The organism is Limimaricola variabilis (genome assembly GCF_014195545.1).
Classification (GTDB): domain Bacteria; phylum Pseudomonadota; class Alphaproteobacteria; order Rhodobacterales; family Rhodobacteraceae; genus Limimaricola; species Limimaricola variabilis.
On record NZ_JACIBX010000018.1, the window covers coordinates 1 to 53,050 of the forward strand.

General features: G+C 67.0%; 52 protein-coding genes, 2 tRNA genes and 1 other RNA gene. 28 read left to right on the plus strand and 27 right to left on the minus strand.

All coding sequences use genetic code 11. The annotated features are described in order from the left end of the window. Positions 1 to 150: 150 nt before the first annotated feature. Both FHS00_RS16105 and FHS00_RS16110 read right to left on the minus strand, forming a co-directional pair. Positions 151 to 1,494 carry a sensor histidine kinase gene (locus tag FHS00_RS16105; protein WP_183475122.1) on the minus strand — a complete coding sequence of 448 codons (1,344 nt, stop codon included), beginning with the start codon at positions 1,492 to 1,494 and terminating at the stop codon, positions 151 to 153. Beyond that, positions 1,494 to 2,297 (minus strand): alpha/beta fold hydrolase, encoded by an 804-nt coding sequence (locus FHS00_RS16110; RefSeq protein WP_183475123.1) that lies wholly within the window; start codon positions 2,295 to 2,297, stop codon positions 1,494 to 1,496. The genes FHS00_RS16105 and FHS00_RS16110 overlap by 1 nt, the downstream gene beginning before the upstream one ends. A 222-nt stretch (positions 2,298 to 2,519) precedes the next feature. Between FHS00_RS16110 and FHS00_RS16115 the strand changes: the two genes are divergently transcribed. From FHS00_RS16115 to gcvA, 4 genes are all read left to right on the plus strand, one after another. Continuing rightward, a complete protein-coding gene (locus FHS00_RS16115; protein WP_183475124.1) occupies positions 2,520 to 3,005 on the plus strand; it encodes a DUF421 domain-containing protein in 486 nt (161 codons plus the stop codon). A gap of 530 nt (positions 3,006 to 3,535) precedes the next feature. Then, positions 3,536 to 5,206, plus strand: a complete 1,671-nt coding sequence (locus tag FHS00_RS16120; RefSeq protein WP_183475125.1) for a BCCT family transporter — start codon at positions 3,536 to 3,538, stop codon at positions 5,204 to 5,206. A 297-nt stretch (positions 5,207 to 5,503) separates the two neighbouring features. Further along, entirely contained in the window at positions 5,504 to 8,017 is a 2,514-nt protein-coding gene (locus FHS00_RS16125) for a CoA transferase (protein ID WP_183475126.1), read from the plus strand. Between the two features lie 151 nt (positions 8,018 to 8,168). Beyond that, entirely contained in the window at positions 8,169 to 9,065 is an 897-nt protein-coding gene (gene gcvA / locus FHS00_RS16130) for a transcriptional regulator GcvA (protein ID WP_183475127.1), read from the plus strand. Between the two features lie 27 nt (positions 9,066 to 9,092). Here gcvA and FHS00_RS16135 read toward each other — a convergent pair whose 3' ends face one another. Further along, positions 9,093 to 10,754 carry a GMC family oxidoreductase gene (locus tag FHS00_RS16135; RefSeq protein ID WP_183475128.1) on the minus strand — a complete coding sequence of 554 codons (1,662 nt, stop codon included), beginning with the start codon at positions 10,752 to 10,754 and terminating at the stop codon, positions 9,093 to 9,095. 140 nt (positions 10,755 to 10,894) lie between these two features. On the opposite strand from FHS00_RS16135, the gene FHS00_RS16140 reads away from it, so the two are divergent. Beyond that, on the plus strand, positions 10,895 to 11,827 hold the full coding sequence (locus FHS00_RS16140) for a LysR family transcriptional regulator (RefSeq protein ID WP_183475129.1): 933 nt from the start codon (positions 10,895 to 10,897) through the stop codon (positions 11,825 to 11,827). A gap of 148 nt (positions 11,828 to 11,975) precedes the next feature. Then, positions 11,976 to 13,280: an NAD(P)H-dependent oxidoreductase gene (locus FHS00_RS16145; protein WP_183475130.1), complete on the plus strand. Its 1,305-nt coding sequence runs from the start codon at positions 11,976 to 11,978 to the stop codon at positions 13,278 to 13,280. 63 nt (positions 13,281 to 13,343) lie between these two features. Here FHS00_RS16145 and FHS00_RS16150 read toward each other — a convergent pair whose 3' ends face one another. From FHS00_RS16150 to FHS00_RS16195, 10 genes are all read right to left on the minus strand, one after another. Further along, entirely contained in the window at positions 13,344 to 14,648 is a 1,305-nt protein-coding gene (locus FHS00_RS16150; RefSeq protein WP_183475131.1) for an NAD(P)/FAD-dependent oxidoreductase, read from the minus strand. Next, positions 14,645 to 15,997 (minus strand): glutamine synthetase family protein, encoded by a 1,353-nt coding sequence (locus tag FHS00_RS16155; RefSeq protein WP_183475132.1) that lies wholly within the window; start codon positions 15,995 to 15,997, stop codon positions 14,645 to 14,647. Before FHS00_RS16155 ends, FHS00_RS16150 begins: the two co-directional genes overlap by 4 nt. Next, entirely contained in the window at positions 15,994 to 16,671 is a 678-nt protein-coding gene (locus tag FHS00_RS16160) for a type 1 glutamine amidotransferase (RefSeq protein WP_183475133.1), read from the minus strand. The genes FHS00_RS16155 and FHS00_RS16160 overlap by 4 nt, the downstream gene beginning before the upstream one ends. A gap of 60 nt (positions 16,672 to 16,731) precedes the next feature. Further along, positions 16,732 to 18,063 carry a glutamine synthetase family protein gene (locus FHS00_RS16165; RefSeq protein WP_183475134.1) on the minus strand — a complete coding sequence of 444 codons (1,332 nt, stop codon included), beginning with the start codon at positions 18,061 to 18,063 and terminating at the stop codon, positions 16,732 to 16,734. Beyond that, the gene (locus FHS00_RS16170) at positions 18,060 to 18,869 is read right to left on the minus strand and encodes an ABC transporter permease (RefSeq protein ID WP_183475135.1); all 810 of its coding nucleotides are present in this window, start codon (positions 18,867 to 18,869) and stop codon (positions 18,060 to 18,062) included. Before FHS00_RS16170 ends, FHS00_RS16165 begins: the two co-directional genes overlap by 4 nt. Next, positions 18,866 to 19,771 carry an ABC transporter permease gene (locus tag FHS00_RS16175; RefSeq protein ID WP_183475136.1) on the minus strand — a complete coding sequence of 302 codons (906 nt, stop codon included), beginning with the start codon at positions 19,769 to 19,771 and terminating at the stop codon, positions 18,866 to 18,868. The genes FHS00_RS16170 and FHS00_RS16175 overlap by 4 nt, the downstream gene beginning before the upstream one ends. A gap of 43 nt (positions 19,772 to 19,814) precedes the next feature. Further along, positions 19,815 to 20,552: a transporter substrate-binding domain-containing protein gene (locus tag FHS00_RS16180; protein ID WP_183475137.1), complete on the minus strand. Its 738-nt coding sequence runs from the start codon at positions 20,550 to 20,552 to the stop codon at positions 19,815 to 19,817. A gap of 41 nt (positions 20,553 to 20,593) precedes the next feature. Beyond that, positions 20,594 to 21,382: an ABC transporter ATP-binding protein gene (locus FHS00_RS16185; RefSeq protein WP_183475138.1), complete on the minus strand. Its 789-nt coding sequence runs from the start codon at positions 21,380 to 21,382 to the stop codon at positions 20,594 to 20,596. Positions 21,383 to 21,496: 114 nt separating this feature from the next. Beyond that, positions 21,497 to 21,943, minus strand: coding sequence for a tellurite resistance TerB family protein (locus tag FHS00_RS16190; RefSeq protein WP_183475139.1), 447 nt, complete (start codon positions 21,941 to 21,943; stop codon positions 21,497 to 21,499). A gap of 38 nt (positions 21,944 to 21,981) precedes the next feature. After that, positions 21,982 to 22,767: a 23S rRNA (adenine(2030)-N(6))-methyltransferase RlmJ gene (locus FHS00_RS16195; protein ID WP_183475140.1), complete on the minus strand. Its 786-nt coding sequence runs from the start codon at positions 22,765 to 22,767 to the stop codon at positions 21,982 to 21,984. 167 nt (positions 22,768 to 22,934) lie between these two features. On the opposite strand from FHS00_RS16195, the gene FHS00_RS16200 reads away from it, so the two are divergent. Then, a complete protein-coding gene (locus FHS00_RS16200; protein ID WP_183475141.1) occupies positions 22,935 to 23,735 on the plus strand; it encodes a MipA/OmpV family protein in 801 nt (266 codons plus the stop codon). Positions 23,736 to 23,855: 120 nt separating this feature from the next. After that, positions 23,856 to 24,323 carry a lysozyme inhibitor LprI family protein gene (locus tag FHS00_RS16205; protein ID WP_183475142.1) on the plus strand — a complete coding sequence of 156 codons (468 nt, stop codon included), beginning with the start codon at positions 23,856 to 23,858 and terminating at the stop codon, positions 24,321 to 24,323. Between the two features lie 38 nt (positions 24,324 to 24,361). On the opposite strand, the gene pyrG is transcribed toward FHS00_RS16205, so the two are convergent. Next, positions 24,362 to 26,005 (minus strand): CTP synthase, encoded by a 1,644-nt coding sequence (gene pyrG / locus FHS00_RS16210; protein ID WP_183475143.1) that lies wholly within the window; start codon positions 26,003 to 26,005, stop codon positions 24,362 to 24,364. 173 nt (positions 26,006 to 26,178) lie between these two features. Next, positions 26,179 to 26,544 (minus strand): preprotein translocase subunit SecG, encoded by a 366-nt coding sequence (gene secG, locus FHS00_RS16215; RefSeq protein WP_183475144.1) that lies wholly within the window; start codon positions 26,542 to 26,544, stop codon positions 26,179 to 26,181. A gap of 174 nt (positions 26,545 to 26,718) precedes the next feature. Between secG and FHS00_RS16220 the strand changes: the two genes are divergently transcribed. Beyond that, entirely contained in the window at positions 26,719 to 28,011 is a 1,293-nt protein-coding gene (locus FHS00_RS16220) for an adenylosuccinate synthase (protein ID WP_183475145.1), read from the plus strand. Continuing rightward, on the plus strand, positions 28,011 to 28,247 hold the full coding sequence (locus FHS00_RS16225) for a DUF2842 domain-containing protein (protein WP_183475146.1): 237 nt from the start codon (positions 28,011 to 28,013) through the stop codon (positions 28,245 to 28,247). The genes FHS00_RS16220 and FHS00_RS16225 overlap by 1 nt, the downstream gene beginning before the upstream one ends. Positions 28,248 to 28,316: 69 nt before the next feature. Here the strand turns inward: FHS00_RS16225 and FHS00_RS16230 are convergent, their stop codons facing one another. Next, on the minus strand, positions 28,317 to 30,599 hold the full coding sequence (locus tag FHS00_RS16230; protein ID WP_425486052.1) for a hypothetical protein: 2,283 nt from the start codon (positions 30,597 to 30,599) through the stop codon (positions 28,317 to 28,319). Between the two features lie 143 nt (positions 30,600 to 30,742). On the opposite strand from FHS00_RS16230, the gene FHS00_RS16235 reads away from it, so the two are divergent. The 4 genes from FHS00_RS16235 to nusB all read left to right on the plus strand — a co-directional run bounded on the left by FHS00_RS16235 (position 30,743) and on the right by nusB (position 33,648). Then, on the plus strand, positions 30,743 to 31,411 hold the full coding sequence (locus FHS00_RS16235) for a thiamine diphosphokinase (RefSeq protein WP_183475148.1): 669 nt from the start codon (positions 30,743 to 30,745) through the stop codon (positions 31,409 to 31,411). A 124-nt stretch (positions 31,412 to 31,535) separates the two neighbouring features. Further along, the gene (gene ribB, locus FHS00_RS16240) at positions 31,536 to 32,666 is read left to right on the plus strand and encodes a 3,4-dihydroxy-2-butanone-4-phosphate synthase (RefSeq protein WP_183475149.1); all 1,131 of its coding nucleotides are present in this window, start codon (positions 31,536 to 31,538) and stop codon (positions 32,664 to 32,666) included. Further along, positions 32,666 to 33,181, plus strand: coding sequence for a 6,7-dimethyl-8-ribityllumazine synthase (locus FHS00_RS16245; RefSeq protein ID WP_183475150.1), 516 nt, complete (start codon positions 32,666 to 32,668; stop codon positions 33,179 to 33,181). Before ribB ends, FHS00_RS16245 begins: the two co-directional genes overlap by 1 nt. Further along, positions 33,181 to 33,648, plus strand: coding sequence for a transcription antitermination factor NusB (nusB, locus tag FHS00_RS16250; RefSeq protein WP_183475151.1), 468 nt, complete (start codon positions 33,181 to 33,183; stop codon positions 33,646 to 33,648). The genes FHS00_RS16245 and nusB overlap by 1 nt, the downstream gene beginning before the upstream one ends. 78 nt (positions 33,649 to 33,726) lie before the next feature. Here nusB and FHS00_RS16255 read toward each other — a convergent pair whose 3' ends face one another. Then, complete coding sequence (locus FHS00_RS16255) at positions 33,727 to 34,068, minus strand: SH3 domain-containing protein (RefSeq protein ID WP_183475152.1); 342 nt, start codon at positions 34,066 to 34,068, stop codon at positions 33,727 to 33,729. Positions 34,069 to 34,147: 79 nt separating this feature from the next. After that, positions 34,148 to 34,305, minus strand: a non-coding RNA gene (gene ssrS, locus FHS00_RS18000) — 6S RNA. A gap of 99 nt (positions 34,306 to 34,404) precedes the next feature. Between ssrS and FHS00_RS16260 the strand changes: the two genes are divergently transcribed. Beyond that, on the plus strand, positions 34,405 to 34,938 hold the full coding sequence (locus FHS00_RS16260; protein ID WP_183475153.1) for an MmcB family DNA repair protein: 534 nt from the start codon (positions 34,405 to 34,407) through the stop codon (positions 34,936 to 34,938). Here FHS00_RS16260 and FHS00_RS16265 read toward each other — a convergent pair. Next, positions 34,922 to 35,116, minus strand: a complete 195-nt coding sequence (locus FHS00_RS16265) for a DUF6324 family protein (RefSeq protein ID WP_183475154.1) — start codon at positions 35,114 to 35,116, stop codon at positions 34,922 to 34,924. The genes FHS00_RS16260 and FHS00_RS16265 overlap by 17 nt on opposite strands. 124 nt (positions 35,117 to 35,240) lie before the next feature. Between FHS00_RS16265 and FHS00_RS16270 the strand changes: the two genes are divergently transcribed. Continuing rightward, positions 35,241 to 35,317 (plus strand) — tRNA-His (locus tag FHS00_RS16270). Between the two features lie 158 nt (positions 35,318 to 35,475). Then, entirely contained in the window at positions 35,476 to 35,823 is a 348-nt protein-coding gene (locus FHS00_RS16275; protein ID WP_183475155.1) for an SPW repeat domain-containing protein, read from the plus strand. 21 nt (positions 35,824 to 35,844) lie between these two features. On the opposite strand, the gene FHS00_RS16280 is transcribed toward FHS00_RS16275, so the two are convergent. After that, positions 35,845 to 36,153, minus strand: a complete 309-nt coding sequence (locus FHS00_RS16280; protein WP_183475156.1) for a DUF6476 family protein — start codon at positions 36,151 to 36,153, stop codon at positions 35,845 to 35,847. On the opposite strand from FHS00_RS16280, the gene FHS00_RS16285 reads away from it, so the two are divergent. From FHS00_RS16285 to FHS00_RS16305, 5 genes are all read left to right on the plus strand, one after another. Next, on the plus strand, positions 36,152 to 37,171 hold the full coding sequence (locus FHS00_RS16285) for an RluA family pseudouridine synthase (protein ID WP_183475157.1): 1,020 nt from the start codon (positions 36,152 to 36,154) through the stop codon (positions 37,169 to 37,171). The genes FHS00_RS16280 and FHS00_RS16285 overlap by 2 nt on opposite strands. A gap of 164 nt (positions 37,172 to 37,335) precedes the next feature. Next, on the plus strand, positions 37,336 to 38,235 hold the full coding sequence (gene rpoH / locus FHS00_RS16290) for an RNA polymerase sigma factor RpoH (protein WP_183475158.1): 900 nt from the start codon (positions 37,336 to 37,338) through the stop codon (positions 38,233 to 38,235). Positions 38,236 to 38,318: 83 nt separating this feature from the next. Continuing rightward, positions 38,319 to 39,293: a Gfo/Idh/MocA family protein gene (locus tag FHS00_RS16295; RefSeq protein ID WP_183475159.1), complete on the plus strand. Its 975-nt coding sequence runs from the start codon at positions 38,319 to 38,321 to the stop codon at positions 39,291 to 39,293. 45 nt (positions 39,294 to 39,338) lie between these two features. Then, on the plus strand, positions 39,339 to 40,040 hold the full coding sequence (locus FHS00_RS16300) for an NAD(P)-dependent oxidoreductase (protein WP_246391414.1): 702 nt from the start codon (positions 39,339 to 39,341) through the stop codon (positions 40,038 to 40,040). Positions 40,041 to 40,148: 108 nt separating this feature from the next. Next, the gene (locus FHS00_RS16305; RefSeq protein ID WP_183475160.1) at positions 40,149 to 40,772 is read left to right on the plus strand and encodes a hypothetical protein; all 624 of its coding nucleotides are present in this window, start codon (positions 40,149 to 40,151) and stop codon (positions 40,770 to 40,772) included. 85 nt (positions 40,773 to 40,857) lie between these two features. On the opposite strand, the gene FHS00_RS16310 is transcribed toward FHS00_RS16305, so the two are convergent. The 5 genes from FHS00_RS16310 to metF all read right to left on the minus strand — a co-directional run bounded on the left by FHS00_RS16310 (position 40,858) and on the right by metF (position 47,450). Further along, the gene (locus FHS00_RS16310; protein ID WP_183475161.1) at positions 40,858 to 42,675 is read right to left on the minus strand and encodes a M3 family oligoendopeptidase; all 1,818 of its coding nucleotides are present in this window, start codon (positions 42,673 to 42,675) and stop codon (positions 40,858 to 40,860) included. 78 nt (positions 42,676 to 42,753) lie between these two features. Continuing rightward, positions 42,754 to 43,833, minus strand: a complete 1,080-nt coding sequence (locus FHS00_RS16315) for an endonuclease/exonuclease/phosphatase family protein (protein WP_183475162.1) — start codon at positions 43,831 to 43,833, stop codon at positions 42,754 to 42,756. Beyond that, a complete protein-coding gene (locus FHS00_RS16320) occupies positions 43,830 to 45,434 on the minus strand; it encodes an ATP-dependent DNA ligase (protein WP_183475163.1) in 1,605 nt (534 codons plus the stop codon). Before FHS00_RS16320 ends, FHS00_RS16315 begins: the two co-directional genes overlap by 4 nt. Beyond that, on the minus strand, positions 45,431 to 46,459 hold the full coding sequence (locus FHS00_RS16325; RefSeq protein ID WP_183475164.1) for a ligase-associated DNA damage response exonuclease: 1,029 nt from the start codon (positions 46,457 to 46,459) through the stop codon (positions 45,431 to 45,433). Before FHS00_RS16325 ends, FHS00_RS16320 begins: the two co-directional genes overlap by 4 nt. 124 nt (positions 46,460 to 46,583) lie before the next feature. After that, positions 46,584 to 47,450, minus strand: coding sequence for a methylenetetrahydrofolate reductase [NAD(P)H] (gene metF / locus FHS00_RS16330; protein ID WP_183475165.1), 867 nt, complete (start codon positions 47,448 to 47,450; stop codon positions 46,584 to 46,586). A gap of 86 nt (positions 47,451 to 47,536) precedes the next feature. Here metF and FHS00_RS16335 point away from each other — a divergent pair, with 86 nt between their 5' ends. Both FHS00_RS16335 and FHS00_RS16340 read left to right on the plus strand, forming a co-directional pair. Then, on the plus strand, positions 47,537 to 48,442 hold the full coding sequence (locus FHS00_RS16335; RefSeq protein ID WP_183475166.1) for a LysR family transcriptional regulator: 906 nt from the start codon (positions 47,537 to 47,539) through the stop codon (positions 48,440 to 48,442). 100 nt (positions 48,443 to 48,542) lie between these two features. Beyond that, on the plus strand, positions 48,543 to 49,337 hold the full coding sequence (locus tag FHS00_RS16340; RefSeq protein ID WP_183475167.1) for an inositol monophosphatase family protein: 795 nt from the start codon (positions 48,543 to 48,545) through the stop codon (positions 49,335 to 49,337). A 5-nt stretch (positions 49,338 to 49,342) separates the two neighbouring features. On the opposite strand, the gene FHS00_RS16345 is transcribed toward FHS00_RS16340, so the two are convergent. Both FHS00_RS16345 and FHS00_RS16350 read right to left on the minus strand, forming a co-directional pair. After that, a complete protein-coding gene (locus FHS00_RS16345) occupies positions 49,343 to 49,720 on the minus strand; it encodes a GFA family protein (RefSeq protein ID WP_183475168.1) in 378 nt (125 codons plus the stop codon). Further along, positions 49,717 to 50,448, minus strand: coding sequence for a rhomboid family intramembrane serine protease (locus tag FHS00_RS16350; RefSeq protein ID WP_183475169.1), 732 nt, complete (start codon positions 50,446 to 50,448; stop codon positions 49,717 to 49,719). The genes FHS00_RS16345 and FHS00_RS16350 overlap by 4 nt, the downstream gene beginning before the upstream one ends. A 56-nt stretch (positions 50,449 to 50,504) precedes the next feature. On the opposite strand from FHS00_RS16350, the gene FHS00_RS16355 reads away from it, so the two are divergent. The 4 genes from FHS00_RS16355 (at position 50,505) to FHS00_RS16370 (ending at position 52,755) form a co-directional block, all read left to right on the plus strand. Continuing rightward, positions 50,505 to 51,047 carry a tetratricopeptide repeat protein gene (locus tag FHS00_RS16355; RefSeq protein WP_183475170.1) on the plus strand — a complete coding sequence of 181 codons (543 nt, stop codon included), beginning with the start codon at positions 50,505 to 50,507 and terminating at the stop codon, positions 51,045 to 51,047. A gap of 50 nt (positions 51,048 to 51,097) precedes the next feature. Further along, a tRNA-Leu gene (locus FHS00_RS16360) sits at positions 51,098 to 51,182 on the plus strand. A 62-nt stretch (positions 51,183 to 51,244) separates the two neighbouring features. Beyond that, positions 51,245 to 52,429, plus strand: coding sequence for a DUF6538 domain-containing protein (locus FHS00_RS16365; RefSeq protein ID WP_183475171.1), 1,185 nt, complete (start codon positions 51,245 to 51,247; stop codon positions 52,427 to 52,429). Between the two features lie 107 nt (positions 52,430 to 52,536). Then, positions 52,537 to 52,755, plus strand: a complete 219-nt coding sequence (locus FHS00_RS16370; RefSeq protein ID WP_183475172.1) for a hypothetical protein — start codon at positions 52,537 to 52,539, stop codon at positions 52,753 to 52,755. The last annotated feature ends 295 nt before the right edge of the window (positions 52,756 to 53,050 follow it).

Genomic DNA, 53,050 nt, shown 5'->3' on the forward strand with positions numbered 1-53,050 from the left:
TCGGTCGTCAGCCAGAAAAGGTTGCTCATTGATCATGCTCCTCGGGGAGCCTGAATCACGCAGCCTCATCAAGATCAATGGGTCCTGAGCCTAGCAAGCCCTGCGGCGTCAGCGTCGGAGGGACAACCGGTCGAACCTACGCGCCGCTAATTACTCCGCCTCGCCTGGAGTGAACAGGATTTCGCAGCGAACGCCGTCGGGCCGGTAGTCGAAATCCACCTGGGCCGAGAGGTCGGATTTGACCACGGAATTGATCATCTTGCTGCCGAAGCCCCGGCGGGTCGGCGGGGTGACAGGGGGGCCGTCCTTCTCCTGCCAGACAAAGCGGACCTGGCCCGCTTCGTCCTGCTCATACCCGACCGAGACATGCCCTCCGGGCTGAGAGAGCGCGCCGTATTTCAGAGCGTTCGTCGCGAGTTCATGAAGCGCCATCGACAGGCTCGTCGCCTGATGCGGCGGCAGGACGACGCTCGGTCCCGTGATGCGGAAACGCTCGCGGCCGCCCGCCTCCTCTGCGGTGAAGGCGAGCAGGTCGCGCAGATCCGCGCCCTTCTGATCTTCTGACGCCAGCGCGTCATGCGCGCGCGAAAGCGCATGCAGGCGGGCGATGAAGCCGTGGCACACCTCGGCGGGCAGGGTCTGCCGGGCGATGCCCGAAACCACCGCGAGCGTGTTCTTCACCCGATGCTTCATTTCGCCCAGCGCCATCTGAAGGCGGCGCTCCGCCCGCTTGCGCTTGGAGATGTCGCGCAGCACGACGGAATAGTGCCGCGTCGCTGGGAGGGGTTCCTGTTCGTCTATCGGGGCCACCGTGATCTCGAAGTGATGGCCCTGCGAAGAGGTGGTCTCGAAGGTGACTTCCTCGGCCGCCCTGCAGGCCTCCACGGCGTCATCGAACCAGTGCGGCTGCTCGTCGAAACGAACGGCCTCCTGGACCGGGTGCCCCAGAACGGTTTCGAGAGATTGGCCGAGGAGCCGTTCCGCGCCCGCGTTCCAACTGCTGATGCAGCCGGACTGATCGACGCTCAGTATGGCGTTCGGGGAGGTGCGCACGATCGCGGCGAGTTCCTCGGCCTTGCGCCGGGCGCTGCGAAGCTCGTCCTCGTAGATCCGGCGCTCGCGGGCATCGAAGATGGTGTAGTCGAAGCGGACGGGGTCGCCCGCCGTATCGTAGCGGGTGACCCCGCTGAGCAGCACCGGCAGCGGCGCGCCGTCCCTGACCTTGAGGGAGCAGGAAATCTCGCGCGCGAAACCCTGAAGGCGCATCATCGGGGCCAGGTGCGTCTCGTAATAGAGCTGCCCCGGCAGGGTCATCAGCTCCGGCAGCCGGGAGGGGCGGTCGGCCGGCGCCGCCGGCAGTCCGAGCCACCGGCTCAGGGTCTCGTTGACATAGCGCAGCCGCCCGTCCGGATCGGTGACGACCATCCCGCAAGGCGCGTCCTCGACCATTTCGGCGAGGGTCTGGAGTCGCTCGTCACCGGCGTCCTTCGCCATCAAATATCCTCGAGAAACTCACGTATCGCGGCGGTCACCTCCGAAGGGACGGTCATGTGCGGGGTATGTCCGGTCGCATCCAACACCTTCAGGGTCGCGCCGGGCACGTTCTCGCGCATCCAGTCGGCGACCTGCATCGGCACCAGCGCGTCGTTGCTGCAGTGGATGATCAGCGCCGGCCGGGCGGCCTGCTCGAATTCCGACCGGCGATCGGCAAAGAAGGTGACCCGCCCGAAATGCTGGGCGATGGCGGGATCGGTGCGGCAAAAGCTCTGCGTCAGCTCTTCCGTAGCCGGCTCGCCGGCCGGCTGGCCCGCGATGGTCGGCGCCAGCTGGGCCGACCAGCCGAGATGGTTCTCGTCGAGAAAGCTTATCAGCTCGCCCAGATCCGCGGCGGAGAACCCGCCGTGGTAGCCATGCGCCTGATCCTCCAGGAAGGAGGGGGTGGGGGAGACGAACACGAGCCGCGACACCCGCTCGGGCGCTTGGTTGGCGGCAAGGAGCGCGATCGTCGCGCCGATCGAATGGCCGACGATCACAGCATCCCGGAGATCGAGCTCCTTCAGGATCGAAAGCAGGTCCTCGGCATGTGCCTCGAGATCGGCATAGCGCCTCATGTCATAGGCCGAGAGGTCCGAGCGGCCCATTCCGGTCAGGTCGTAGGTCACGACCCGCATCTCCGCCTCGAACGACGGAGCGACCTGGCGCCACATCGACTGATCGCAGCCGAACCCATGAACGAAGACGATGGGCCGTCCCTGGGGCTGGCCGGAAACGACGACTTGGTTGCGCTCGACGATCATGCCGGTCCCTTTCCGCGGTATCGGTTCTTCGGCTCTCCTTCGTGCGTACCGCATGAGGTGGGATTGCGCCACTGGACGAATGAGAAGCGGCCTATCCCGAATGTCGCAACGACCTGTTTTCAACCGGAGATGCCAAGGGTGGCCGGTTCGATGGGCTTGGGTTGTCGGGAGCGTTCGACCGGCGCCGGTGGGCCGACAGGCGCGTCGCTCTAGGTGAATGACATGGACCTGACGAATCTTCTGGGGGATGCCTCCTCCGACCTCACGGCCCTGCAGGTCGGCCTGCGGGCGATACTGGTGTTCCTTTTCGCGGTCGCGCTTTTCCGGCTGCTGCCGCGCAAGTCGCTGGCCGATACCACGGTCATTGATCTGGTGCTGACCCTGCTCATCGGTTCGAGCCTGAGCCGGGCCCTGACCGGCAACGCGGCGATCGGTCCGACCTTCGTGGCCTGCATCGTGCTGGCCGCGCTCTGGATCGGCATGGGCATGCTGGCGATGAGGAGCGATTGGGCGTCGCGGCTGCTCAAGGGTCGGCCGCTCGAGATCATCCGTGACGGCAAGGTGGACGAAGCAGCCCTGCGCCGCGCGCATATGGGCAGGCGCGATCTCGAACAGAAGATCCGCGGGCAAGGATATCGACGGGTGGAGGACGTGCCGCTGGCCTATATCGAGCGCAACGGCTCGGTCTCCGTGGTGTCGAGGGAGTAACGCGGTACTGAGGGCCAGCCGATAGTCAGACTTCCGAATTTCGAGACCGCAGTTCGGCCTGCACTCAGAAACATGACCGAAGGATCGGTCGGACTCAGCAGCATCTGTCGTCGGGCCATCCCAATTCATCCGTTGATTGTAGGGCGGAAGACAATCCTACCTGCGGGACGAATAAGTGCAGCGCAGGCTCAGGCTTGTTTTTTCTGTTTTGACCAAAATTAAGTTCGGGCGCAGGAATTGTGCAGTTTCATTCTCGGAGCGAGGGCAGCCGGCACGTTTCTAAATCGAATGCCCCAGCGCGCAAATGGGCGCGTTTCTACCGAAAATGAGTCTGCTGACAAAACAGGTGACCTGACCTGTTCGACCCCACGAACCGGCCAGAGCAGACGGCCGCGTCCGCTCCGCGAGCGTGCGCCGATAGGGAAAGGATTGCGCGCTGCGGTTGGCTGCGCCGGCAGGCAGGGAGGAGCCTGCCGCGCGGGTCCGGCAGAGGCGAGACGACATTCACGAGATCTACGGGAGGAGATCTGATGCCCATGAAACCACCACTGACCGAGCTGCCGATCCGGGTCGCGGACTCCGGCTTCTACCGCGGCTTTGCCAAGGACGTGGCGGTCACCGCAAAGGTGATCGTCGGTGCCCTCATTTTGTGGGCCATCGCCTTTCCCGAGCATGCCGCCGCCATTCTCGGGGCGTTCAACGCCTTCATCCTCGCCAGCTTCAACTACTGGTACGTCTACGTGACGGCCTTCTTCTTCCTGCTTTGCGTCGGACTGGCACTGCTGCCGGCATCCGGACGCCTGAAGCTCGGGCGCGAGGGCGATCGGCCGGAATTCTCCAACTTCTCGTGGTTCTCGATGATGTTCGGGGCTGGCATCGGGGTCGGCATGCTGACCTTTGCCACCGCCGAGCCGATGTATCACTTCGCCAAGAACCCCAGCACGATCATGGGGCTCACCGAGGGCAGCACCGCCGGCAACGTGCGCGAGGCCTATGTCTGGTCCTTTACCCATTGGGGCATTGCCGCCTGGTCGGCCTATGCCATCGTCGGACTGGCGCTGGCCTATTTCTGCTATCGTCGCGGCCTGCCGCTGACGATCCGCTCGGCGCTGACGCCGCTCTTCGGCCGGGCCATGTCCGGACCGCTCGGCCACGCCGTCGACATCTTCGCGGTGGTCGCCACGGTGCTGGGCGTGTCGCAGACGCTGGGCTTCGGCTCCGAACAGTTCGTCTCCGGACTGTGGCGGATCGGGGTTGGCGACTGGCTCTACACGGTGGCCGCGGACGGCACCAAATCGACCTCAGCCATGGGTATCGTCGTCTCGCTCGCGGTGATCATGGGGCTGTCGACGCTGTCGGCGCTCTCGGGCGTCGGCAAGGGCATCAAGTGGCTCTCCAACTTGAACATGGTACTGAGCCTGTTCCTGCTGCTGTTCTTCGTGGCCTTGGGCTCGACCTGGTTCGGCCTGACGACGCTCTTCGTCGGCGTCTTCGACTATCTCGCATCGATGCCCGGCAACCTCTTCGCGGTCTGGGTCGAGGACGGCACCGAGACCGGCGATGCGCTGGCGGCCTGGCAACGCGGTTGGACCATCTTCTACTGGGCCTGGTGGATCGCGTTCGCGCCTTTCGTCGGGCTGTTCCTGGCCCGTATCTCCAAGGGGCGCACGGTGCGTGAATTCGTCCTCGGCGCGATCATCATCCCGGCCTTCATGTGCTTCGTCTGGTTCGCCATCGTCGGCGGCACGGCGATCGACCTCGAGCTGTCGGGGGTGGCCCAGGGAGCGATCGCCGAAGCAGGGCAGGCGGATCAGCTCTTCGCCATGCTGGGCGTGATCCTGAACGGCCCGCTGGCCTATCTGCTGTCGATCGTGGTGGTGGTGTTGCTGCTGACCTTCCTCGTGACCACGGCCGACAGCGCGGTGCTGATCATCAACACCATCGCCGCGGCGGGTGACGAGGGCCCGAAATCGCGCCCCCATATCGTCTTCTGGGGCACGGCGCTGGCGCTGGTGGTGGGCGGCCTGATCATGGCCGGGGGCCTCGGCGCGATCCAGATGGCGATGGTGATCGGCGCACTGCCCTTCAGCCTCGTGATGGTGCTGATGGGGCTGGCGCTGATCAAGGCGATCTGGCGGGATTCGCTGCGGATGCGTCAGGGTCTCGTCGCTTCGGAGGTCGTGCTGACCGCCGCCGAATAGCGCGGATTGAGAAGCTGGAACGGGGCCTCCCGCGCAAGCGGGGGGCCCTTCCGTTTGCGTGAGATGGCGCCTGCCGCGGCATGCGGAAAGTGAGCGCCGGTGCACCCTTGGCATGTCGATAAATTTTCTGAGGCCTCAGAGCGAATTTATTTCCTTTGTTCGAATTCGGCTCATGGCGGATACCGATGCCAGAGAGGTTTTCCGAATTCGACGACACCCGACGCGGCCGCAACGCGGCCCGCGAAGGAGGAATTGCGGATTGTCTCATGGATCAGAATTCCTCGGCGGGAGGTCGAAATGGAAGCCACCAACAAGTTGCCCCTGAACGGTGTCAGGGTCGTCGATTTCGGGCAGCAGATCGCCGGACCGGCGGTCGCGATGATCCTCGCCGATCTCGGCGCCACGGTCGTGCATGTCGATCCGATCGACGGGCCGCTGTGGGATCACCCGGCCAATGCCGTGCTCAACCGCAACAAGCTCTGCCTGCGGCTCGACCTTCGGCAGGCGGAAGGCCTCGCACAGGCGCATGCGCTGATCGCCCGCGCCGACATCGTGATCGAAAGCGACCGCCCCGGCGCAATGAAGGCGGCCGGCATCGATTTCGCCGCGCTGCGCGCCGCGCGCCCCGAGCTGATCACCTTGTCGGTGCCGGGCTTTGCCAGCAACGACACGCTGCGGCGCGAATGGAAGGCCACCGAGGCGGTGATCGCCGCCACGGCCGGTGCCTTCACCGACATGGGCTTCAACCGCGTGCTGATGGGTCTCAACCCGAGCTTCTCGCCGCTGCCGCTGGGCTCGGCCTATGCCTCGACCTTGGCCGCCGGTTCGGTGGCGCTGGCGCTGCAGGCGCGCGAGCGCACCGGGCGCGGTGACAGCATCGAGGTACCGGTCGTCGCGGCGCTGATGGAGGGGCTGTCCTACAACTCCTACGTCATCGACGGGCTGCCCGAGCGCTACAAGACCATGCGCGAGACCGAGATCGAGCGCCGCCGCGCCGCGGGCATCCCGATGGATCTGAGCTACGAGGATCTGCAGGAGTATCTCGACCCGTTCTACCGCACCTATCTGTGCGCCGATGGTCGCTACTTCTACTGCGTCTGCCCCTCGCACCGCAACCATGCCAAGCGCGCGCTGGAAGCGATGGGTCTCTACGAGGAGCTGCTGGCGGAGGGCCTGCCCGAGGTCGAGGATCTGCACGCGCCGGTCAGCGAGTGGAAGGGCGAGACCTCGATCGGGGTCTATCCGCTGCCGAAGAAGTGGGCCGACATCATCTCGGCCAAGATGAAGCGCGTCTTCCTCACCAAGACCTCGGAGGAATGGGGCCGGATCTTTGGCGAGGGCAAGATCCCCGGCGCGCCGCACCGCACCACCCAGGAATGGGTGAACATGGAGCATACCAACACCGCCAAGCTAATCGTCGAGGTCGAGGATCCGCAGTACGGGCTGATGAAGCAGCCCGGCCCGGTGGTCTGGATGGAGGATTGCGCGCATCTGATGGTGACTCCGCGCCCGCGCCGCGAGGTCGGCTTCGACGAGGCGCTGGCCGAGCTGGCCGCGGTGGAGGCAGCGGAGACGATCACCCGTCCGACCGGTGATGCGATCGCCCCCGAGGGCTCGGGCGGCTGGCTCGACGGGGTGCGGGTGCTCGACCTCACCAACGTCATCGCCGGCCCGCATTCGACCGCCTTCCTCGCCCGTTTCGGCGCCGAGGTAATCAAGCTCGACCCGGTGAAGCCGCTCTATGATCCTCTGATCGGCACGCTGTTCACCTTCCAGACCGGCATGGGCAAACGCAGCGCGCTGGCCGACATGACCACGCCGGAAGGGCGCGAAATCTTCAACCGCTTGGTGCGCTCGGTCGATGTCGTGGTGATCAACGCCGCCGAGCGACAGCTCGCCGGGCTGGGCCTCGATCACGCGGCGCTGCAGGCGCTGCACCCCGGCGTGCTGTTCTGCCGGCTCGATTGCCTCGGCGGCCCCCTGCCGGGACCCAAGAGCAACTACATCGGCTATGACGACATCATCCAGGCCCATAGCGGTATCATGAGCCGCTTCGGCGGGGTCGACACGCCCGAGGAGCACGCCCATCTCGGCACGCTCGATGTGAACTGCGGCTTTGCCGCCGGGCTCAGCGTGGCGGTGGCGCTCTACCGCAAGCAGCGGACCGGCGCCGTGTCGCGGTCGCGGACCTCGCTCTCGGCGGTCACTAACCTCGCGCAGATCCCCTTCGCCTTCGACTACGAGGGGCGCGCGCCCTTCGACGAGCCCTCGGGCCGCGGCGTGCTCGGCAATGGCGTGATGTCGCGCTTCTACGAGACTGCGGAGGGCTGGCTTTTCCTCGACTCCCATTTCGACGAGGTGCCGCTGCTCGACCAGGTGCCCGGTCTCGAAGGCATCGCCGGCACAAACGATATCGGCGCCTTCCTGTCCGAGGCTTTCCGCACGGCGCCTGCCGCCGACTGGGCCGAACGCCTGCGCGCGGCCGACATCGCGGCCGCCGAGCCGATGTCGATCGAGAAGCTGCGTGAGATGCATGCCCGCGATGCCGACGATCGGGTCGGGACGGATCTCGGCAGCTTTGCCTTCACGATCCACCGCGATCACCCGAGCGGGCATACCGTCACCCAGATCGACCACTACGCGATCCGGCCTGAGAATTCGCGGATCCGCGCGATCTCGCTCCCCGAGCGCTGGGGACATTCGACCCGCGAAGTACTCGGCAGCATCGGCTACGAGGAGCCCGAGATCGCCCGGTTGATCGAGACCAACGTGGCGGGCCTCGGCTGGAGCCGGGAGTTCCTGCCGAGCTGAGCCTGCCCGAGGGTTTCATCCGCGACTGCGGCGGCCCGGACCGGTCAAAGGTCCGGGCCTTGCCATCTGCCGGGGGCGGCGGTTGCGGGTTGCGCTCGCAGCGCGCTTGGCCGAGCGTCTGGGTGGGGACGAGGGGAGGGGTGTCGAATTCATGGCACGCAAGAAGAACACGCCGCCACTGAACTGGCTGCGCTCCTTCGAGGCGGCCGCGCGTCTCATGAGCTTCACGCGGGCGGCGGCGGAGCTCAACATGACGCAGGCCGCGATCAGCCAGCAGATCAAGGGACTCGAAGCGCATCTCGGCGCCAGCCTGTTCAACCGGCTGCCGCGCAGTCTTGAGCTGACCGAGACCGGCAAGGCGTATCTCCCCGCCGTGCACGAGGCGATGGAGCGGCTCGCCGCCGCCACCAACGAGATCTTCGGGGAGGGACGCGGACGGTTGCTCACGGTCCGGGTCAACCTGGTGTTCTTCACCCGATGGCTCGCGCCGCGGCTGGCGCGGTTCCGCGCCCGGCACCCAGATATTGGCCTGCGCTTCAACAGCAACATCTGGCTGACCGAGCACGAGAAGGTCGCGGCCCAGCTCGACATCCGTTACGGCAAGGGCAACTGGCCGGGTCTCGACGCCGATCGGCTGACCTGGGACTCGTTGATGCCGGTCTGCAGCCCGGAACTGGCCCGGGGCGTCGCGGCGCAGAGCATGGACGAGGCGCTGACCGCCAACACTCTTTTGCATGTCATCGGATACGAGGAAGGCTGGGGCTACTGGCTCCGGCGTGCCGGGCTCACCCATCTCGACGCCTCGCACGGGATGCAGTTCGACACGCTGATCACCGCGCTCGAAATGGCCGAACGCGGTCACGGGATCGCGCTGGGCCGGACCTCGCTGGTCGCAGGCGCCCTGGCCGAAGGCGGGCTCGTGGCACCCTTCGATGTCGAGGCGCCGACCTCCGAGGCGTTCTACGTGGTCAGCGCCCGCGGCCAGTATCAGCCGCCGCAGGCGCGGGCCTTCCGTGACTGGCTGGTCGAGGAGGCCGCCGCCGGCTGAAGAACATGCCCTGCGGCGGCCGGGCCTTCAGGCGTCTTCGAGGATCCAGCGCGCCGCCTTTTCGGCGATCATCATCGTGGGCGCGCTGGTGTTGCCGCTGGTGATCTCGGGCATGACGCTGGCATCCACGACCCGCAGCGCGTCTACGCCCCGCACCCTGAGCCGCGAGTCGACCACCGCCATCGGATCGTCGGCGCGGCCCATCTTTGCGGTGCCGACCGGGTGGAAGATGGTGTTGGCGATGTCGCCGGCGAGGCGGGCCAGCTCCGCGTCGGTCTGGTATTGCGGGCCGGGCTTCCACTCCTCGGGCGCGTATTTCGCCATCGCGGGCTGCGACAGGATTTCACGCACCTGCCGCAGGCTGGCGGCCGCGACCCGACGGTCCTCCTCGGTGGCGAGGTAGTTCGGTGCGATCAGCGGCGCGTCCTCGCAGCGGGCTGAGCGGATCCGCACCGCGCCCCGGCTGGTGGGGTTCAGGTTGCACACGCTCGCGGTGATCGCCGGAAAGCCGTGCAGCGGCTCGCCGAAGGCGTCGAGACTGAGCGGTTGGACGTGGTATTCGAGGTTGGGATGCGCCCGCTCCGGCTCGGAGCGGGTGAAGGCGCCGAGCTGGCTGGGCGACATGCTCATCGGCCCGGAGCGCCTGAGCGCGTATTCGAGGCCGATCCGCGCCTTGCCGAACAGGCTGCCGGCCAGCGTGTTCAGCGTCTTCGCGCCCTTCACCTTGTAGACGGCGCGGATCTGCAGGTGGTCCTGCAGGTTCTCGCCGACGCCGGGCAGGTCTTGCCTCACCTCGATCCCGTGCGCTTTCGACTGCGCGGCCGGGCCGATGCCGGACAGCTGCAGGATCTGCGGCGAGCCGATCGCCCCGGCCGAGAGGATGACCTCGCGACTGGCCTGCACCGTCACCGTTTCGCCGCCGCGCCGCACCACTGCGCCGCTGCAGCGCGGCCGGCCGTCGGCGCCGGTCTCGAAGACGAGCCGTTCGACCTGCGCCTCGGTCCAGATCACGAGGTTGGCCCGTCCCTTCGCGGGGCGCAGGAAGGCCTTGGCCGCGTTCCAGCGCCAGCCGTTCTTCTGGTTCACGTCGAAATAGCCGACGCCGCCATTGTCGCCGGTGTTGAAATCGTCGCTCCGCGGTATGCCTGCCTGCGTGGCGGCGGTGGCGAAATCCTCGAGCACGTCCCAGCGCAGACGCTGCTTCTCCACCCGCCATTCGCCGCCATGGCCGTGCAGGTCGGAGAAGCGACCGTTATGCCCGGTCGCCGGATCGGCCCCGCCGTCGCGCCGGTAGTGATCCTCATGCGCCATGAAGTCCGGCAGCGCCTTGTCCCAGCTCCAGTCGTCATCGCCGGTAAGCCGGGCCCAGTTATCGTAGTCCCGCGCCTGGCCGCGCATGTAGATCATGCCGTTGATCGAGGAGCAGCCGCCCAGCCCCTTGCCGCGCGGATAGCGTAAGGAGCGCCCGTTCAGCCCGGCCTCGGGCGCGGTCTGGTAGAGCCAATCGGTGCGCGGGTTGCCGATGCAGTAGAGATAGCCGGCCGGGATATGGATCCAGGGATGGTTGTCGCGCTTGCCCGCCTCGAGCAGCAGCACGCGCCGCCCAGGGTCACGGCTGAGCCGGTTGGCGAGCAGACAACCGGCCGAGCCAGCGCCGACGACGATGTGGTCGAAGCAGTCACGCGTCATTCGATTTCCCTCTCCTCGCCGAGGGCCGTCCGCTGCTCACTCCCAGCGCAGGCCGCCCATTCGGTTGCTGCATCAAGCGATGCGCCGCTCGGCCGGCAAAATCCAATGACTAATAGACCCGATCATTATAAGCCGGATTTATGAGGCCACTCGCCGATCTGCGGACCTTGCGGTCCTTCGTCACCGTGGCGCGCGAGGGCAACGTCTCCCGCGCGGCCGAGCGGCTGCACCTGACCCAGCCGGCCGTGAGCCTGCAGCTCAAGCGGCTCGCCGAGGAGGCCGGTTTGGAGCTGTTCCGCCGCACCGCCAAGGGCCTCGACCTGACGCCAGATGGCGAAATGCTGCTGAAGAAGGCCGAGCAGGTGCTTAAAGCGGTCGATGAACTAGGCCAGACAGCGCGACGGATGACCGGCAGCGTGCGCGGCACGCTGCGGATCGGGACCATCATCGATCCCGACTTCATCCGGCTCGGAAGCTTTCTCGCGGGGCTGCTCGAAGCGGCGCCGGAGCTACGGACTGAGCTGGTTCAGGGTATGAGCGGCGACGTGCCGGTGCGGCTCGACCGGGGCGAGATCGATGCCGGCTTCATGCTCGAGGATCCCGGGGCAGTGCAGGGGACGGCCTTTGGCGGATCGGCGCTCGCCACGGACCTGCTGTTCCGACCACTTACCAGCTTTGCCTACCGCATCCTGGCACCCGCTGGCTGGCAGCGCCGCACCGCCGGGCTGGATTGGACCGGGCTGGCGCGGCTGCCCTGGATCGGGACGCCGCCCCGTTCGATCCATTCGCGGCTGCTCGATCGTCGGTTCGAAGAGGCCGGTGTCGTGCAGAACCGGGTCGCGCTCGTGGATCAGGAACCCTCGATGCTGGCCATGGTCCGCTCCGGCGTGGGGCTGAGCCTCTGCCGGGAGGCGATCGCCCTGCACGAGAACCAGGTCCGGGGGATGACCATCGTCGGCGAACATCGCCTGCCGGCCACGCTCGGTTTCTCGGTGGCAACGTCGCGCATGGAAGAGCCCAGCCTGGCCCTCGCCCTGCAGACGCTGGAACGGGTCTGGGCGTCGGAATTCTGACGGGCGGAGCGCCGTTTTTATACTCGGACGCACGCCGTGTTGGACTGGGCATACACAGGGGCAGGCCCTCCTCTGGCCCCATGACGGGATGCATGGACCCCGCCCAGGTTTTCGCCTTCACTGCGCACAGGGAGAAGGAGAGGCATCCATGAATCTGGCGAAGCTCTGCGCGGCGCGCGCGGCCGAGGGGCGGCCCGTCACCGCCGGCCTGATCGGCGCGGGCAAGTTCGGCTCGATGTTCCTGGCGCAGGTGCCGCATGTCGAAGGGCTGGAGGTGGCGGCGATCGCCGATCTCGACCCCGAGCGCTCCCGCGCCGCCTGCCGCGAGGTCGGCTGGGACGAGGCGCGGATCGCGGCCACGCACTTCGTCACCGACGGTGCGGAGCTGGCGGCGATGGACGGGGTCGAGGTGGTGATCGAGGCCACTGGCCATCCGCGCGCGGGCATCCGCCACGCGCAGGCGGCGATTGCGGCGGGGCGGCACGTGGTGATGGTCAATGTCGAGGCCGACGTACTGGCCGGCCCCGTGCTGGCGCGCCGTGCCGCCGAAGCGGGGGTGGTCTACTCCATGGCCTTCGGCGACCAGCCGGCGCTGGTCTGCGAGATGGTCGATTGGGCCAGCTCGAACGGGTTCCGGGTCGTCGCGGCGGGCAAGGGGACGAAATACCTGCCGAGCTATCATGAGGTGACGCCCGACGCGGTCTGGGAGCACTACGGTCTGACGGCCGAGGAGGCGAAGAAGGCGGGGATGAACCCGCAGATGTTCAACTCCTTTCTCGACGGCACCAAGAGCGCGATCGAGGCGGCGGCGATCGCCAATGCCACCGGGCTTTCGGTGCCCGAAGAGGGGCTGGCCTTCCCGCCTTGCGGCGCGGATGATCTCGCCCGCGTGCTGCGCCCGCGCGAGATCGGCGGGCAGCTGGAGAGGTCTGGCATGGTCGAGGTGGTTTCAAGCCTCGAACGCGATGGGCGGCCGGTGTTCCGGGATCTGCGCTGGGGCGTCTACGTGGTGATCGAGGCGCAGAGCGACTACGCCGCCGCCTGCTTCGCGCAATACGGCCTGCCGACCGACGCGACCGGGCGCTATGCCGCGATGTACCGGCCGTTTCACATGATCGGCCTGGAACTTGCGACCTCGGTGCTGTCGGCGGCGCTCAGGAGCGAGGCCACCGGAGCGCCGCTGGGCTTTCACGCGACGGTCGCCGCCATCGCCAAGCAGGATCTCGGCCCCGGCGACCGGCTCGACGGTGAAGGTGGCTACACCGTCTGGGGTCGGGTCATGCCCGCCACCCGGGCGGCGCACGACGAGGTACTGCCGATCGGGCTGGCGCAGGGGGTCACGCTGCGCCGCGCGGTGGCCAAGGGCACGGCCCTGCGCTTCGCGGATGTCGAGATCGGCGAGGACGAGGCAGTACGGCTTTACCGCGACTGCCTCGCCGTGGCGCAGGGCTAGAGCCAAGTCTCGGGCGGGTCATGAGGCAATGTCGCCCATGCCCGCCGACCGGCCGCGGAGGGATCAGACCCCGAGCCGGTCGCGCAGCGCGTACCAGGTCATCGCCAGCGTCAGCAGCGGCGCGCGGAAGCGGCCGCCGCCCGGAAACGGGGGGACGGGCAGGGTGGCGAAGGTGTCGAAACGGTCGGCTTGTCCCGCCACAGCCTCGGCCATCACCCGACCGGCCATGCCCGACAGCGCCACGCCATGGCCGGAGAAGCCCGCGCCCGACAGGATGTTGGGCCCGATGCGCTGCAGCGACGGCAGCCGCGACATGGTGATACCCAGCGTTCCGCCCCAGACATTGTCGATGCGCACGTCCGCAAGCTGCGGAAACAAGCTCTCCATCCGGCCGCGCAGTGCGGAGGTGATGTCGGTCGGGAAGCCGATAGAGTAGCTTTCGCGCCCGCCGAAGAGGAAACGGCGATCCTCGGTCATCCGGTAGTAATTCACCACGAAACGGGAATCGGCCACGGCGATGTCGCGGCTCAGCACTTCGCGCCAGCGCTCGCCCAAGGGCTCGGTCGCGGCGATGAAGCTGTTGATCGGCATCACTCGGGCCGCGACCTCGGGCATGATGCCGGGCAGGTAGCCATTGCCGGCGAGGATCACGTGATCGGCGGTCACCTTGGCACGTGGCGTGTGCAGCACCGCAGGGGTGCCCCGCTCGACCCGCGTCACTTCGGTCAACTCGTGGATCGTGGCGCCCGCCTTTTCCGCCTCGCGGGCCAGCGCCCGGGCGTAGCGCAGCGGGTGAAGGTGGCCTGCGCCTTCGTCGATCAGCCCGCCGTGATAGGCCTCCGTCCTGACGATGTCGCGGATCTCGTCGCGCCCGAGCGGCCGGATCGCGTCATAGCAGTAGCGCTTCGACAGGTGCTCGGCCTCGGCCCGGTCGCCCGCCGCCTCCTTCTCGGAATAGGCGCCATGCACCACGCCGGGAAGGAACCGGGCCTCGGGCGCATGTGCGTCGCAGAAGTCGCGCAGCTGCCGCTTGGCCTCTTCGGCCAGATCCCAGAGCTGCCGCGCGGGGCCGGTGCCGAGCTTGTCCTCGAGCCAGAGCTGCCCTTTGTTGAAACCCGATCCGACCTGGCCGCCATTGCGCCCCGAGGCGCCGAAGCCTGCGCGATGGGCGTCGAGCACGACGACGTCGAGCCCGGCCCGCGCCGCCGTCAACGCGGCCCAGAGCCCGGTGAAGCCCGCGCCGACGATGGCGAGATCGCAGCGCCGGTCGGCGTCGAGCGGATCGCGGTCGGCCGCGGGCGCTGCCGAGGCCACGTACCAGCTGCGCGGCATCTGGCCGGGGCGGTCGTTACGGTAGAGCGGGTTCATACGTTGAGCAGCAGGTGCTGGCGCTCCCAAGGGCTGATGACCTGCAGGAACTCGTTGTATTCGGCCCGCTTTACGATCGAGTAGACGCGCACGAATTCCGGCCCCAGCACCTCGTGCAGCTCCTTGGCCCCGTCGAACAGGTCGAGCGCCGCATAAAGCCCCTGCGGGATCTCGTCGGCGGCCTCGTAGGCGTCGCCGCGGAACCGCTTGTCGGGCCAGATCTCGTTCTTCATGCCCAGATACCCGCAGGCCAGCGAAGCGGCGATGCAGAGATAGGGGTTGCAGTCCATGCCCGCCAAACGGTTCTCGACGCGGCGCGCTTGCGGCGGCGAGATCGGCACGCGAATGCCGGTGGTGCGGTTGTCGCGGCCCCATTCGAGGTTGATCGGGGCGGCGTGGTCGCGCACGTAGCGGCGGAAGGAGTTCACATAGGGCGCGATCATCGCGATCACGCTCGGCATGTGTTCCTGCAACCCGCCGATGAAGTTGAAGAAGGCGTCGGTCTCGCCGCCCTGCGGGCCGGTGAAGAGGTTGCGCCCCTTGGCGTCGATGATCGAGTGATGGACATGCATGGCCGAGCCCGGCTCGCCCTCGATCGGCTTGGCCATGAAGGTGGCGAAGCAGTCATGCTTGAGCGCGGCTTCGCGGATCAGCCGCTTGAAGTAGAACACCTCGTCGGCGAGCTTGACCGGGTCGCCATGGCGCAGGTTGATCTCCAGCTGGCCGGCGCCGCCCTCCTGGGTGATGCCGTCGATCTCGAAGCCCTGGATCTCGGCATATTCGTAGATGTCGTCGATCACCGGGCCGTATTCGTCGACGGCGGTCATCGAATAGGCCTGCCGCGCGGCGGCCGGGCGACCGGTGCGGCCCATCATCGGTTCGATCGCTTTGGCCGGGTCGACGTTGCGGCCGACCAGGTAGAATTCCATTTCCGGCGCGACCACCGGGGTCCATCCCTCGGCCTTGTAGAGATCGACCACGCGTTTGAGCACGTTGCGCGGCGAGCAGCCCACCGGTCGGCCCTTCTGATCGAAGGCGTCGTGGATCACCTGTAGCGTGCCGTCGGCGGCCCACGGTGCGGCGGTGGTGGTCGAGAGATCCGGCTTGAGGATCATGTCCGGCTCGACGAAGCCCTCCGGCCCCGCCGCCTCGCCCCAGTCACCGGTGATGGTCTGGAAGAAGATCGAGTTGGGCAGGTGGAAGAACTGCTGGCGCTCCCACTTGGCGGCGGGGACCGCCTTGCCGCGGGCGATGCCCGGCAGGTCGGCGATCACGCATTCCACCTCGTCGAGGCGATGCTGGTCGAGATAGAGGCGGGCGGCTTCCGGGATCTCGTCGAGCCAGCTCATGCAGCCCCCTTCAAAACGCGCGCCATGCGGTCGGCCAGGATGTCGGCATCGACCGGCTTGTCGAGATTGGCGAGCGCGTAATCGATCTGGTCCTGCGGCACCACGCCTATGGCGCGGGTGGTGGCCAGCCCCTCGATGAAGCGCGACCCAAACTCGGGGTGGGGCTGGATGGTGAAGACGTGATCCCCCCAGGCCAGCGCCGCATGCGCGCAGAAATCGTTGCTCGCGCAGACCCGCGCCCCTTCGGGCAGCGTCACCACCTGGTCCTGATGCCAGGCGTTGAGCGCGATCTCGCGGCCTTCGAAATCATAGCTCTTGCGGCCCACCGACCAGCCGCCGGCGAATTTCTCCACCCGGCCGCCCAGTGCCTGGGCGATGATCTGGTGCCCGAAGCAGACGCCGACGAGCGGGATCCGCTGCGCGTGGATCTCGCGGATCAGCTCTTCGAGCGGGGCGATGAAGGGGTGATCCTCGTAGGCGCCATGCTTCGAGCCGGTGATCAACCAGCCGTCGCAGGCGTCGGCGCCCCCCGGGAATTCCATCGCCTCGACGTCGAAGCGACGAAAGGCGAAGCCGTGCCCCCCGAGGAGCCGCTCGAACAGGTCCGAATAGTCGCCGAGTTCCGGGCGCAGCGCGTCTGGCGCGTGGCCGGTCTCAAGAATGCCGATCTGCATGAAGCACCGTGTTTGTGGATGGCCCGAAGCTAGTCCCCGCAGCCCCGCTCGGCAAGCCGGTCACACAGTGTCGAGATAGAGCTCGAGCTGCTGATCGGGACTCAACTCCGCCATGTAGTGCAGCTCCTGCCGCTTGGTCATCACCAGATTGTCGATCAGGAGCTGCGGAAAGATCCGCTTGACCAGCGGCGAGGCCTCGAAGGCGTCGATCGCGGCTCCCCAGGTCTGCGGGATCTGCGCCATCTCCTGCTCGTAGGCGTTGCCGACGATCGGCGGCGGCGGGGTCATCGCGTCCTCGATGCCCACCAGCGCGGCGCCGAGCACCGCGGCGAGGAAGAGATAGGGGTTCACGTCGCCGCCGGCAACGCGATGCTCGATCCGGCGCGCCATGGGCGAGCCGCCGGGCACGCGCACGCTGGCGGTGCGGTTGTCATAGGCCCAGCAGATGCCGGTCGGCGCATGGCTCTCGGGCACCAGCCGGTCGTAGCTGTTGGCATGCGGCGCGAAGGCCAGCGCGCAGTCCGGAATGCCCTTGAGACAGCCGGCGATGGCGTGACGCAGCACCGGCGTGCCCTCGTGGCTGCCATCGGCAAAGATGTTGCGGCCGGTCTCGTCGAGCACCGAGAAATGCGTGTGCAGGCCGTTGCCCGCGAATTCCTCGTAGGGCTTGGCCATGAAGCTCGCCGCCATGCCATGCTTGCGGGCCAGCCCGCGCACCAGCATCTTGAACAGCCAAGCGTCGTCAGCGGCCTTGAGCGCGTCGGGCACGTGGACGAGATTGACCTCGAACTGGCCGAGACCCACCTCCGAGATCGCTGCCTCGGCCGGGATGTCCATCAACTCGCAGGCGTCGTAGAGATCATTGAAGAAGATGTCGAAGGCGTCCAGCGCCCGCAGGCTGAGGATGTCGGCGCCCATGCGCCGCTTGCCCGAGCGGGGGCTTTTCGGCTGGCGAATCTCCTTGCCGCTGTCGTCGACGAGGTAGAATTCCATCTCGGTCGCAACCACCGGCTTGAGGCCGCGCGCCTTGTAGCGCTCGACCACCCGCGCCAGTGCATGGCGCGGATCGCCGTCGAAGGGCTCGCCGGCCTCGGTATACATCCACAAGGGCAGCAGCGCCGAGGGGATCGACAGCCAAGGCATCGGAACGTAGCCGCGCTCGGTCGGCTTCAGCACCCCGTCCGGGTCGCCGATTTCGAAGACCAGCGGGCTGTCCTCGACGTCCTCGCCCCAGATGTCGAGATTGAGCACCGAGAGCGGAAAACGGGTGCCCTCTTCCTCGATCTTGCGGGCGAAGCGGACCGGTACGCGCTTGCCGCGGGCCTGGCCGTTGAGGTCGGCGGCGCCGACGCGGATGTTGCGAACCTCGGGGTGCTCGTCGAGCCAGCTCATCTGAAAATCGTCCTGAGACCGCCGCGTCGCGGGGCGCCCGCGGCATCGGGGAGGTGACGGTTGAGACGGCGCCCGATCAGCCCCATCGCAGCGATGACCACCAGCGTCAGCAGGACGAAATAGCCCGCGAGGATGGGGTAGGGCACGAAGGGGTTGAATGTCTTGTCTGCGAAATAGGACGCATAGTAAAGCGCGTCGCCCTGCTGCCGCGAAGCCGGGAAGCCCGAGAAGAACACCAGCGTGGTGGCGTGGAACAGGAAGATCGCCTCGTTGGTGTAGGCGGGCCATGCCAGGCGCAGCGTGGTCGGCCAGACCACGCGGCGAAACTTGGCCCAGCCCGACAGTCCGTAGGCGTCGGCAGCCTCGATTTCGCCCTTGGGCACCGAGCGCAGCGCGCCGTAGAAGATCTCGCCCGAATAGGCGGCGGTGTTGAAGAACAGCACCACTGCGGCGCCGAGCCAGGCGCTGGTCAGCGCGTCGAAGGCCGGAACCTGTCCCTTGAGCGACAGGAACAGGAAATAGGCGAAGAAGAACTGGATGAAGAGCGGCGAGCCGCGAAACAGGAAGATCGTCCATTCGGCCGGCTTGCGGAACCAAGGCGAGCGCGACGCCTTGCCCACCGCCAGCGCGGTGGCGAGGACGAAGCCCGACAGCAGCGCCACGAGGCCGAAATAGACGTTCCAGATCATGCCGGAGCCGATCAGCACGAATTGCTGGCACAAGGTGAAGTCCGAGCGCGGCAGCAGCCGCTCGCCATAGCCCAGCGAGCGCAGCCCGTAATCCATGATCGTGTCGTAGCAGCTCATGGCGGGCCTGCCTTGTTCATGCCGATGGGACCGGTGCGGGCGTGGTTGGCCAGCGTCTCGCGGCCATGGCTCAGGCGCAGCATGATCCGGTCGAGCACGATCTCGGAGATCCGGGTGAAGCCGAGATAGAACACCAGCAGGAACAGGAAGTACCACATCCGCCAGTCGCCATGCGGGTAGGCGGTGAATTGCGGCGTCTTGGTCGAGCCCAGCTCGCGCGCCCAGTAGACAATGTCCTCGACGCCCAGCAGGAACAGCAGCGGCGAGGCTTTGATCAGCACCATCCACAGGTTCGAAAGGCCGGGCAGGGCATAGACCCACATCTGCGGCACAAGCACGCGGCGGAACACCTGCGCGCGGGTCATGCCATAGGCCTCCGCGGTCTCGATCTGGGCTCGCGGCACGGCGCGCATCGCGCCGAACAGCACGTTGGCGGCAAAGGCGCCGAAGACCAGTGCGAAGGTGAAGACGGCGAGCCAGAAGCCGTAAACCTCATGCACCCATTGGGCCGAGGTCGAGAGCGGCATCTTGGCCTCGGCGCAGACGATGAAGTCGTTGCCCTGCCGGATCGGCTGGTCCCAGTCGGGGCATTTCGCCTTGTGGCGCAGCCACTCGATGCCCTGATCGAGCGCGATCACGAAGAACAGGAAGAAGGCGATGTCGGGCACGCCGCGCACCACCGCGATGTAGCTGCGTCCCAGCCAGGACAGCGGCGCGATGCGCGAGCGTGCCGCCACCGCGCCGCCGAAGCCGAACAGCAGCGCCACTGGTGCGGTGACCGCGAGCAGCAGCAGCACCGTGCCGAAGGCACCATAGAAGGCGAGGTGCTTGCCCGTGGTGAGGTAGCACGCGAGCCAGTTCAGGCCGGAGAGCGTTTCGGGATCGGCGCAGGAAGCGAACATCAAAGGATCCGATCGGGGCGGCGCGTGGCCGCCCCGTCAAGTGTCACTCGAAGGTGTTGGCGTTTTCGCCGAACCATTTCAGGATCAGCTCGTTGAGCGAGCCGTCATCCTTCATCGACTGGATCGCGGCGTCGAGCTTGTCGCGCAGCTCGCCGTCGCTCTCGCGCAGGCCGACACCGATGCCGTCACCGAGCGGCACGTCGTCGCCCACAAACATCAGCTCGCCGCCCGAGGCCTCGACGATCGGCGCCAGGAAATCCTTGTCGGCGAAGACCGCGTCGGCCTCACCGTTGCGCACCGCGGCGACCGCCTCGTCGGGGGTGGCGAATTCCAGCAGCGCGGCGCCGCTGTCGGCGACATGGCCGGCTTGGATCGTGGTGGCCTGGGCCGAGATCACCCCGCCCTCGAGATCCACGTCCTCGGACGGCGCGGCATAGGCCGACGCCGCGGGCGGGAAGTAGTTCTGGGTGAAGTCGATGACCTCGTCACGCTCGTCGGTGATGCTCATCCCGGCGATGATCGTGTCGTAGTTGCCCGAAACGAGGTTGGGGATGATCGAATCCCAGTCGTTGGTGACCCACTCGCAAGTCAGCTCGGCGCGCGCGCACAGCTCGTCGCCGACCTCGCGCTCGAACCCGTCGACCTCACCCGCATCGTTGAGGAAGTTGTACGGAGGGTAGGCGCCCTCGGTGCCCAGGCGCACGGTCTGCGAGTGGCTCTCGGCCAGCGCGGCACCGGCGCTCAGTGCGAGCGCGGCGGTCGTGAGGATCAGCGTCTTCATCGTCAGGTGGTCTCCTGTTGGGGATAGTGCCGTGCCCGCTCTCAGGCGGGCTGCGGGTGCGGGGCGGAATGCGACAGGAACTGCCGCAGCCGCTCTGACTTCGGGTTGCCGAACAGCTCGGCGGGCGGGCCCTGCTCTTCGATCAGCCCCTGGTGCAGGAACACGACGTGGTCGGCCACGTCATGCGCCATGCGCATGTCATGGGTGACGATGATCATGGTGCGGCCTTCCGCGGCCAGATCCTTGATCACCCGCACCACCTCCTGCTCCAGCTCCGGGTCGAGCGCCGAGGTCGGCTCGTCGAACAGGAGCGCGCGCGGCTCCATGCACAGCGCGCGGGCGATCGCGGCACGTTGCTGCTGGCCGCCCGAGAGCTGCGCGGGCCAGGCGTCGGCCTTGTCGCCGATGCCGACCTTGTCGAGATACTCGCGCGCCTTGGCCTCGACCTCGTCGCGAGGCCGGCCCAGCACCGTCACCGGCGCTTCCATGACGTTCTGCAGGATCGACATGTGGGCCCAGAGGTTGAACTGCTGGAACACCATCGCGAGGTTGGTGCGGATGCGCGTGACCTGCTTGGGATCGGCGGGACGACGGTTCAGCCCCTGGCCCTTCCAACGCACCGGTTCGCCCTCGAAGATCACCTCGCCCTGCTGGCTGTCCTCGAGCAGGTTGCAGCAGCGCAGCAGCGTCGACTTGCCCGACCCTGAGGAGCCGATCATCGACACGACGTGGCCGGCGGGCGCACGGATGTCGACCCCCTTGAGGACCTCGAGCGATCCATAGGATTTGTGCAGATCGCGGATCTCGATGACCGGCTTGCTGTCGCTCACGTGCTCTCATGTCCCTTTTCTGACGAGGGAGTAGGGGACAGTTTCACCGAAAATGCAACGGGGGCGGGGCCTTTGCCCCGGCGTCACGCACGCAACGGAAAAAAACGCTGCCGCTTAACTGTGCATCCGTTCGGCGGCGCGCTGGCGGGCATGGGCGCTGTCGGGATCGGAGACGCCCAGCATCGGTGCGACCATCCGCATCAGCGCGTCCTCCTCGTCGTCGCGCTGGCCATCGGCAAGCACGACCTCCCACAGCGCCTCGATCACCGCCTCGCGGTCCTCGTAGCTCACCGCGTCCTTGATCGCGCGGGTGAAGCGGACCGTGTCGGGGGCCTCGCTCTCCATCACCTCGCAATCGGTGCGCAGCCGCGCCGCGGCGGCGGGGTCGAGCCGGTAGCGCGCGCCGAGGATGCGGTCGATGCGCCGGGCCTCCTCGGGGCTGTAATGCCCGTCGGCGCGGGCGATCCGCACCAGCAGCGCGCCGAGCGCGAGCCGGGCATCGGCATCGGGAAGGCGCGCGGGCGCGGGATCGGTGAGGCGGCGGAGGAGATCTGCGAACATGCGGCGAATATAGAGGTTCCCGGCTCGCGGGAAAGGGGTCAGGGCTGCGGCGCCAGGGTGGCGAAGCGATCGCTCAGCCATTGTGCCTGCGCGTGGAAGCCATAGGGCGGGTTGACCACGAACAGCCCCGAGCCGGTCATGCCATGCCCCTTCCGGGCGGGCGGAAAGGCCACCTCGTGGCGCACGCCCTCGGGAATGTCGCGCTCCAGCTGGCGCAGCATGGGCGCATGGGGCGTATCGCGGAGGATCGGGTACCACAGCACGATCACGCCCACCGGCCATTTGCGCGCGATGCGGCGCATCGCCTGCGGGATGGCGCGGTAGTCCTCCTTGATCTCCCAGCTCGGGTCGATCAGCAAAAGCCCGCGTCGAGGCTCGGGCGGGGTCAGCGCCACGGCCATCTCGATGCCGTCGCGACGATGCGTCCGCGCGCGGTCGCCCATCGCCGCGGCCAACGCCGCGTGCTCCCGCGGATGCAGTTCGGCGAGGTCGATCCGGTCGGTCTCGCGCAAGAGCCGCGCCGCGATTTCCGGCGAGCCGGGATAGGCCTGCGCCCCGTGATCGGCGCGCACCGCCTCGATGACCTGCGCATAGGGGTGGTCGGGCGCGAACCAGTCGCGCACCCGCAGGATGCCCTGTGCCGCCTCGCCGGTCTTTTCCGCCTCGGCCGCATCGAGCCGGTAGAGCGCCCGACCCGCATGGCTTTCGAGATAGCTCAGCGGCTTGGGTTTGGCCGCGAGGTAGCCGAGCATCCAGGCCAGCGCCGCGTGCTTGTGCACGTCGGCGAGGTTTCCGGCATGATAGCCGTGCTGGTAGGACAGCATGATCATCTCCCTTGGCGCGTGCGCCCCGCTGGTAGCGGGGGGGCGGTGGCGGGGCAAGCCGTGGCATCGACGCCGCGTCGCCTGCCGATACCGGGGCGGGGGGATTGTCCGGCGTCGCGGGAGGCGTATCTCTAGAACAAGCCCCGACTGCCGAAAGGATTTCGCCGATGCGCCGGATCACGCTCGCCATCGTTCCGATCATGGCCCTCGCGCCGCTGACCGCGCTCGCCGGATCGCTTGACCAGCCCGTGTCCGAGGCGCCGGTGACGGTCCTTCCCGCGCCGACCCCGGTTCAGGCCGCGCCTGCCAACGCGCTTGGCTTCACGCTGCGCGGCGGCCTGGCGGTCTCGCCGGAATATTTCGGCTCGGATGATTACGTGGTCGGCCCGGATCTGGGCTTTGCACTCGACCGGCTGCGTTTCGGCCCCTTCGACATCGGCAGCGACGATCCCGATTTCGTCTCCGAGGGATTCGGGCTGCGCGGCTCGTTCCGCTATATCGGCGAACGTGAGGCGGCCGACGTGGATGGCGTGGCCGGGCTCGACGACGTCGATGCGGCGTTGGAGCTGGGGCTGGGCGCAGGCTACGACACTAGAAACTTCGGGGTCTTCGCGGATGTGCGTCGCGGCTTTGGCGGCCATGAAAGCTACGTGGCCGAGCTGGGCGCCGACGCCTATTTCTATCCCAACGACCGGCTGACGTTGCGGGCCGGACCGCGCGCGCTGTTTGCCGAGGATGACTATGCGCAGACCTATTTCGGCGCACAGGCTTTCGAAGCGCGGGGCGGCCTGATCTCGGCGGGGGCCGAAATCGGTGGCGTCTACGAGATTGACGACCGTTGGGGCGTCGACGCCGCCGTTACCTATGAACGGCTGATGAACGATGCCGCCGACAGCCCCGTGACCGAGGATGACGAGCAGTTCGGGGCGCGGCTGGGAATCACCCGGCAGCTCGACTTCCGGTTCTGAGAAGGACCCGCGCGCCGTCCCTGATGACCGGCACGGCGCGCTTTCGCGGCCCGCGACCTGTGGCCGTTTCTCAATCCGTGGTAGCATGGCCCCGTTCTCACCAGTTACGGGAGGTTCCCCATGCGCCGCCTAGCCGCCCTTCTCGGCGCGCTGGCCTTTGCCAGTACTGCCTCGGCCGAGACGACCCCGACCCAGCAAGACATCGCTAATATTGAACAATGCGTGCGATCGGTCGGCGCGCGCGGAAACCAGAGACAGGTGTTCAGGAGTTGCACCGAGCTCATCGCCGGCCCGTGCCGCAATGGAACGACTCTCGAGATCGCCGATTGCCTGATGCGCGAGACCAATGCCTGGGATACCTGGCTGAACGCCTGGTGGAAGCCGATGCGCACGCGCGCAGAGGCGAATGGCTCCTGGGAGCGGCTGCTCGCCGCGCAGCGCCAGTGGATCAAGGATCGGGATGCCGAATGCTTCCGCGCCTATGACAGCGTGGATGGCGGATCGCTGCGCGTGATCTACGGCGCGGCCTGCCACCGTGACCTCACCGCCCGCAAGGCGATCGAGTTCTACTTCAGCCTCTATCGCTGAAGGGTCCGGGCCGCCGCTTGGACGGCCCGGTATTCCGTTCAGACCAGCCGCGACGTCTCGACCGCCGCACGCACGAAATCGGCGAAGAGCGGGTGCGGCGCGAAGGGCTTGGACTTCAGCTCGGGGTGGAATTGCACGCCGATGAACCACGGGTGGTCTTTCCACTCGACGATCTCGGGCAGGCGCCCATCGGGCGACATCCCCGAGAAGCACAGCCCCTTGGCCTCGAGTGCCTCGCGGTACTTGGTGTCGACCTCGTAGCGGTGACGATGGCGCTCCTCGATCCGGCTCGCGCCATAGACCTCGGCGACCTTGCTGCCCTCGGCCAGCGCGGCGGTGTAGGCGCCGAGCCGCATCGTGCCGCCCTTGTCGTCGGTCACCGCCCGCTCGACCACGTGATTGCCCTGGATCCACTCCTTAAGGTGGTAGACGACCGGCTCGAAGCGGCGCTTGCCGGCCTCGTGGTCGAACTCCTCGGAGCCGGCGGTCTTGAAGCCCGCGACGTTGCGCGCGGCCTCGATCACCGCGAGCTGCATGCCAAGGCATATGCCGAGGTAGGGAATGCCGCGCTCACGCGCGAACTGGGCGGTCTTGATCTTGCCCTCGGTGCCGCGCTCGCCAAAGCCCCCGGGCACGAGGATCGCGTGGTAGCCCTCGAGATGCGGGGCCGGGTCCTCGCGGTCGAAGCGTTCGCTGTCGACCCATTCGACTGTCACCCTGACCCGGTTGGCCATGCCGCCATGGGTCAGCGCTTCCTTGATCGACTTGTAGGCGTCCTCAAGCTGCACGTATTTGCCGACGATGGCCACGCGGACCTCGCCCTCGGCATGGGTGAGGCGGTCCATCACGTCGTTCCACCGCGCGAGGTTCGGCTTGGGCGCGGGCGCGATGCCGAAGGCGTCGAGCACGGCCTGGTCGAGGCCCTCGCGGTGATAGGCCAGCGGCGCCTCGTAGATCGACTTGAGGTCATAGGCCGCGATCACGCTCTCCTTGCGGACGTTGCAGAAGAGGCCGATCTTCTCGCGCTCCTTCTCGGGAATCGGGTGCTCGGAGCGGCAGACCAGCACGTCGGGCGCGATGCCGATGGAGCGCAGCTCCTTGACTGAATGCTGCGTCGGCTTGGTCTTCAGCTCGCCGGAGGCGGCAACATAGGGCAGCAGCGTCAGGTGCATGAAGATGCACTGGCCGCGGGGGCGCTCCTGCGCGAATTGCCGGATCGCCTCAAAGAAGGGCAGGCCCTCGATGTCGCCGACCGTGCCGCCGATTTCGCAGAGCTGGAAATCGACCTCGTCGGCGCCGATCGAGAGGAAGTCCTTGATCTCGTTGGTGACGTGCGGGATCACCTGGATCGTTTTGCCGAGGTAATCGCCGCGACGCTCCTTCTCGAGCACGTTCGAATAGATCCGCCCCGAGGAAACCGAGTCGGTGCGCCGCGCGGCCACCCCGGTGAAGCGCTCGTAATGGCCGAGGTCGAGATCGGTCTCGGCGCCGTCATCGGTGACGAAGACCTCGCCATGCTCGAACGGGCTCATCGTGCCCGGATCGACGTTGAGATACGGATCGAGCTTGCGCAGCCGCACCGTGTAGCCCCGCGCCTGCAGGAGCGCGCCCAGCGCCGCCGAAGCCAGTCCCTTGCCGAGCGAGGAGACAACGCCGCCGGTGATGAAGATGTAACGCGCCATGGTCGGAAGTACCCCGTGATCGTCGAATGAGCATCGAATGGAAGACTGCCGCGAAACGTGGGTTTCGCGGCATCACGGGATTTGAGGATATCCGGATTCGGCCCGTGACCGCAACCGGGGGCGCAAGATCATGTGGCCGAAACCGGCCGACGCCCAGTGGTTGTGGATTCTCGTCAGTCCGCCTGCGGCACGACCGGGCCGCTCGACGGCGGCAGAAGGTCGCTGCCGAGGCCGTTCTCTTCGGGCGCGGTGCCGGGCGTGCCGACCGTTTCCTCGGGGCTGTCGGCCAGCCGGTCGAGCACCGAACCGCCGGCCGAGTTCTCGGCCGCGATGATGGTCAGCGCGATCGAGGTCACGATGAAGGCAGCCGCGAGGCCCCAGGTCACCTTGCCCAGCGCGGTCGCCGCGGCGCGGCCGGACATCACGCCGCCACCGCCGCCTCCCATGCCGAGGCCGCCGCCCTCGGAGCGCTGCAGCAGCACCACGCCGATCAGCGACAGCGCGAGGATCAGGTGGACGATCAGGACGACGTTTTCCATGCGGACCTCTGCTTGCGGCGGGGCGGGGCGGAACGCGCCGTATCTAGAAGAGGGGCGGTCCTGTCGCAACCCCGAAGTGGGGGCAGGCGCACCGACCGGGGCAGTTTGCGGTTTCGCGCTGCCGCCCCCGGCGCTATAGGGACGCCGGATTGCATGACCGGAGAGGACAGGTTCATGGCGAATGTGGTGGTCGTCGGTACCCAGTGGGGCGACGAGGGCAAGGGCAAGATCGTGGACTGGCTGTCCGAGCGCGCCGACGTGATCGCGCGCTTCCAGGGCGGCCACAACGCAGGTCACACGCTGGTCGTCGGCGGCGAGGTCTACAAGCTGCACGCGCTGCCTTCGGGCGTGGTGCGCGGCGGCAAGCTCTCGGTGATCGGTAACGGCGTCGTGCTAGACCCGTGGCATCTCCTCAAGGAGATCGAGGGCATCCGTGCCCAAGGCGTCGAGATCACCCCCGAGACGCTGATGATCGCCGAGAACACCCCGCTGATCCTTCCGTTCCATGGCGAGCTGGACCGGGCGCGCGAAGGTCAGAACACCGTCGCCAAGATCGGCACCACCGGGCGCGGCATCGGGCCGGCCTATGAAGACAAGGTCGGTCGCCGCGCGATCCGCGTCGCCGACCTCGCCGACGCCGCTACCCTCGAGCTTCGGGTCGACCGTGCGCTGGTGCATCACAACGCGCTGCGCAACGGCCTCGGGCTGGAGCCGATCGACCGCGACGCGGTGCTGGAGCAGCTGCGCGAGATCGCGCCCGCCATCCTCGAATACGCGGCCCCGGTCTGGAAGGTGCTCACCGAGCGCCGTCGCGCCGGCCAGCGGATCCTGTTCGAGGGTGCGCAGGGTGCGCTGCTGGACATCGATTTCGGCACCTATCCCTTCGTCACCTCCTCGAACGTGATCGCGGGACAGGCGGCGACGGGCACCGGCATCGGGCCCGGCGCGATCGATTTCGTGCTCGGCATCGTGAAGGCCTACACCACCCGCGTCGGCGAGGGCCCGTTCCCGACCGAGCTCGACGATGATGACGGTCAGCGTCTGGGCGAGCGGGGCCACGAATTCGGCACCACGACGGGGCGCAAGCGCCGCTGCGGTTGGTTCGACGCCTGCTTGGTGCGCCAGACCTGCGCGACCAGCGGCGTCTCGGGCATCGCGCTGACCAAGCTCGACGTGCTCGACGGCTTTGAGACGCTGAAGATCTGCACCGGCTACGAGCTGGATGGCGAGCGCTACGATTACCTGCCCACCGCCGCCGACCAGCAGGCCCGCTGCACCCCCATCTACGAAGAGATGCCGGGCTGGCAGGAAAGCACGGCGGGCGCGCGCAGCTGGGCCGACCTCCCGGCGCAGGCGATCAAGTACATCCGCCGGATCGAGGAGTTGATCCAGTGCCCGGTGGCGATGGTCTCGACCAGCCCCGAGCGCGACGACACGATCCTCGTCACCGATCCGTTCTCGGACTGATGGCGCGCAAGCTCAGCCACAAGACCCGGCGCAGGTTGTCGCTGCTGATCCTGTTGGTCGGCCTGCCGGCCTATATCGTGGTGGCGATCACGCTGGTCGGGCTGATTGACCGGCCCTCGATCCTCGTCGAGCTGGCGATCTATGTCGGGCTTGGCATCCTCTGGGCCCTGCCGTTCCGGCGAATCTTTCTGGGGGTGGGCAAACCCGACCCGGAAGAGGATCCCGGCGAGCACTGAGCGGGACTGGCAAGAGAAAAGGGGCGGCACCACGCGGCGCCGCCCCTTTTTCATGTCCGCTGCCGATCGTCAGCCGGCGCGGCGCTCGGGGTTGAAGCGGCTGGAGCGAGCCACCGCGAAGCGGCCGCCGCGCACGCGGGTCAGTGCGCCTTGGCGCAGCAGCGTGCCGAAGCAGCGCAGCCCATCCTCGCGGCTGACCGGTTCGGGGCTGGCCTCGCGCACCCGCTCCATCAGCTGCGGGCGCGAGAAATCCTCGGCCCCTTCGACAAAGGCGGTGTAGGCAGCGGCGGCCTCCAGCAACTCGCCCAGTTCTTGCGCGCCCATCCGTGCGGCAAAGGCGGCAAAGCTCTCGGCCGGGGCAGGGGTGGCGTCCGGCATGGCGGCGCGCTGGGGCTGCGCCTCGACCGCGTCGTGATGCAGCTCCTGCGCCGCGCTGTCGCCCGAGACGACCCGGCGGGGCCGAACCGGGACCACCCGCTCGGGGCGCGGTGCCGTCTGGCCGAGATCGACGCGCTGCGCAGCGACCAGCTTGAGCGGGGCCGGGCGCGGCCGTTCGGGCTGTGCCGCGGTACCCTCGTCGCCACGCGACGGCATGGCCGGGCGGCGCGGACGCACCGCTTGGCGCAGATCGTCGCGGAAGGCCTCTTCGGCGTGGTCGGGTTTGGCCACGTCGCCGAGCTGACGCGCGGCCTCGGTCGCGGCGACCGCGGCCTTGAGCTGGGAGATCGAGTCGCGGCGGCGGCCCGCTTCGGGGTCGGCCATGCGGGCATCGGTGGCGGACATGATCCGCGACAGGTCGGCCTCGTCGGTGGCCAGCGCCGGATGGCTGTTCACCGGATGGGCACGGGTTTCTTCGGACGCGGCCGGCGCATCGGCTTTGGCGGCGACTTGCTCCTGCTCCTGTTTCGGCTGCGCATCGGGGGCCGTCGCGTCGGCGGTGGGCCCGAACTCGAACTCGAGATGCTGGCGCGCCGCTTCGGCCGGATCGAAACCACCGATCCAGTCGGCATCCGTCACGTCGCGTGCCGTATCAGCTTCGGCGGCCTCTTCGGCTTCAGCGGTTTCCTCGATCTCGGCGGTCTCTTCGGCTTCGTCCGCTCGGGCTTCTTCGGCTTCTGCGATCTCCTGCGAGGCCGGACCATCGCCCTCGAGACCCATCTCGCGCTCTAGCGCTGCCAGTTCGGCGAGCAGGGCCCGCTCGGCCTCGTCGGACAGATCGGCCTCGCGGCGCTTGGATTCGGCGGCCTCTTCGCGGGCTCGGGCCGCGGTATCAGCTTCCTCCTGGGCGGTCTCGGCCTCTTCAGCTGCCTGTTCTTTGTCCGCTTGCGCCGTTTCAACGGTATCGGCTTCGGTTTCGGCCTGCATCGGGGTCGTGTCGGGAGCGGTGTCTATCGCTTCCTGCGCCGCCTCCGTCTGCGCGGTTTCGACCTGCGCCGCGTCTGCTTCTGCTTTGTCCTGCGCGGCAGCCGACGGGGTCGGCTCGGCGTCCCGCTCGGCCGACACCTCTTCGGCAGCGCTTTCTTCTTCCGTCATCATGCGATGCGCTTCGCCACGGGCGACGGCGCGCTCGAAATCGGCCTTGCGCATCCGCACCACGCGGGCGCGGGCCGGACGGGCGGGCTCCGCCTCGTTCGTCTCCGCCTCGGCGTGCCGGGGCGATTCCGGCTCGGCCTGCTTGGCGGTTTCGCGCGGCTGCGCCGGGGCGGTGTCGAACAGGCCGGCTGCCGGCCGCTGTCCGGCGGCGGGGGCGATGTCCTCTTCGTCTTCATCCGCGGCAAAGGCCGGCTGACGGCCAACGACGGCGCGGATCCGCTGCAGCTTTGCGGCGACGCTGTCGCCATCGGGCGCCGGGCGGGCCGGCGCGGGACGTGCCGCGGCCGGCTGCTGAGCTACCTGGGGCTCGGCTTGGCGCGGCGCGGCCGGAGCCGGCTCGGGCTTCGGTGCGGCAGGTGCCGCGGCGGCGGCAGGAGCGGCAGCGGGAGCAGGCGCTTCGGCGGCCGGGGCTTCTTCCGGGGCTGCGGGGGCGACATGCGGCTGCGGGGCAGGCTCCGGGGCGGCGCGGGCCTCGGTCTGTGCCGGGGCGACCGGCGGCAGCGCCTGCCCGGCGCGCAGCACGATTCCCGTGCCTTCGCTGCGGGCCTCGACCCGGCGGGCGACCTCGCGTTCGGCGATCCGTGCCAGCATCTCGGCGTCGGGCGTCGGCGGCTCGGCTCCGAAATAGCGGTCATCGGCAGCCAGGTCGCGGAAATACTCTGCGATGGCCTTCATCGTGTCGAACGAGTCGTCGAAGCCCTCCAGCGTGCAGGAGAACGTCCCGTAGGACACCGTGAGTATCTTGCTTGATCCAACCATCTGAGTGCTCGCTTTCTACCCTGTCCGCTCCGATGTAGCAGTGAATGGGTTTGAAACAGGATCACGACATGGGTGGCCGCGGGATGTTTTCATGGCAAAACCGCGGCAGACCGTTCGGTCCGAGGCGATGATGGAGGGCCGGCGTGGCAATTGTCCAGAGCGATGGGGCTGTAACGCTGCTGGGCGGCGGAGCGCTCGGGACGGGGGATCTGGCGCTGGCGCTGTCGCGCGCGCCGGTGCTGGTCGCCGCTGATGGCGGCGCCCGCCATGCCGCCGCTGCCGGGCACACGCCGCGCGCGGTGATCGGCGACATGGACAGTATCGGCAGCGCCGCGCCGCTCTTCGGAGGCCGCCTGCATCCGATCGCCGAGCAGGACAGCACCGATTTCGACAAGGCGCTGCGGAACATCGACGCGCCGCTGGTGCTGGCGGCGGGCTTCACCGGCGGCCGGCTCGACCACGAGCTGGCGGCGTTCCACGTCCTCGCGGCCCGGCCCGATCGGCGCTGCGTGCTGATCGGCGCCGAGAGCGTGGTGTTCCTCTGTCCTCCCGAGATCACGCTCGACCTCTCGGCGGGAGAGCCCTTCTCCCTCTTCCCGATGGGGGAGGTGAGGTGCATCTCGCGCGGCTTGCGCTGGCCCACGGCGGGCCTTGCCTTTTCTCCCGCCGGGCGGATCGGCACATCGAACGAGGCGGAAGGACAGGTGGAGCTGTCCTGCGACGCGCCGCTGATGCTCGCCATCGCGCCGCGCGCCGCGCTCGACGCCGTGATCGCGGGGGTGGGACGGGCCCCGGGCTGGCCGGGGCGCTGAGCGCACATTACCGGTGCGCGACGGCAGCGTGCCGCCACGGCCCTGCGGGCTTTGCAAACCCGCCCCCAGCCGTTATCTGCACGCTCATCCACCCCTCTGCGCATCAAACCGTCAGGACCCGCCAGTGACCGACAGCTTCGAGAATCCCGGCCCCGTCGAACGCGACTGGTCCGACGCGATCAGCCCGATCGAGGAGATCATCGCCGACGCCCGCAACGGCCGCATGTTCATTCTCGTCGATCACGAGGACCGCGAGAACGAAGGCGATCTGGTGATTCCGGCGCAGATGGCGACGCCCGACGCGATCAACTTCATGGCCACCCATGGCCGCGGGCTGATCTGCCTGTCGCTGCCGCGCGAGCGGATCGACGCGCTGGGCCTGCCGTTGATGTCGACCAACAACTCCTCGCGCCACGAGACCGCCTTCACGGTGTCGATCGAGGCGCGCGAGGGCGTCTCGACCGGTATTTCGGCGCATGACCGTGCGCTCACCGTCGCCGTGGCGATCGACGCCTCCAAGACCGCGGCCGACATCGCCACGCCGGGCCACGTGTTCCCGCTGCGGGCCCGCGAGGGCGGGGTGCTGGTCCGCGCCGGCCATACCGAGGCGGCCGTCGACATCTCGCGGCTGGCCGGGCTCAACCCTTCGGGCGTGATCTGCGAGATCATGAAGGAGGACGGGACCATGGCCCGTCTGCCGGATCTCGTGGCCTTCGCTCAGAAGCACGCGCTCAAGATCGGCACGATCAGCGACCTGATCGCCTATCGCCGTCGTCACGACAATCTCGTGCGGCTGCGCGACGAGCAGCAGATCCAGTCCGAGTTCGGCGGCGACTGGACCCTGCGCGTCTATGTCGACGAGACGCAGGGCGCCGAGCACATCGCGCTGGTCAAGGGCGACATCTCGGGTCCCGAGCCGGTGCTGACGCGGATGCACACGCTCGACCCGATGCTCGACGTGGTCGGCACCGGCCCGCGGGGCCGTGCGCGCGAGTTCGGCGACGCGATGAGCCTCATCGCCGAGGAAGGGCGCGGCGTGTTGGTGCTGCTGCGTGACCTGCACATGAAGCTCGCCACCACCGAGGAGCATTCGCCCCATGTGCTGCGGCAATACGGCCTCGGCGCGCAGATCCTCTCCTCGCTCGGCTTGTCGAAGATCGTCCTGCTGACCAATTCCCCCCAACCCCGCGTGGTCGGGCTCGACGCCTACGGGCTCGAGATCACCGGCACCCGCAAGATCTCGGAGATCGGATGATGGCCGGCCCCACCCACCACGTGCTCGCGCGTCCCGAATTCGACGAGGGTCCGAAGATCCTCATCGTCGTGTCGCCCTATTACAAGGACATCGCCGACAACCTCGTCGCCGGCGCCATGGCCGAGATCGAGGCTGCCGGCGGCAGCTACGAAGTGATCGAGATGCCCGGCGCGCTCGAACTGCCCAGCGCGATCGGCATCGCCGCCCGGATGGGCGAATATGACGGCTTCGTCGCGCTGGGCTGCGTGATCCGCGGCGAGACCACGCATTACGACACCGTCTGCAACGACAGCTCGCGCGGGTTGACGCTGCTGGGCCTGCAGGGGATCTGCATCGGTAACGGCATCCTGACGGTCGAGAATTACGAGCAGGCGGCGGTGCGCGCCGACCCGCAGGGCCAGAACAAGGGTGGCGGCGCCGCCGCTGCCGCGCTGCATCTGGTCGCGCTGTCGCGCAACCTCAAGGAGCAGGGCAAGGGCCTCGGCTTCACCGCCGACCGGCTGGGAGAGGGCTGATGGCGGATCGTCAGAACCAGAAACGCCGGATGCGTTCGGCCGCGCGGATGTACGCGGTGCAGGCGCTGTTCCAGATGGAATCCTCGGGCCAGTCGGTCGACCGGGTAATGCGCGAGTTTGAGACCCATCGCTTCGGCGCCGTCTATGACGAGATCGAATGGGAAGAGGGCGACGTCGACACCTTCCGCGCCCTGATGGAGCGTGCCGTCGACGAGCAGGCCCAGATCGACCAGATGACGCACCGCGCTTTGGTCGCGAAATGGCCGATCGCCCGGATCGACCCGACGCTGCGGGCGCTGTTCCGCGCCGCCGGAGCCGAGCTTCTGGCGAACGCCACGCCGCCCAAGGTGGTGATCGTCGAGTTCGTGGAGATCGCCAAGGCGTTCTACCCCGATGGCAAGGAGCCGAAATTCGTCAACGCCGTGCTCGATCACATGGCGCGCGAGGCCCGGCCCGAGGCATTTTGAGCCACGTGGCAGGCGGAATGAGGGAGGGGCGTGGTCGATGGCCACGCCCCTTTCGCATGGGACGGGGCCGGGGATGCCTCAGGGGTAATGGTCGCCCAGCCAGTTGCCATGCGCCCAGCCCAGTCGGGCCTCGGGACCGAAGCTGATCGCGTACCATGGCCCGCGTGCGTCATAGGTGCGGACCCGGTCGCCATTATGGATGCGGGCGATCATCGGATACTGGGTGCCCGGCCCGGTGCGCACCGCGAGGAAGCCGTCGCCGTTCGGGTCGAGCCCTATCACCGTCGCCGCGCCGAAACAGGCGGCCTGTGCGTCCGGCGGGCAATAGGTATCGAACGGCACGTCGAGCGGTTGCGCCGCGATCGGTGTGGCAAGGAAGATCGGAACAATGAGCGGCAGGGCCCTGATCGTAATCGTCATGGCGAACTCCACGGATCGTGATGTCCGCCCAGCCTACCATGGAAAGGCGTTTCGTCGCAGCTCGGGGGGTGCGGAAATGGCGGGAACCGCAGCGACCGTAGGGGTGAGAATTCCCGGGGACCTGTGTATACAGGTGGGCGCCAGATAAACGAACCAGGGTCCGCACAGAGCCAGCTCCCGTGGAATTGCTTAAGGCCTCTGGAATTTGACCCCTTGTCACGAGAAGAGCAGAACCCGCCGCGACCACATCTAGGATCGCGGATCGGGCGTGACAAGGGGCCGCGCCCCGGCTTTCGCTGCTTGAAGCGTGTTGCTGATATGTTCATGATGCCGCCCATGACCGATGACTGGGACGATTGGGAACAGGGAGAGCGCCGGGTGGCAGCGCTGCCTGACGATGCGCTATCAGCCGAGGCGCTGTCGCGGCCGCGTGCCCTGCCGCAGCCGGGGCAGATCCTGGCGCGTGGCGTCTGTCGTCATCTCTTGGGTCATGGCTTCGTCACGGTTGAGGAGTTCGTGCCGGCGCCGGGGCTCCGGGTCGACGTGATGGGTCTCGGCCCGAAGGGCGAGCTTTGGGTCATCGAGTGCAAATCGTCGCGCGCCGATTTCGCCGCCGATCGCAAATGGCAGAGATACCTCGAATATTGCGACCGCTATTTCTGGGCGGTGGATGACGCCTTCCCGCTGGACCTGCTGCCGGAGGATACCGGGGTGATCGTGGCCGACGGCTATGACGCCGAGATCGTGACCATGGCCCCCGAGGCGAAGCTGTCAGGCGCGCGGCGCAAGGTGATGCTGCAGAAATTCGCGCGCCATGCCGCCTTGCGCTGGCACAAGGCGCGCGATCCGGCGATCAGCCTTTCTTCTTGACCGAGCGCGCGGCGCGCGCGGCGGCCATGATTTCCTCGGCGATGTCCTCGGCTTCCTCGGGTTCGAAATCCATCGGGATCTCGGCGCCGTCGGCCTCGATGAACAGCCGCACCATGCCGTGATCGGTCGGGCCGATCTGCAGATTCGCCTCGATGTCGCGTTCGGTGTTGATGCCCATGGCGCTTCCTTTCCTGGCTGCGACGTCCCTAGCGCGCGGTCGCGCGCCGGACAAGCCGGAGCCGTCGCGGAAGACGCAAGAGGGGGTTGCAATCCCCGCGCCTCGGCGCTAATTCCGCGCCAGTGCCGCCTTAGCTCAGTTGGTTAGAGCGCTGGATTGTGGATCCAGAGGTCCCCTGTTCAAGCCAGGGAGGCGGTACCACTTCCCCGATCTCGCGAAATTGAAGTGACGCGGCTTGCGCGGTTCTTGCCACGTGCCAATGTCATTTCCGAAGCCTTTGTGGCTTCCGTGGCCCGAGGGCCGCTTCCCACGCATGGACGGCCCGGACGGGGCGCGCCGATGGGTTGGGAGGTGGACACATGACTCATCGACATCACTGGCAGGACTGGCTCTTCGGCGCGATCGGGCTGTGGCTCGTCGCTTCGCCCTTCATGCTCGGCATGGCGGGCGGCTCGGCGCTGTGGAGCGTGGTGGCACTCGGGGCGCTGGTCGCGACGCTGGCGCTCGTCGGGCTGCTCGATTCCGAGCAGCAGAGCTGGATCGACATGGCGGTCGCGGTGATCGCCATCCTCGTGGTCGCGGCGCCGTGGATGCTCGGCTTTACCGCGATGGCGATCATGGCCTGGAACGCGGTGCTGTGCGGCATCGTGCTGGCCGTGGCCGCGCTATGGGAGCATCTGGTCCCGCACCAGGGCGGTCATGCCTGACCCGATCGACCGCGCGGCAGGTTACGGCGCGCGGTCGATCTGCATCTCCTGCCGCATCACCCCGTCGCGCCCATAGACCAGCACCCGGTCGTCCGTCGTCACCACCGCGATCCAGTCCGAACCTTGGGTGAAAGCCTGGGCCTCGGCCCCCTCGGGCAGCGCGATCTGGTCGGGCAAAGGCAGGGCTTCGGCATTCAGGCGGATGACAAGCGCCGCAATCAGCACTAGGAAGCCGGCGATCATCACGCCCGCCAGCACGATCACCAGCCATTTGAGCCATCGCAGCTCGGGCGGGATCCGGACCGGGCCATCTGTCTCGGGAGGCTGCATGGCCGATCTCTCCATCATCCGCTTCACTATCGCCGAAGATCCGCCGGCGCGTCTTGATAAGGCGCTCGCCCGCGATGTGCCAGAGGAGGCCGCGCTGTCGCGCTCGCGCATTGCCAAGCTGCTCGCCGAGGGGGCGGTGACGGTGGAAGGGGCAGTGGCGACCGATGCGAAAGCGGCCGTGGCCGCCGGGGCGGTGGTCGAGATCGCGGTACCGCAGGCGGCCGAAAGCCACATGGAGCCGGAGGCGATCCCGCTCGAGGTCGTCTGGGAAGACGATGACCTGATTGTCATCGACAAGCCTGCCGGAATGGTCGTCCATCCCGCGCCCGGCTCGCCCGACGGCACGCTGGTCAACGCGCTGATCCATCATTGCGGCGACAGCCTGTCCGGCGTCGGCGGTGCGAAGCGTCCCGGCATCGTCCACCGGATCGACAAGGACACCTCGGGCCTTCTGGTGGTCGCCAAGACCGACCGCGCCCATCAGGGTCTGGCGATCCAGTTCGAAAAGCACAGCGCCGAGCGGCATTACTTCGCGCTGTGCCACGGCGTCCCGGATCCGAACGACCCGCGCCTGCGCGGCGTGAAGGGGGCGAGCTTCGAGACCGGATCGGTGCTGAAGATCCAGACGCTGCTGGGGCGGCACCGGACTGACAGGCAGCGCCAGGCGGTGAGCTTCGAGCAGGGCCGCCACGCGGTGACGCGCGCCAAGGTGATCGAGGCCTTTGCCGGGGCGGCGCTGGTCGAATGCCGGTTGGAAACCGGGCGCACTCATCAGATCCGGGTCCACATGGCGCATGCCGGCCACGCGCTGATCGGCGATCCGGTCTATGGCGGGCGGCGCAAACTGTCGGAAAAGACCCATGGCGCCCGTGCCGTTACGCTGGCCGCGAATTTCGGCCGGCAGGCGTTGCATGCCGCGAGCCTCGGTTTCACCCATCCCGCAACCGGCGAAAAGCTGCGCTTCGACAGCCCGATGCCGCCCGACATGGCGGAACTCCTTTCCGCGCTTCGGGGTTGAAAGACGGTAACGAAATTCACATATGATCGAGCCTTTCATGCGCCCCCTCGCCGGATCGGGGCGAAGGGTTCACCATTGCACAGGACCGATGCGGTAGCGGTGCTTGCCGGGCAGGGGCAGGGGCCGTATCGCTTGGTCGAACGTCAGACCGAAAGGAGGGGCCCATGGCAGAGACCTACAGCAATCTCCCCGCCCCGTCGCCGGAGCAGGGACTGAACCGATACCTGCAGGAAATCCGCAAGTTCCCGATGCTGGAACCGGAAGAAGAGTACATGCTGGCCAAGCGCTGGGTGGACCACGAGGACGCCAGCGCCGCGCACAGGCTCGTGACCTCGCATCTGCGGCTCGCCGCCAAGATCGCCATGGGCTATCGCGGCTACGGGCTGCCGCAGGCCGAGGTGATCTCCGAGGCCAATGTCGGTCTGATGCAGGCGGTGAAGAAGTTCGACCCCGAGAAGGGTTTCCGGCTGGCCACCTATGCGATGTGGTGGATCCGCGCTTCGATCCAGGAATACGTCCTGCGGTCCTGGTCGATGGTCAAGCTCGGCACCACTTCGGGCCAGAAGAAGCTGTTCTTCAACCTGCGCAAGGCCAAGGCCCGTCTCGGCGCGCTCGAAGAGGGCGACCTGCGCCCCGAGAACGTCAAGCAGATCGCCACCGATCTGGGCGTGACCGAGGAAGAGGTCGTGTCGATGAACCGGCGCATGTCGGGCGGCGACGCGTCGCTCAACGCCATGGTCGGCTCGGATGGCGACAGCGCCACGCAGTGGCAGGACTGGCTCGAGGATGACAGCGCCGACCAGGCCACAGACTACGAGGAGCGCGACGAACTCGACGCCCGCCGCGAGCTTATGGCCGAGGCGATGGGCGTGCTCAACGACCGCGAGCGCGACATCCTCGTGCAACGTCGGCTGCAGGACGAGGCGGTGACGCTCGAGGAACTGTCAGGGCAGTACGAGGTGAGCCGCGAGCGGATCCGCCAGATCGAGGTGCGCGCCTTTGAAAAGCTGCAGAAGCGGATGCAGGAGCTGGCGCGCGAGCGCGGCATGCTCGAAGACGCCTGAGCGTTGCGCCCGGCGCCGCGTCCGCTACCCTCTCCCGCGAGACCGGGGGAGGGTTTTCTCTTTCGGCAGAAAGGGAAGAGACGATGACCGATCCGATCCGCTGGGGCGTGCTGGGCGCCTCGAAATTCGCGCTGGGCGCCATGGCCCGTGCGATCCATTCCGCCGAAGGCTCCGAGCTCGTCGCGCTGGCCACCTCCTCCGAGGAGAAGGCCGCGCCCTTCCGTGCCTTTCAGCCGCGTCTCAAGGTGCATCTCGACTATCAGGCGCTGCTCGACGACCCCGAGATCGACGCGGTCTACATCCCGCTGCCCAACGCCATGCATGTCGAATGGACGCTCAGGACGCTCGACGCGGGCAAGCACGTGCTGTGCGAGAAGCCTCTCGCCATGCAGGCCTCGGAATTCGACGCGGTGATCGCGAAGCGCGATGCGACCGGGCTGATCGCGGCCGAGGCCTACATGATCGTGCATCACCCGCAATGGATCCGGGCCAAGGAATTGGTGCAGGGCGGCGCGGTCGGCGAATTGCGCCATGTCGAGGCGGCGTTCAGCTTCAATAACGCGGCCCAGACCGACAATATCCGCAACAAGCCCGAGACCGGCGGCGGTGGTCTGCCCGATATCGGCGTCTATGCCTTCGGCTCGGTCCGCTTCGTCACCGGCGAGGAGCCGCAGCAGATCCGCCACGCCAATATCCGCTACGAGAACGGCGTCGATGTCTATGCGCAGGTCGCGGCGCAGTTCGAGAGCTTCGAATATTCCGGCATGGTCTCGATGCGCCTGCATCCGCGCCAGGAGGTGACCTTCCACGGCGACAAGGGCGTGCTCAAGATGCTTTGCCCGTTCAACGCCAACAGCTTCGGCCAGGCCGAGATGACGCTCGAGACCGAAGGCATGCGCGTGGTGCATGAGCGCTGGCCCGGCGTCGATCACTACAAGCTCCAAGTCGAGGCCTTCACCGCCGCGATCGGCGGCGCGGACTATGCCTGTCCGCTGGAGTTCAGCCGTGGCACGCAGGCGATGATCGACATGGTCTATGCCAAGGGCGGGAACGGCTGAGCCGGATCGCGGTTGTTCCGGCGAAGATCACCGGAGGCAACCGCGATGGCTGACCAGATGAAGATCCTCGTGCTCGGCGCGCATGGTGTGACCGGGCAGGAGGTCGTGAAGCAGGCGGTGGCGAAGGGCCACCATGTCCGCGCCGCCGAGATGAAATGGCCCGACGATGCGCCCCCCGCCGGCCACAACGTGGAGCGGGTGACGGCCAACGTGATCGAGGACGATCTTGGCCCCATCATCGATGGCGTCGACGCGGTGATATCCGCGCTGGGCGTGCCCGGCGATCCCAAGACGCTGATGGATCCGCCGCCGCTCTACACGACGGGCACCCGCAACCTCATCGATGCGTTGGACGCGCGGGGGGTGAAGCGGCTGGTCACGATCTCGGCGAGCTTCGTGGTCACGCATGACCGTGGCCCGCTGCTGTTTCGTACCACCGCCATTCCGGCCCTGACCCGCGTGCTGCACCAGATGGGCGAGATGGAGGAGATGCTGCGGGCAAGCGATCTCGATTGGACCGCGGTGCGTCCCGGTTGGCTGCTGCCCGAACCGTTGACCGGGGACTACGTCGTCACGCCCGACGTCATCCCCGAGGGTCTGATCCGGACCCGTCACGCCGACCTCGCGCATTTCATGCTGCACTGCGTCGAGAGTGGCGAGTGGGTGCGCGCCACCCCCGCCATCGCCCGCCCCGAGGCCGAGGAGCTGAGCTCGTCCTTCGAGGTGGTCAAGGAGATGCTGGCCTGACCCGCAGGGGCCGGTGGCTGGCCCAATATCGACACATTCACGAGTCATGACCTATCCCGAAGTAGTGGTCGCCAGAAAGCGACCGTTGGACATGGGGCAGGAGGCATCATGATGTTCAAAACCTATCTCGCGGCTGGAATCGCGGCGGCGGGCCTCGGTCTGGCGGCGCCAGCCATGGCGGCACCGACCCAAGCCGCGATCGACGCTGTGGTGGCGCACCTCGTCAGCCAGGGCTACAGCGGCGAAATCCGCATCCGGCCGAGCGGTGACAAGCTGATCGTCGAGGCCAGCGGCGCTTCGGGCAGCACCGAGCGCGTCTACAGCGACGATGGCAGCCGCATGTTCGAAGAGGAAACGCGCAGCGCCAGCGGCGCGAAGGTCGAACGCGAGTACGACAACGCCGGCAACCTCGTCGAAGAAGAATACGAATACGAAGATGATGACGAGGATGACGACGACCGCGCCGAACGCGCGAAGGAAGAACAGGAAGATCGGCGCGAGCGCGAGGAAGAGCGTGCCGAAGAGCGTGACGAGCGCGACGCTGAAAAGGCCGAGGAGCGCGATGAGCGCGACGCCGAAAAGGCCGAGAAGAGCAAAGAGCGCGAGAAGAAGAAGTCCGAGAAGCGCCGCGAGCGCGACGAGGACGACGACGATGAAGATGACGACGATGAAGATGACGACGATGAAGATGACGACGATGACGACGACGATGACAAGGACGACGACGACTGAGGTCGCCCCGTAGTATCGCATCGCATGACATGAAGAGGGCCGGGGAATGATCCCCGGCCCTTGTCACGTTCAGGGGATGGGGCGGTCAGCCCTCCATCGCCTCCAGCTCGTCGATCATTCCCTCGATCATCGACAGGCCCTTGTCCCAGAAGGCCGGGTCGCTCGCGGCGAGGCCGAAGGGCGCCAGAAGCTCCTTGTGGTGCTTGGAGCCGCCTGCCTTGAGCATCTCGAAATACTTCTCCTGGAAGTTCTCGCCGCCCTCTTCGTAAACGGCATAGAGCGCGTTCACGAGGCCGTCGCCGAAGGCGTAGGCATAGACGTAGAAGGGCGAATGCACGAAGTGCGGGATATAGGCCCAGAAGCTCTCATAGCCCGGCGCGAAGTCGAAGACCGGCCCGAGGCTCTCGGCCTGCACGCTCATCCATAGCGCGTCGATGTCGTCGGGCGTCAGTTCCCCCTGCGCGCGCGCCGCGTGCAGCTTGCACTCGAAGTCGTAGAAGGCGATCTGCCGCACGACCGTATTGATCATGTCCTCGACCTTGCCGGCGAGCAGCACCTTGCGCTCGTTCTGGTCCTTTGCCTTGGCGAGCAGCTTGCGGAAGGTCAGCATCTCGCCGAACACGCTCGCCGTTTCGGCCAGCGTCAGCGGGGTAGAGGACAAGAGCTCCCCCTGATCCGCGGCGAGGCGCTGGTGCACGCCGTGACCCAGCTCATGCGCCAGCGTCATCACGTCGCGCGGTTTGCCGAGATAGTTCAGCATCACGTATGGGTGCACGGTCGAGACGGTCGGGTGTGCGAAAGCACCCGGCGCCTTGCCCGGCTTCACGGCCGCATCGGTCCAGCCATCCTCGAAGAACGGCTTGGCCAGCTCAGCCATGCGGGGGTCGAAATCACCATAGGCCTCTTCGACCATGGCGCGCGCCTCGTCCCAGCCGACGATCCGGTCGGTCTCCATCGGCAGCGGCGCGTTGCGGTCCCAGACCTGCATCCGGTCGAGGCCGAGCCATTTTGCCTTGAGCGCGTAGTAGCGGTGCGACAGGCGCGGATAGGCGGCAACCACCGCGTCGCGCAGCGCCTCGACCACCTCGGGCTCGACATGGTTCGACAGGTGACGTCCGGTCTGCGGCGTCGGCATGCCGCGCCAGCGATCCTCGATCTCCTTTTCCTTGGCGAGCGTGTTGTGCACGCGTGCGAAGAGGCGGATCTGCGATTTGAACACCCGCGCCAGCTCGTGCGTCGCGGCCTCGCGCTTGGCCCGGTCCTGCTCTGTCAGCAGGTTGAGGGTGCCCTCGATGCCGAGCTCCTCGCCATCGACGGTGAAGGTGAGACCGGCGATGGTCTCGTCGAACAGCTTGTTCCAAGCCGCCGCACCGACGCTCGACTGGTCGTGAAGGAATTTCTCCAGCTCGTCCGAGAGCTGGTAGGGCTTCATCGCGCGCATCCGCTCAAAGACCGGACGGTAGCGGTTCAGCTCCTGGCTCTGGCCGAGCAGGGTTTCGAGGTGATCCTCGTCGAGACGGTTGAACTCCAGCCCCCAGAACACCAAAGGCGTGGTGTAGGCGGTGATCCGGTCCTGGCAGTCGGACATGAACTTGGCCCGCTCGGAGTCGGTGGTGTGCTGGTAATAGCGCAGCCCGGCATAGGACATGATGCGCCCGGCAACGACGTCGATCCGCTCGTAACGCTGCACCGCCTCCAGCAGCCCGGCGGCGTCGAGCGTGGCGAGCTTGCCCTCGTAATCGGCGGCGAACTCGGCGCAGGCCTTCTCCAGCCAGTCGATGTCGTTCTTGATCTCGGCGCTGTCGGGTGCCGGGTAGAGATCGCTCAGATCCCATTCCGGCAGGTTGCCCAGGGGGCGGCCCCCGGTCTCGGTCGCGGCGTCGAAGCGGGGGGTGATGGTCATGGGCGAACCTTCCGTTGCGGTTTTACGAAGGCGAAAGATATGGACGGCAGCGAGGCGGCTCAACCCGTCGCGGCGGTCTCAGCCGTCGAAGGCCTCGTCGCGCATGCTGCGGGCCTTCTCCAAGGTGGCCTCCGCCTCGGCCGGATCATCCTCACGCGGGGCAACGAGGCGTTGATCGGCATTCGGGGTGAGGCACAGATCGGCGCGGACCGGGTAGTGGTCCGAGCCGATGCCTGGCAACACCTGAAAATCGGCCATGGCCAGCCCCTGCTGCCACAAGATCTGGTCGAGCGGCCATTTCATCCACCACGAATTGGCGTCGAAGCTCGGCATCGGACCGCGCCCTGCACGCGGATCGATCAGCTGCCCCAGCCGCAGCGTACGGCGGGCGGTGCGCTCCCAGGCAGCAGCGTTGAAATCGCCCGCGACGATCGCGGGCAGGGTACCGTCGCGCGCCTCGATCGCGGCCTGAAGCATGGTTGCGTCACGCAACGTCGAAGGCTGGAAATAATGCGGCGGTCGGGGATGCACGCCCAGCACGCGGACCTGTCCCGTCGGGTGTTCGACCACGCCGTCGAAATAGGGTGTGTCGGCGCCGAAGGGAAAGCGCATCTCGGCGCTTGCGAAGGGATGGCGCGAAAAGACGTGCATCCCGTAATAGGTGGCCTCGGAAGGGATGTCCTGTTGATGGTGGTCATAGCTGGCATCGAGTTCTGCGAGCGCCTCGTCCCACCATTCGTTGGTCTCCAGCACCAGGAAGAGGTCGGGATCCTGCTCCTGTGCCAGGGCGATCACCTCCTCCGCCTGCCGGTTCGAACGCTGGACGTTCGCGACGAGGATGCTCAGCCGCTCCTCGGGTGCGCAGCTGGCGAGGCCGGGATCCATCTTTGCGGCCAGCGGCTGGTAGGGCCACAGGCGATAGCCATGATAGCCCAGCGCCAGCACCGCCAGCAGCGTCAGCCAGCGCGCCGCGCCCCGGCCGATGCCGCCCAGACCGGCCATCAGCGCCCAGAACACCACGATCAGCGCTGCGAACTGCATGCGCGGGAAATCGAGATAGCGCACCCACCAGGTGTCGGTCTCCCACAGCGGCAGGGCCGAGGCGACGATCAGCAGCGCGAGGACGATCCCGGCGATGACGGCGAGGGCATGTCTCATGCGGCGGTGTCTCCTCCATAGGCGGCAAGCATGTCGCGAAGGTCGTCGAGCGTGTTGATCTCGTCCAGCGGCTTGTCATGGCGCCAGCGCAGCATGCGCGGAAAGCGCAGGCTCACGCCAGACTTGTGGCGTGGGCTGGGCTGAATGCCTTCGAAGCCGATCTCGAAAACATGTTCCGGTTTGACGTGACGCACCGGACCATAGCGTTCGAGCGTGTTTTTCCGCACCCACGCCGTGATCTTGCGAAACTCTGCATCGGTCAGGCCGCTATAGGCCTTGGTGAAGGGCACGAGCCCGTTGCCGTCCCTCACCGCGAAGGTGAAGTCGGTGAACATGTTGGCGCGGCGCCCGGAGCCGGCCTGCGCATAGACCATCACCGCATCGATGGTGAGCGGATCGACCTTCCACTTCCACCAGTCGCCCTTCTTGCGGCCCGCAAGGTATGGGCTGTCCGCTCGCTTGAGCATCAGCCCCTCGGCCATCAACTCGCGCGAGCGCGCGCGTTCTTCGGCGAGCTGGTCGAGGCTTTCAACCGGGACCAGCGGCGAGAGGCGGAACGGCGCCTCGGGCGGCAGATCCGTCCCCAGCGCGTCGAGCCGTGCGCGCCGCTCGGCGAATGGCAGGGTGCGGATATCCTCGCCATCCTGCTCCAGCAGATCGTAGCCCATCAGGATCACCGGCGCTTCGGCCAGAAGCTTCTTGGGCACCGTCTTGCGGCCGATGCGCTTTTGCAGCGCGTTGAAGGACAGCGGCGCCTCTTCCCCCCAGGCCAGCACTTCGCCGTCGATCACGGTGCCCATCGGCAGGAAATCCTTCATCCGCGCCAGCTCGGGAAACCGGTCGGTCATCAGTTCCTCGCCGCGCGACCAGAGATGGTGATCGCCACCGCGCAGGATCAGCTGGCCGCGGATGCCGTCCCATTTGCGCTCGGCCATCCAGTTCGCGGGATCGCCAAGATCTTCGGGGCTATCGAGCTGGTAGGCGAGGTAGAAGGGATAGGGGCGCGACAGGCTCGCGGTCGGGTCCGGCTCGTGCACCAGCGCGTGCCACGAGATGTCGTCGGGCGTCCACGACCCCATCAGCCGATGGGTCAGCTCGGCCTCGTCGATGCCGGTGGCTTGCGCCAGCGCCCGGGTCATCAGCTTCTGGCTCACCCCGACGCGAAAGCTGCCGGTCAGCAGCTTGGTGAACAACAGCCGCTCGGTCGGCCCGAGCACGTCCCAAGCCGCAAGGATGCCGGCCTTGCGCGCGGCATCGTCCTGCTTCGACAGGCGGCGGATCTCGCCGATCCAGTGGCTGAGCGGGCGGTCCTCCTCCCGTTCGGCCGGGGGCAGGACAAGCGAGATCGTCTCGGCAAGATCGCCGACGATCGGGTAGGCTTCCTCGAACAGCCACAGCGGGATGCCCGCGCGTTCGGCCGCCCATTCGCGCAGCACGGTGGCGGTGATCGTCCGGCGCGGACGGCGGCCCGAGAACAGCGCGATGGTCCAAAGCTTGTCGGCATCGGGCGCCTCGTCGAAATAGGCGGCCATCGCCGCGACCTTCTTGGTCGTTCGGGTGGTCTGGTCGATGGCGCGGAACAGTTCGGCAAAGCGTTTCACGCAGCCTCCCCCTCGTCATCGGCATCGACGTTCTCGCCCGCATATTCGGTCGAGACGACATGGGCGTCGAAGCCCTCGCTCTCCAGCCAGCGGCGGAAGACCGAGGTGTAGCCATGGGTGACGAAAATCCTTTGCGCCCCCGTCTCGCGGATCGCGGCGTTCAGGCCGGGCCAGTCGGCATGATCGGACATGATGAAGCCGCGATCCGCCGCCCGCCTGCGACGCACCCCCCTGAACGCCATCCAACCGGAGGCAAAGGCGGTCGAGGCCGGGTTGCCCGCGACGTTGAAGCGCCGCGCCCAAGGGCCGCCAAGGCCCGAGGGAGTGGCGACGACCAGTGCGCCGGCATGCGCCTTGAGATCCAGATCGGGCGTGACCCGGATCGTGTCGGGAAGCTTGATGCCCTGCGCGCGCAGCACCGCATTGGTGTTCTCGACCGCGCCATGGGTCAGGATCGGGCCGATCGAGCTGTCGGCCAGGGACAGGATGCGCTGCGCCTTGCCCAGCGCATAGGCCCCGATCAGGGAAAACCGTCCCTCGGCGGCGTTGGCGGCCCACCAAGCATTGAGGTCATGCGCCAGATCCGCCTGCGGGGTCCATTTGAACACCGGCAGACCGAAGGTGGATTCGGTGATGAAGGCGTCGCATTTCACCGGCTCGAACGGGGTCGAGAGCCCGTCATCGATGGTCTTGTAATCGCCCGACGCGACCCAGACCTCGCCCCTGCGCTCGACCCGGATCTGCGCCGAGCCGGGCACATGGCCCGCCGGGTGGAACGAGACGGTGACGTCGCCGATGGGGCGCGTCTCGCCATAGCGGATCGTGTCGAGGGAGATATCGCCCAGCCGGTGCCGCATCACAGGGGCGGCGATGTCCGTGGCGAGGTAGCGGTCCATCCCCTCATGCGCGTGATCAGCATGGCCGTGGGTGACGAGCGCGCGGTCGACGGGGCGCCAGGGGTCGATGTAGAAATCGCCCGCTTCGCAGTAGATGCCCCGGTCGGTGAAGGTCAGCAGATCGGCCATACCCCCGAGGGTAGTGCGGGGGGCGGGGCCGGGTAGGGCGTATTTATGGAACGGTGAAGGGGAGGGGGCGCGCCCCTCCCATTGCCGTGGACCTGATACGCGAGGGCGCGAAGCCCCCGGCGGTTCAGGCCACCTCGCTCAGCGTGGCCTTCGGCGTGATGCCCAGCGCGTGGCAGACGTCGCGGGTCAGATCCGGCTTGTTGAGCGTATAGAAATGCAGGTGCTCGGCGCCGCCGGCGATCAGCTTGTCGCACAGCTCGGTGGCGAGCGCCGTGGCCAGCAGGTCGGCCTCGGCCTGATCCTTCGCGTGATCGAAGCCGTCGGCCACGACCTGCGGGATCGAGGTGCCGCACATCGCCGCGAACTTGCGCGCGCCCTTCCAGTTCTCGATCGGCAGGATGCCCGGGATGATCGGCCCGGTGATGCCGGCCTTCTCGCAGGCGTCGCGGAAGCGGAAGAAGGTGTCAGCCTCAAAGAAGAACTGGGTGATGGCGCTATGGGCTCCGGCGTCGAACTTGCGCTTGAGATGCTCGACATCGGCCAGTTCATGCGCGGCGTCGGGGTGCCGCTCGGGATAGGCGCCGACGCGGATGCGGAAGCGGTCCATCGCCGCCAGCGTTTCGATCAGCTCGACCGAGCCGGAAAAGCCCTCCGGATGCGGCCGGAAGCCGCCCGAGCCTTTCGGCGGGTCGCCCCTGAGCGCCACGATCTCCTCGACCCCGGCCTTGGCATAGCCCTGCACGATGTCCAGCGTCTCGGCCTTGGTCGCCTCGACGCAGGTCAGGTGGGCGGCGACGCGCAGTCCCGCCTTCTTGTGGATCGCGTCCACCGCCTCATGGGTCAGCTTGCGCGTGGTTCCACCTGCGCCATAGGTCACCGAGACGAATTCCGGGCCCATCGGCGCCAGCGCCTGCACCGTGTCCCACAGGCGGAACGAGCCCTCGATGTTCTTCGGCGGAAAGAATTCGAAACTGACGGCGGGGCGGGTCATGGACGATCTCCTTTGGATGGGGAGCTTGTCGCAGATCGGGTGACGTGAGACAAATTCATAACCCTCACCACGATGATGAGTTTCACTTGCATATCGAGTTCCGGCACCTGCGCACGATCAAGGCCATCCACGACACCGGCGGTCTGGCTCGGGCGGCCGATCTGCTGAACATAACACAGTCGGCGCTGTCGCATCAGATCAAGGGCATCGAGGATCAGGCCGGGGTCGAACTCTTCGTGCGCCGCTCCAAGCCCCTGAAGCTTTCGGCCGCGGGGCTCAAGCTTCTGGCCGCGGCCGAGGACATCCTGCCGCGCGTCGCCGAGCTCGAAGCCGAGTTCGCGGGGCTGGTCGCGGGCAAGTCCGGGCGGCTGCACATCGCGATTGAATGCCATGCCTGCTTCGAGTGGCTGCTGCCGGTGCTCGAGCAGTTCCGCAAGGCCTGGCCCGAGGTCGATATCGACATCCGCCCCGGCCTCGCCTTCGAAGCGCTGCCTGCGCTCCGGCGCGAGATGGTCGACGTGGTGATCTCCTCGGACCCCGAAGACCTGCCGGAGACCGATTTCACGCCGCTCTTCGACTACGAGCCGGTGTTCCTCTGCGCTTCGGGACACCCGCTGGCCGACCGTCCGCATGTCGAGGCCGAGGATTTCGCCGGCGAGACCCTGATCACCTACCCGGTGGAGCGGGCGCGGCTCGACGTGTTCACCGAGCTTCTGACGCCCGCGCGGGTGGAGCCGGCGGCGATCCGCCAGGCCGAGCTGACGGCGGTGATCCTGCTGCTGGTGGCGTCGGGGCGGGGCGTGGCGGTGCTGCCCGACTGGGTGGTGCGGCACCTGCGCGGCCATCCCGACTACGCGATCCGATCGCTGACGGCGCAGGGTCGGACCCGCAGGCTCTATGCCGCCACCCGCAGCGAAGACACCGCCCGGCCCTACATTGCGCATTTCAACCGGCTGGCTCGGCAGGAGGCGGTGAAGCTGCAGCGCGGCTGAGCGCCCTCTTGCCCGGCGAGCGCCAAGCGGCTATGGCGCCGTGATCCGTACATCTCAGGGCCCCGAAGGGCCTGACAGCCCCAAGCCTCAGGAGGCCCCGATGGCCCGTTCCGCCAATCTCAACGTGATGATGAAGACCGCGCGTCGCGCCGGTCGCGCGCTGCTCAAGGACTTCGCCGAGGTCGAGCAGCTGCAGGTCTCGACCAAGGGGCCGGGCGACTTCGTCACCCGCGCCGACCGGCAGGCCGAGCAGACCATCCGCGAAGCGCTTCTCGAAGCGCGTCCCTCCTATGGTTTCCTTGGTGAGGAAGGCGGCCCGATCGAAGGCGAAGACCCGACCCGGCGCTGGATCGTCGACCCGCTCGACGGCACCACCAACTACCTGCACGGCATGCCGCACTGGGCGATCTCGATCGCGCTGGAGCACAAGGGCAAGATCGTCGCCGGCGTGATCTACGACCCGGTCAAGGACGAGATGTTCCACGCCGAGAAGGGCGAGGGCGCCTGGCTCAACGAGAGCCGGCTGCGGGTTTCGGCGCGGCACCGGCTGGTCGAATCGATCTTCTCGAGCGGCGTGCCCTGCGCCGGGCGCCGCACGCTGCCCGCGATGATCCAGGACATCGCGCGCATCGCGCCCGAGGTCTCGGGCCTGCGCCAATACGGCTCGGCCGCGCTCAACATGGCCTATGTGGCGGCCGGCCGCACCGAGGGCTTCTGGGAACGCGAGCTGAAGATCTGGGACATCGCGGCAGGAATGATCATCGTCACCGAAGCTGGCGGCTTCGTCGGCCCGATCCGCGACGGGCACGACCCGCTCGAGCATGGCGACCTCGTCGCGGCCAATGCCGACATCTTCGAGAAGTTCGCCAAGCTGGTCCGCGCCCGCGAGGCCTGAGCCCGCTAGCGGTCGGCGGAGTGATTGACGCCGTCCGACCACGGGATCTCACCGAGATCGCGGGGGTTCAGCCCCGCGATCGCCCCCATGTTGACGCTGTATTCGTTCGGGTTCGAACGGCGCTGGTGATGCGTGTGGATGCCGCAGATCCGGCAGAACCAGTGCTTCGCGGTCATCGTGTTCCACTGGTAGAGCGTCAGTGCCTCCGCCCCGCGCAGCAACTCCAGCTGCTCGAGATCGACCGGCCCCGCGATGTAGCCCCGCCGGCGGCAATAGGAACAGTCGCAGCGATGCGCGCCTGACAGGCCGTGCTTGAGATGCACGCGCAGCTCGACCGCGCCGCAATGGCAGCTCAGATGATGAACCGGTTGCTGGAGTGTCATCGGCGTCTCCTGACGACGGGAATGTTGCTGCGCCCGAGCGGCGGGGCAGGAGGATGCGGGGGCAGGCCGTGGGTGCGGCTCCAGAAGGCGGGGCCGCCGCGCCGGAGCCATGGCTGCACGGTCAGCGCGAGCCCGGCGGCGAACCCGCCCGCATGGGCCCAGTAGGCGACGCCGCCCGTGGTCGGATCGGCGCCGAGCCCGCCCAGCACCTGCAGTCCGAACCATACCGCCAGCACCAGCCAGGCCGGCACCGGCACGACCCGCAGGAGCACGAAGATGTCGACCCGCGCGCGGGGGAAAAGCAGCAGGTAGCCGCCCATCACCCCCGCGATTGCGCCTGAGGCGCCGATCGTCGGCACCACCGAGAACGGCTCGGTCGCGTATTGCACGAGATTCGCCGCCACTCCCGAGGCGATGTAGAAGCCCGCGAAGCCCGCATGGCCGAACTGCTCTTCCATGTTGTCGCCGAAGATGAACAGGAACAGCATGTTGCCCAGCAGGTGGAACAGCCCGCCATGCAGGAACAGCGAGCTGAGAAGCGCCACCGGGTTCTCCAGCGCGGTCAGCCGCACCGGGATCATCGCCCAGTCGTAATAGAGCCGCGCCAGATCGTCACCGGTGTCGAGCGTCACCACCATCCACAGATAGATCGCGATGTTGACGACGATCAGGCTCCAGGTGACCCAAGGGGTGCGGGTCGAAGGGTTGTGGTCGCGAATCGGGATCATGCGGGGTCCGGTGTGGAAAGCTTGACTGGCGCGGGCGCGCCTGGGCAGCATGTAGCATGATCCGTGCCTCTGCCATGGTCCTATGTCTCGCCGCCGCACCGGCGGCGGCACGCGACTGTCCGCCGCCGCCCGACCACGGCGAGGAAAGGGCACAACTGACCGAGCGGCTGGCCCGGGCTCCCGATCCCGGCACCGCGCAGCGTCTGATGGACCGCCTTTGGGAGCTGTGGCGCGACGCGCCGGACGCCGCGGCGCAGGACCTGCTCGATCGGTCCATTTCCCACCGCCTGGGCGGCCAGGACGAAGCGGCGCTGCAGCTTCTCGACCAGCTGGTCGCGGAATGCCCGGATTATGCCGAGGGCTGGAACCAGCGCGCCTACATGCATTACCTGCGCGGCGATTACGCGGCCGCCCTGGCCGATATCGACGCGACGCTAGAGCGGATGCCCGATCATGTCGGCGCGCTGTCGGGGCGGGCGTTGGCGCTTTGGGAGCTGGGCCGCGAGACCGAGGCGCGGCGCGCGCTCGACACCGCGCTCGCGCTCAATCCTTGGCTGCCCGAGCGCAGCCTGATCGAGGCACCGGGCACCGATATCTGAGCCGAGGACGCTTTACCGTCGGGCGCGGGCATCGTAAGCCTGCCGCCCGTGCCCGCGTGGTGAAATGGTAGACACACGAGACTTAAAATCTCCTGCCCTTCGGGCGTGCCGGTTCGAGTCCGGCCGCGGGCACCAAGAATCTTCCTAAGGCATTGATAGGCCTCGGCTTTTGATCAGATTAAGCCAAGGCGTAGTACATGCCGGAGTACATTCATATCCCTCACTGCTTCCTCAAGGATGGAATCTTCTACTTTCAGCGTCGGGTGCCGACTGAACTGATTCGCCATTACACGTCTTCGAAGATCTCGTATTCGCTGCGGACGAGGTCAGCGCGAGTTGCGGCTGCGCGGGCTATACGAGCCGCGAGCCAACTCGACGAGTACTGGTATCATCTGCGTAGTCAGGATGCGGACCTCCCAGGGAAGCACATGCGGCGACTGGGAGTGGCTGATCCCCGTCAGCGGGCTTCCGACGGCGGCAGTGTCAACATCGACTGTATAAGCCTCTCTGAGGCTGTAGTGACATACCTGCGGCTCAAGGGCAGCGGAAAGGGGATTACTTTCCGCCGGGCAGCTGAGCGGGCCTGTGGCTATGTCATCGACACCTGCGGGGACAAGCCGCTCTCTAGCTACACGAAGGCGGACGCCAACGCCTTTCGTGATGCACTGATCGCCCGCGGGATGGCTGGCAGCAGCATCACCAGGGTCTTCGGCACGGTACGGTCGATCATTAATTTCGCCGCCAATGAAGAAGGGATCGAACTGACGAACCCCTTCGGGAAGGTCTACTATGACCGATACGCTGGCGTGTCGGATCGCCAGCCTATTCCGGTCGAAGCCATCCGTGCCGTACAAGCTGAGTGCTACCGCTTGGACGACGACATGCGTTGGCTGGTGGCCTTGGTCGCGGATACGGGGATGCGACTGGCAGAGGCGGCTGGGCTGCTCTGTGAGGACATCGTACATGACAACGAGGGCAACTACATAGCACGGATCACTCCGCATCCGTGGCGCAGGCTCAAGACCGCTGGCAGCATGAGGGAAGTCCCTCTTGTCGGATCTGCTCGCTGGGCTGCTGAACGACTAATGGCCGTGCATGGAGGCTCGGGCTTCGCCTTCCCGCGCTACAACAAGACCGACACCACGAATGCCAACGCAGCAAGTGCGGGCCTCAACAAGTGGCTGAAGGCGTACGTGCCGGCAGGGGCGACCATGCACAGCTTCCGGCATTCGATGCGCGACCGGCTACGTGCAGTGGAATGCCCGGCTGACATCGTGGATCAGATCGGTGGCTGGCAGACTAATGGAATAGGACACGGTTATGGAAAAGGGTACGCAGCACAAATAACCATTAAGTGGATGGAAAAGGCTATTTTCCTTTAATTGGTGCTTGAAAATTTTCGGAAGTTCTCCCAAGAATTGACCTTATGTGATATAAGTCTCTCGACGGACCGATTCGGCCGTCAGGTATTTAGTAAGTGGGAACGAAAATGAAAAAATTCATGCTTGCAGTGAGCATTCTGGCCTTTTCTTCCTCAACAGCTTTGGCTGATAAACCAAACGATAAAGGCGCGGGTGGTCAAGCTGTAAAGGCTCTTAACCAGGATCTGAAAGATACCGACACAAATCTTGGGCAGCTTAAGAAAGATCTCGGGATTACTGGAATTGGCAGCGAGGTCAGCGCCATAAACCAAGACTCCAACAACTAACGCAAGATTGGCTCCAATTTCGATCGGAAAGAGATCAAGGTTCAGACACGGGCCTATGCCGTGTCTGAACCCCCTTATTGCCCCTGACCTTTAAAAAATCGATATCCATTTTTTTCTGAAGGCAGTGAGAGCAAAAAATGTACTACGCCTTGGCTTAATCTGATCAAAAGCCGAGGCCTATCAATGCCTTAGGAAGATTCTTGGTGCCCGCGGCCTGTTCCAAGCGGTTTGCCGCCCTGGTTCAGGTCCTGTTGCAGGCACTTCTTTCGGCATTCGCCCCAGCAAAACAAGCCCT

What these genes read in the sequence shown, in the direction of transcription:
- FHS00_RS16105 (WP_183475122.1), bottom strand. Translation starts at nt 1,494, where the DNA reads ATGGCGAAGGACGCCGGTGACGAGCGACTCCAGACCCTCGCCGAAATG.
- FHS00_RS16110 (WP_183475123.1), bottom strand. Translation starts at nt 2,297, where the DNA reads ATGATCGTCGAGCGCAACCAAGTCGTCGTTTCCGGCCAGCCCCAGGGA.
- FHS00_RS16115 (WP_183475124.1), top strand. Translation starts at nt 2,520, where the DNA reads ATGGACCTGACGAATCTTCTGGGGGATGCCTCCTCCGACCTCACGGCC.
- FHS00_RS16120 (WP_183475125.1), top strand. Translation starts at nt 3,536, where the DNA reads ATGCCCATGAAACCACCACTGACCGAGCTGCCGATCCGGGTCGCGGAC.
- FHS00_RS16125 (WP_183475126.1), top strand. Translation starts at nt 5,504, where the DNA reads ATGGAAGCCACCAACAAGTTGCCCCTGAACGGTGTCAGGGTCGTCGAT.
- gcvA (WP_183475127.1), top strand. Translation starts at nt 8,169, where the DNA reads ATGGCACGCAAGAAGAACACGCCGCCACTGAACTGGCTGCGCTCCTTC.
- FHS00_RS16135 (WP_183475128.1), bottom strand. Translation starts at nt 10,754, where the DNA reads ATGACGCGTGACTGCTTCGACCACATCGTCGTCGGCGCTGGCTCGGCC.
- FHS00_RS16140 (WP_183475129.1), top strand. Translation starts at nt 10,895, where the DNA reads ATGAGGCCACTCGCCGATCTGCGGACCTTGCGGTCCTTCGTCACCGTG.
- FHS00_RS16145 (WP_183475130.1), top strand. Translation starts at nt 11,976, where the DNA reads ATGAATCTGGCGAAGCTCTGCGCGGCGCGCGCGGCCGAGGGGCGGCCC.
- FHS00_RS16150 (WP_183475131.1), bottom strand. Translation starts at nt 14,648, where the DNA reads ATGAACCCGCTCTACCGTAACGACCGCCCCGGCCAGATGCCGCGCAGC.
- FHS00_RS16155 (WP_183475132.1), bottom strand. Translation starts at nt 15,997, where the DNA reads ATGAGCTGGCTCGACGAGATCCCGGAAGCCGCCCGCCTCTATCTCGAC.
- FHS00_RS16160 (WP_183475133.1), bottom strand. Translation starts at nt 16,671, where the DNA reads ATGCAGATCGGCATTCTTGAGACCGGCCACGCGCCAGACGCGCTGCGC.
- FHS00_RS16165 (WP_183475134.1), bottom strand. Translation starts at nt 18,063, where the DNA reads ATGAGCTGGCTCGACGAGCACCCCGAGGTTCGCAACATCCGCGTCGGC.
- FHS00_RS16170 (WP_183475135.1), bottom strand. Translation starts at nt 18,869, where the DNA reads ATGAGCTGCTACGACACGATCATGGATTACGGGCTGCGCTCGCTGGGC.
- FHS00_RS16175 (WP_183475136.1), bottom strand. Translation starts at nt 19,771, where the DNA reads ATGTTCGCTTCCTGCGCCGATCCCGAAACGCTCTCCGGCCTGAACTGG.
- FHS00_RS16180 (WP_183475137.1), bottom strand. Translation starts at nt 20,552, where the DNA reads ATGAAGACGCTGATCCTCACGACCGCCGCGCTCGCACTGAGCGCCGGT.
- FHS00_RS16190 (WP_183475139.1), bottom strand. Translation starts at nt 21,943, where the DNA reads ATGTTCGCAGATCTCCTCCGCCGCCTCACCGATCCCGCGCCCGCGCGC.
- FHS00_RS16195 (WP_183475140.1), bottom strand. Translation starts at nt 22,767, where the DNA reads ATGCTGTCCTACCAGCACGGCTATCATGCCGGAAACCTCGCCGACGTG.
- FHS00_RS16200 (WP_183475141.1), top strand. Translation starts at nt 22,935, where the DNA reads ATGCGCCGGATCACGCTCGCCATCGTTCCGATCATGGCCCTCGCGCCG.
- FHS00_RS16205 (WP_183475142.1), top strand. Translation starts at nt 23,856, where the DNA reads ATGCGCCGCCTAGCCGCCCTTCTCGGCGCGCTGGCCTTTGCCAGTACT.
- pyrG (WP_183475143.1), bottom strand. Translation starts at nt 26,005, where the DNA reads ATGGCGCGTTACATCTTCATCACCGGCGGCGTTGTCTCCTCGCTCGGC.
- secG (WP_183475144.1), bottom strand. Translation starts at nt 26,544, where the DNA reads ATGGAAAACGTCGTCCTGATCGTCCACCTGATCCTCGCGCTGTCGCTG.
- FHS00_RS16220 (WP_183475145.1), top strand. Translation starts at nt 26,719, where the DNA reads ATGGCGAATGTGGTGGTCGTCGGTACCCAGTGGGGCGACGAGGGCAAG.
- FHS00_RS16225 (WP_183475146.1), top strand. Translation starts at nt 28,011, where the DNA reads ATGGCGCGCAAGCTCAGCCACAAGACCCGGCGCAGGTTGTCGCTGCTG.
- FHS00_RS16230 (WP_425486052.1), bottom strand. Translation starts at nt 30,599, where the DNA reads ATGGTTGGATCAAGCAAGATACTCACGGTGTCCTACGGGACGTTCTCC.
- FHS00_RS16245 (WP_183475150.1), top strand. Translation starts at nt 32,666, where the DNA reads ATGGCCGGCCCCACCCACCACGTGCTCGCGCGTCCCGAATTCGACGAG.
- nusB (WP_183475151.1), top strand. Translation starts at nt 33,181, where the DNA reads ATGGCGGATCGTCAGAACCAGAAACGCCGGATGCGTTCGGCCGCGCGG.
- FHS00_RS16255 (WP_183475152.1), bottom strand. Translation starts at nt 34,068, where the DNA reads ATGACGATTACGATCAGGGCCCTGCCGCTCATTGTTCCGATCTTCCTT.
- FHS00_RS16260 (WP_183475153.1), top strand. Translation starts at nt 34,405, where the DNA reads ATGACCGATGACTGGGACGATTGGGAACAGGGAGAGCGCCGGGTGGCA.
- FHS00_RS16265 (WP_183475154.1), bottom strand. Translation starts at nt 35,116, where the DNA reads ATGGGCATCAACACCGAACGCGACATCGAGGCGAATCTGCAGATCGGC.
- FHS00_RS16275 (WP_183475155.1), top strand. Translation starts at nt 35,476, where the DNA reads ATGACTCATCGACATCACTGGCAGGACTGGCTCTTCGGCGCGATCGGG.
- FHS00_RS16285 (WP_183475157.1), top strand. Translation starts at nt 36,152, where the DNA reads ATGGCCGATCTCTCCATCATCCGCTTCACTATCGCCGAAGATCCGCCG.
- FHS00_RS16280 (WP_183475156.1), bottom strand. Translation starts at nt 36,153, where the DNA reads ATGCAGCCTCCCGAGACAGATGGCCCGGTCCGGATCCCGCCCGAGCTG.
- rpoH (WP_183475158.1), top strand. Translation starts at nt 37,336, where the DNA reads ATGGCAGAGACCTACAGCAATCTCCCCGCCCCGTCGCCGGAGCAGGGA.
- FHS00_RS16295 (WP_183475159.1), top strand. Translation starts at nt 38,319, where the DNA reads ATGACCGATCCGATCCGCTGGGGCGTGCTGGGCGCCTCGAAATTCGCG.
- FHS00_RS16300 (WP_246391414.1), top strand. Translation starts at nt 39,339, where the DNA reads ATGGCTGACCAGATGAAGATCCTCGTGCTCGGCGCGCATGGTGTGACC.
- FHS00_RS16305 (WP_183475160.1), top strand. Translation starts at nt 40,149, where the DNA reads ATGATGTTCAAAACCTATCTCGCGGCTGGAATCGCGGCGGCGGGCCTC.
- FHS00_RS16310 (WP_183475161.1), bottom strand. Translation starts at nt 42,675, where the DNA reads ATGACCATCACCCCCCGCTTCGACGCCGCGACCGAGACCGGGGGCCGC.
- FHS00_RS16315 (WP_183475162.1), bottom strand. Translation starts at nt 43,833, where the DNA reads ATGAGACATGCCCTCGCCGTCATCGCCGGGATCGTCCTCGCGCTGCTG.
- FHS00_RS16325 (WP_183475164.1), bottom strand. Translation starts at nt 46,459, where the DNA reads ATGGCCGATCTGCTGACCTTCACCGACCGGGGCATCTACTGCGAAGCG.
- metF (WP_183475165.1), bottom strand. Translation starts at nt 47,450, where the DNA reads ATGACCCGCCCCGCCGTCAGTTTCGAATTCTTTCCGCCGAAGAACATC.
- FHS00_RS16340 (WP_183475167.1), top strand. Translation starts at nt 48,543, where the DNA reads ATGGCCCGTTCCGCCAATCTCAACGTGATGATGAAGACCGCGCGTCGC.
- FHS00_RS16345 (WP_183475168.1), bottom strand. Translation starts at nt 49,720, where the DNA reads ATGACACTCCAGCAACCGGTTCATCATCTGAGCTGCCATTGCGGCGCG.
- FHS00_RS16350 (WP_183475169.1), bottom strand. Translation starts at nt 50,448, where the DNA reads ATGATCCCGATTCGCGACCACAACCCTTCGACCCGCACCCCTTGGGTC.
- FHS00_RS16355 (WP_183475170.1), top strand. Translation starts at nt 50,505, where the DNA reads ATGATCCGTGCCTCTGCCATGGTCCTATGTCTCGCCGCCGCACCGGCG.
- FHS00_RS16365 (WP_183475171.1), top strand. Translation starts at nt 51,245, where the DNA reads ATGCCGGAGTACATTCATATCCCTCACTGCTTCCTCAAGGATGGAATC.
- FHS00_RS16370 (WP_183475172.1), top strand. Translation starts at nt 52,537, where the DNA reads ATGAAAAAATTCATGCTTGCAGTGAGCATTCTGGCCTTTTCTTCCTCA.